The 48,743-nt window shown below is 63.9% G+C and carries 41 protein-coding genes (1 of these 41 only partly in view); 34 read left to right on the top strand and 7 right to left on the bottom strand.

The features are described from left to right. Nucleotides 1-536 precede the first annotated feature (536 nt). Nucleotides 537-680: a hypothetical protein gene (locus tag F2P44_RS23425; protein ID WP_167089868.1), complete on the top strand. Its 144-nt coding sequence runs from the start codon at nt 537-539 to the stop codon at nt 678-680. A gap of 122 nt (nt 681-802) precedes the next feature. Here the strand turns inward: F2P44_RS23425 and F2P44_RS23420 are convergent, their stop codons facing one another. After that, nucleotides 803-1,324, bottom strand: coding sequence for a hypothetical protein (locus F2P44_RS23420; RefSeq protein WP_167089866.1), 522 nt, complete (start codon nt 1,322-1,324; stop codon nt 803-805). Between the two features lie 251 nt (nt 1,325-1,575). After that, nucleotides 1,576-1,764 (bottom strand): hypothetical protein, encoded by a 189-nt coding sequence (locus F2P44_RS23415; RefSeq protein WP_167089864.1) that lies wholly within the window; start codon nt 1,762-1,764, stop codon nt 1,576-1,578. Between the two features lie 26 nt (nt 1,765-1,790). On the opposite strand from F2P44_RS23415, the gene F2P44_RS23410 reads away from it, so the two are divergent. From F2P44_RS23410 to F2P44_RS23385, 6 genes are all read left to right on the top strand, one after another. Beyond that, nucleotides 1,791-3,236 (top strand): pectate lyase family protein, encoded by a 1,446-nt coding sequence (locus F2P44_RS23410; protein ID WP_167089862.1) that lies wholly within the window; start codon nt 1,791-1,793, stop codon nt 3,234-3,236. 24 nt (nt 3,237-3,260) lie between these two features. After that, a complete protein-coding gene (locus F2P44_RS23405; RefSeq protein ID WP_167089860.1) occupies nt 3,261-3,491 on the top strand; it encodes a hypothetical protein in 231 nt (76 codons plus the stop codon). Between the two features lie 6 nt (nt 3,492-3,497). Then, nucleotides 3,498-3,881 (top strand): PEP-CTERM sorting domain-containing protein, encoded by a 384-nt coding sequence (locus F2P44_RS36425; protein ID WP_167089858.1) that lies wholly within the window; start codon nt 3,498-3,500, stop codon nt 3,879-3,881. A 231-nt stretch (nt 3,882-4,112) separates the two neighbouring features. Further along, a complete protein-coding gene (locus F2P44_RS23395) occupies nt 4,113-5,780 on the top strand; it encodes a ShlB/FhaC/HecB family hemolysin secretion/activation protein (RefSeq protein WP_167089856.1) in 1,668 nt (555 codons plus the stop codon). 59 nt (nt 5,781-5,839) lie between these two features. Then, a complete protein-coding gene (locus tag F2P44_RS23390) occupies nt 5,840-8,707 on the top strand; it encodes a two-partner secretion domain-containing protein (protein ID WP_223165091.1) in 2,868 nt (955 codons plus the stop codon). A 234-nt stretch (nt 8,708-8,941) separates the two neighbouring features. After that, on the top strand, nt 8,942-9,484 hold the full coding sequence (locus tag F2P44_RS23385; protein WP_167089854.1) for a hypothetical protein: 543 nt from the start codon (nt 8,942-8,944) through the stop codon (nt 9,482-9,484). Between the two features lie 158 nt (nt 9,485-9,642). Here the strand turns inward: F2P44_RS23385 and F2P44_RS23380 are convergent, their stop codons facing one another. After that, nucleotides 9,643-11,631, bottom strand: a complete 1,989-nt coding sequence (locus tag F2P44_RS23380) for a methyl-accepting chemotaxis protein (RefSeq protein WP_187363404.1) — start codon at nt 11,629-11,631, stop codon at nt 9,643-9,645. A 630-nt stretch (nt 11,632-12,261) separates the two neighbouring features. Here F2P44_RS23380 and F2P44_RS23375 point away from each other — a divergent pair. From F2P44_RS23375 to F2P44_RS23265, 23 genes are all read left to right on the top strand, one after another. After that, a complete protein-coding gene (locus F2P44_RS23375) occupies nt 12,262-12,612 on the top strand; it encodes a nuclear transport factor 2 family protein (RefSeq protein ID WP_370662741.1) in 351 nt (116 codons plus the stop codon). A gap of 622 nt (nt 12,613-13,234) precedes the next feature. Then, entirely contained in the window at nt 13,235-14,401 is a 1,167-nt protein-coding gene (locus F2P44_RS23370; protein ID WP_167089852.1) for a fumarylacetoacetate hydrolase family protein, read from the top strand. Then, a complete protein-coding gene (gene xylB / locus F2P44_RS23365; protein WP_167089850.1) occupies nt 14,398-15,183 on the top strand; it encodes a D-xylose 1-dehydrogenase in 786 nt (261 codons plus the stop codon). Before F2P44_RS23370 ends, xylB begins: the two co-directional genes overlap by 4 nt. Continuing rightward, nucleotides 15,168-16,190: an SMP-30/gluconolactonase/LRE family protein gene (locus tag F2P44_RS23360; protein WP_308610329.1), complete on the top strand. Its 1,023-nt coding sequence runs from the start codon at nt 15,168-15,170 to the stop codon at nt 16,188-16,190. The genes xylB and F2P44_RS23360 overlap by 16 nt, the downstream gene beginning before the upstream one ends. Further along, nucleotides 16,187-17,971, top strand: a complete 1,785-nt coding sequence (locus F2P44_RS23355; RefSeq protein WP_167089846.1) for an IlvD/Edd family dehydratase — start codon at nt 16,187-16,189, stop codon at nt 17,969-17,971. Before F2P44_RS23360 ends, F2P44_RS23355 begins: the two co-directional genes overlap by 4 nt. A gap of 124 nt (nt 17,972-18,095) precedes the next feature. Next, nucleotides 18,096-19,100, top strand: coding sequence for a D-xylose ABC transporter substrate-binding protein (xylF, locus tag F2P44_RS23350; protein ID WP_167089844.1), 1,005 nt, complete (start codon nt 18,096-18,098; stop codon nt 19,098-19,100). Nucleotides 19,101-19,240: 140 nt separating this feature from the next. Beyond that, the gene (gene xylG / locus F2P44_RS23345; protein ID WP_167089842.1) at nt 19,241-20,776 is read left to right on the top strand and encodes a D-xylose ABC transporter ATP-binding protein; all 1,536 of its coding nucleotides are present in this window, start codon (nt 19,241-19,243) and stop codon (nt 20,774-20,776) included. Nucleotides 20,777-20,802: 26 nt separating this feature from the next. Then, nucleotides 20,803-21,945, top strand: coding sequence for a sugar ABC transporter permease (locus F2P44_RS23340; protein WP_167089840.1), 1,143 nt, complete (start codon nt 20,803-20,805; stop codon nt 21,943-21,945). Nucleotides 21,946-21,964: 19 nt separating this feature from the next. Next, nucleotides 21,965-23,278 carry a GDSL-type esterase/lipase family protein gene (locus tag F2P44_RS23335; RefSeq protein ID WP_167089839.1) on the top strand — a complete coding sequence of 438 codons (1,314 nt, stop codon included), beginning with the start codon at nt 21,965-21,967 and terminating at the stop codon, nt 23,276-23,278. Between the two features lie 3 nt (nt 23,279-23,281). After that, nucleotides 23,282-25,621, top strand: coding sequence for a glycoside hydrolase family 95 protein (locus F2P44_RS23330; RefSeq protein ID WP_167089837.1), 2,340 nt, complete (start codon nt 23,282-23,284; stop codon nt 25,619-25,621). Nucleotides 25,622-25,801: 180 nt separating this feature from the next. Continuing rightward, nucleotides 25,802-28,837 carry a TonB-dependent receptor gene (locus F2P44_RS23325; protein ID WP_167089835.1) on the top strand — a complete coding sequence of 1,012 codons (3,036 nt, stop codon included), beginning with the start codon at nt 25,802-25,804 and terminating at the stop codon, nt 28,835-28,837. Next, entirely contained in the window at nt 28,837-30,477 is a 1,641-nt protein-coding gene (locus F2P44_RS23320; RefSeq protein WP_167089833.1) for a GH35 family beta-galactosidase, read from the top strand. Before F2P44_RS23325 ends, F2P44_RS23320 begins: the two co-directional genes overlap by 1 nt. A gap of 65 nt (nt 30,478-30,542) precedes the next feature. Next, complete coding sequence (locus tag F2P44_RS23315) at nt 30,543-33,374, top strand: TIM-barrel domain-containing protein (RefSeq protein WP_187363403.1); 2,832 nt, start codon at nt 30,543-30,545, stop codon at nt 33,372-33,374. A 257-nt stretch (nt 33,375-33,631) separates the two neighbouring features. After that, the gene (nosZ, locus tag F2P44_RS23310; RefSeq protein WP_167089831.1) at nt 33,632-35,554 is read left to right on the top strand and encodes a TAT-dependent nitrous-oxide reductase; all 1,923 of its coding nucleotides are present in this window, start codon (nt 33,632-33,634) and stop codon (nt 35,552-35,554) included. Nucleotides 35,555-35,566: 12 nt separating this feature from the next. Beyond that, nucleotides 35,567-37,768: a 4Fe-4S binding protein gene (locus F2P44_RS23305; protein WP_167089830.1), complete on the top strand. Its 2,202-nt coding sequence runs from the start codon at nt 35,567-35,569 to the stop codon at nt 37,766-37,768. Further along, nucleotides 37,765-39,027, top strand: a complete 1,263-nt coding sequence (locus F2P44_RS23300; RefSeq protein WP_167089828.1) for a nitrous oxide reductase family maturation protein NosD — start codon at nt 37,765-37,767, stop codon at nt 39,025-39,027. The genes F2P44_RS23305 and F2P44_RS23300 overlap by 4 nt, the downstream gene beginning before the upstream one ends. Further along, nucleotides 39,017-39,928: an ABC transporter ATP-binding protein gene (locus tag F2P44_RS23295; RefSeq protein WP_223165090.1), complete on the top strand. Its 912-nt coding sequence runs from the start codon at nt 39,017-39,019 to the stop codon at nt 39,926-39,928. Before F2P44_RS23300 ends, F2P44_RS23295 begins: the two co-directional genes overlap by 11 nt. Then, a complete protein-coding gene (locus F2P44_RS23290; RefSeq protein ID WP_187363402.1) occupies nt 39,912-40,748 on the top strand; it encodes an ABC transporter permease in 837 nt (278 codons plus the stop codon). Before F2P44_RS23295 ends, F2P44_RS23290 begins: the two co-directional genes overlap by 17 nt. Beyond that, entirely contained in the window at nt 40,733-41,242 is a 510-nt protein-coding gene (locus F2P44_RS23285; RefSeq protein ID WP_167089824.1) for a nitrous oxide reductase accessory protein NosL, read from the top strand. The genes F2P44_RS23290 and F2P44_RS23285 overlap by 16 nt, the downstream gene beginning before the upstream one ends. A gap of 31 nt (nt 41,243-41,273) precedes the next feature. Further along, on the top strand, nt 41,274-41,729 hold the full coding sequence (locus F2P44_RS23280; RefSeq protein ID WP_167089822.1) for a c-type cytochrome: 456 nt from the start codon (nt 41,274-41,276) through the stop codon (nt 41,727-41,729). A 42-nt stretch (nt 41,730-41,771) separates the two neighbouring features. Then, complete coding sequence (locus F2P44_RS23275; RefSeq protein WP_167089820.1) at nt 41,772-42,818, top strand: FAD:protein FMN transferase; 1,047 nt, start codon at nt 41,772-41,774, stop codon at nt 42,816-42,818. Between the two features lie 113 nt (nt 42,819-42,931). After that, complete coding sequence (locus F2P44_RS23270; protein WP_167089818.1) at nt 42,932-43,354, top strand: hypothetical protein; 423 nt, start codon at nt 42,932-42,934, stop codon at nt 43,352-43,354. 107 nt (nt 43,355-43,461) lie between these two features. Then, nucleotides 43,462-44,823, top strand: a complete 1,362-nt coding sequence (locus tag F2P44_RS23265; protein ID WP_167089816.1) for an MBL fold metallo-hydrolase RNA specificity domain-containing protein — start codon at nt 43,462-43,464, stop codon at nt 44,821-44,823. A gap of 102 nt (nt 44,824-44,925) precedes the next feature. Here F2P44_RS23265 and F2P44_RS23260 read toward each other — a convergent pair whose 3' ends face one another. The 3 genes from F2P44_RS23260 to F2P44_RS23250 all read right to left on the bottom strand — a co-directional run bounded on the left by F2P44_RS23260 (nt 44,926) and on the right by F2P44_RS23250 (nt 46,574). Next, the gene (locus tag F2P44_RS23260; RefSeq protein WP_167089814.1) at nt 44,926-45,393 is read right to left on the bottom strand and encodes a hypothetical protein; all 468 of its coding nucleotides are present in this window, start codon (nt 45,391-45,393) and stop codon (nt 44,926-44,928) included. 130 nt (nt 45,394-45,523) lie between these two features. Further along, complete coding sequence (locus F2P44_RS23255) at nt 45,524-45,730, bottom strand: hypothetical protein (protein ID WP_167089812.1); 207 nt, start codon at nt 45,728-45,730, stop codon at nt 45,524-45,526. 10 nt (nt 45,731-45,740) lie between these two features. Continuing rightward, complete coding sequence (locus F2P44_RS23250) at nt 45,741-46,574, bottom strand: universal stress protein (protein WP_167089810.1); 834 nt, start codon at nt 46,572-46,574, stop codon at nt 45,741-45,743. Nucleotides 46,575-46,674: 100 nt separating this feature from the next. Here F2P44_RS23250 and F2P44_RS23245 point away from each other — a divergent pair, with 100 nt between their 5' ends. Next, entirely contained in the window at nt 46,675-47,223 is a 549-nt protein-coding gene (locus tag F2P44_RS23245) for a hypothetical protein (RefSeq protein WP_167089808.1), read from the top strand. A 37-nt stretch (nt 47,224-47,260) separates the two neighbouring features. Further along, the gene (locus F2P44_RS23240) at nt 47,261-47,467 is read left to right on the top strand and encodes a hypothetical protein (RefSeq protein ID WP_167089806.1); all 207 of its coding nucleotides are present in this window, start codon (nt 47,261-47,263) and stop codon (nt 47,465-47,467) included. Nucleotides 47,468-47,621: 154 nt separating this feature from the next. Here the strand turns inward: F2P44_RS23240 and F2P44_RS23235 are convergent, their stop codons facing one another. Beyond that, nucleotides 47,622-47,828 carry a hypothetical protein gene (locus tag F2P44_RS23235; protein WP_167089804.1) on the bottom strand — a complete coding sequence of 69 codons (207 nt, stop codon included), beginning with the start codon at nt 47,826-47,828 and terminating at the stop codon, nt 47,622-47,624. A 356-nt stretch (nt 47,829-48,184) separates the two neighbouring features. Between F2P44_RS23235 and F2P44_RS23230 the strand changes: the two genes are divergently transcribed. Further along, a complete protein-coding gene (locus F2P44_RS23230; RefSeq protein ID WP_167089802.1) occupies nt 48,185-48,451 on the top strand; it encodes a hypothetical protein in 267 nt (88 codons plus the stop codon). Beyond that, nucleotides 48,444-48,743, top strand: the 5' portion of a protein-coding gene (locus F2P44_RS23225) for a hypothetical protein (protein ID WP_167089801.1). Its footprint extends 6 nt past the window's final position; only the first 300 of its 306 coding nucleotides appear in the window; the start codon lies at nt 48,444-48,446; its stop codon lies beyond the right edge, outside the window. The genes F2P44_RS23230 and F2P44_RS23225 overlap by 8 nt, the downstream gene beginning before the upstream one ends.

Here is a 48,743-nt window from a genome sequence, read left to right as displayed (position 1 = left end):
CCTGCATGCCGTCAAGGGTGCGCTACGCCGGCACGCGCGCAGCGCGCGCCGCCCTTGACCGCACTCCGGGACGGTAGAACCTCACAGCATAGCCGATGTCAAGTTTCACCGGAAACGTCATAGGGCCGTCGTGGCACTCGACGCGCACGCACTAAGCACCATTGCGGCGGTGACGGTAATCAGTGAGCCAATAAAGCGGGATGTTGATTGCAATGGTGGCCTCTTGGCTAATGCGCTATTTCACGGACAAACAAATAGGTTATTACATCGTTGAGCGCTCTGATACAGGCTGCAATCGCGCAGCCGGTAATGAACGGGAATGATTCTAATGTTCAAAAGTTACAGGGATATGACGCAAGCGATATCCAGGGAAAGTAAATAAACCGTATAAAAAGGCAATCATTATTACCTTTCTAAAGTTATATTTCCCCGGAAAAACTATTTTATGATTTGGACATGAAACAGCAAATGGCTCGACATCGGGCGAAAGGAAGAATGGATATGGTGAACAGTGCCGTTCGCGGCCCGGGGCGAAGGTGCCGCTCGGCTACAAGGCGACGCAGGCCGGCATCAAGACGCGGTTTGCCACGCAGGCCGGCCTGATGCTGGCGTCGAGCATGGCGCGTACGCGGAACAAGCCGAAGGCGCTTCTGCGCCGGGAGATCACGGCGCAGCGCTAGCCGATCATCGACGCGATCGGCTACCTACCGAGGAATCGGGAGCAAGAAGAATGCAGGGTAATTCATCAAGTCGACCTCGCGGAAGAGCGGATCCGTTGCGCGAGGCCGCACGCAGGCATGACTCAAATCGCGGATGACGTCGGAACGCGTTTGACGTTAGGCAGCGCCTCGTTCTGAAGCCAGACGATGAATTTTTTCATGTCCGCTTCTCCACCCCGTCGCATCAGCCGGATTTTGAGCAGCCGCAACAAGCCCTGCTCGCTATAGCCATGCAGCGCGGTGCCGGGAATGGTTGCGTAATCGGCGCCCAGAAGACGTTGTTCGCGTTCGGTGACGGCGGGTGACAGGATCGCCCGGATATCTTCCTCGACGATCCAGACCATGTCTTCCACCAGGCACAAGCGGATCTGCGTCCCGTAGTACGCGTAATAGCGGCCGTTCCATTTTTCGGATGCCGAACGGCGCGCGGCGCGCCTGAGCGCCGGGATGATCTCGATGATATCCCTCGCAAAATGAAAGCATCCGCCTGCGCACCACAAAATCAATACAACAGGCAAGGCCGCGCCGAAGACGCCGCTGAATGTTCTGGCGATCAGCCACCCCAGCGTGAAGTAGCAGACCAGTCGAAGCGGGAGATAAGGCATGGCGCGTACGTGCCGTGGTTGCGGCTTTTCAAAGAGTCGTGGCCGGCGTTTCGCCGGGCGAGGGCAGCGATCCGCTGCCCGAAAACCACACATCATACAACTTGCTGATTGTTTAATCATCTTATCCAGCGTAGTATGGACGCGTCGCTGCCGTGACGACCCCGCCAGGGGCTGCCGGCGCCGATTCCGACCTGCGCGAACCCGGCTCCCCGCCTTCCTCGCAACGGCGACAGGCACGCGAGGTACCTGTCTCAGTCATCGCTGTTGGATGCTGAAAGCTGTTCCCTACCCAAGCCGTTGGACCCCATCGCGCGTGATGCGCTGCGGCTTGCCGCGCCGTTGTTCACGCCGATCCGGCATTGCCACAGGCAAGGCACCGGCGCGCGGGTAGGGATCGTCATGCGCGGCACGTCGAAGTTCAATAAAAGAACGCGCGCCATTTTTATGTGCTTCATAGGAGACAACCATGAAAAAAACCATACTCGCCGCCAGCGTCATGCTGGCATCGGCCGCGCAAGCGGCCACCATCGACGCCAGCACCTTCGTCGGCGCCAGCACACCGCTGCAAACCGTTCCTTACGGTGTGCGCAATTACTCAGCCCCGGTGCTGGTGGGCGGCCTGCACGACCCCGCCAGCTACATGGCCGCGCCCAAGCTGCCGGCGTGGCAGTTCGCCCAGGTCGACCCGACCGGCGGCGTGCTCACCTTCGAGCGCCAGAGCGCGCCGGCGACCGGCTGGCATACCTGGTCGCGCAAGGGCAAGGTGGTGGTCAGCGGCGGCAGCGCGGCCAGGGCCGACCGCGTCTACACCGTCTTCAACGGCCAGCAACTGGTGAACGCCATCAACCAGGCCGGCAATGAACCCAAGATCATCCGCGTGGTCGGCCATATCGACTTGCGCTGGAGCCAGAACAACACGCTGTTCAAGGAATACACCAGTTATTCGGACCAGAAATACGGCGGCTCGATCAACCTGCCGTCGAACACGACCCTGGTGGGCATCAACGACGCCCAGGGCCGGCCGGCGCGCATCACCGGCACCGCGCTGCTGATCGGCGCCGAAATGCCGCTGGCGCCAGGCGGTGACCCGGAAGTGGACTTCAAGAAGTGGATCAAGGATGGCAAGGATGGCGAAGCGTATCCGACCTGGACCCGCAACATCATCGTGCGCAACCTGGTGATCGACACGCCATGGGACGTCAATCCCGAGGATGCGGGCAATGCCTATGCCGACGGCATCACCGTCTCGCGCGCTCAGAACATCTTCATCGACCACGTCGGCGTGAGCGATGGCGACACCCCCGAGTCCTTGGCGACCGGCACCTACAAGACCCGCCACGATGGCGCGCTCGACGTGGTGCGCGGCAGCGATTACGTCACCATTGCCAACAGCACGTTTGCCACCCATCACAAGACCACCCTGGTGGGCAATGGCGATGGCGGCCGTGCCTGGAGCGACGAGGGACGCCTGCACGTGACCTTCTCCGGCAACTGGTGGAATGGGGTGGCCGCACGCCTTCCCCTGAACCGCTATGGACAGGTGCACATGTTCAACAATCTCGTCAGCGGCAACGTGATGACCAAGGATGCCGACATCAAGTTCGAAAGCGGCACCGATGCACGCTATCGCTCCAACATGCTGCTCGAAAATAACTACTACAACATCACCGGGGTCAAGCTTTCCGAATTTTGCGGCAAGGTGATCAAGGGCAAGGGTTTCATCGGCTTCCGCTCGTCGGGCCACATGTTTACCAGCGACCGCGCCGGCACCAATGCGGTCGACGGCCAGTGCGGCATGGCCCGTCCCGATTCGGCCGACCTGTGGACCCCGCCTTACCTGTACGCGCTGCAGACGGCCACGTCGACCCTGAGTGCCGTACCGGCGCAGGCCGGCGCCGGCAAGCTCAAGTAACCAAGCCACTTTATGGAGATCAGCATGTCTGTGAAACGATTGCATGGTTACGCCGCCCTTTTACTGGGGCTGGGCACGGCGTGCGCCCCGGCACGGGCGGCACTGGTGGTCGACACCGGCACGCCATCGAACGCCGTGGGCGCCGGCTGGGCCTTTAACAGCGAACACAGCTACGCAGGGCGGTTTTCGGTGCTGTCCGACCTGGCGATCAACAGCATCGAGGGATACTTCAGCACCGATGCCGGCGAAGTCTAGGTCAGCGTGTTCGGCAGCAGTGCCGACGGCCAGGGCGGTTTCGTTCCCGGCAGCATGCTGCGTTCGACCAGTTTCGCCACCGGCGCGGGCGAACTGGCGTGGCGCGGTGTCGCGCGCCTGAACTGGACGGTGAGCAAGGGCAGCTACTGGGTCATGTTCAGCTCCACCTACGCCAATGCCAGCCAGGCCAGCATGCCCGGCGCGGTCGCCAGTCCCCTGGACGGCTACGCCCAGATGCAGGCGGGCCAGTGGTACGACGCCGCCGGCCTGGGCCTGGCCCAGGGCTTGCGCGTGGACGCCACGGCGGCCGCTGTGCCCGAGCCGGGCAGCATGGCGCTGTTCGGCCTGGGACTGGGCTTGATCGCGGTCTGGACCCGCCGGCGCGCCTGATCCAGGGCGCCGCAAGACCCGTGCGCGGCGGCAGGACTGCCGCCGCGCGCGGGCAATTGCCGCCGCCGGCCGTGCAGGATCAGGATGGCGTAGCCAGGTGTGGGCTCAAAAAGCAACAGGTCGCCTGTTTTCGCCCCGTCCGTACGGTTCCGTACGGATCGAATATTGCATTGGAGTAAAATTTTTTACCAGAAGAGGTGGCAGCCAATTGGCGTTTATAGGGGCACTTTCATGTTAAATAAGAAAATATTACCGTTTGCGCTGTCGGTCTTGGTACAAGCCGTCGCCTCCGCGCAGGCGCCCACCGCTGGCAGCCAGATGCAGCAAATTCCCGCGCCGCCGGTGATGCCCAAGAGCGCTCCCGTGGTACGCATCGAATCGGGCACGACACCAGGGACGAGCGCGGCCGACCAGGTCAGGATCGTCGTCAACAGCCTGCGCCTGACGGGCGCGCGCGCCTACCCGGAGGCCGAACTGCTCGCCCTCACGGGCTTCCAGCCGGCCAACGAATTGACCATGTCCGAGCTGATGGCCATGGCGGCGGCGATCAGCGCACGCTACCACCGCGACGGCTATCTGCTGGCCCAGGTCTTTTTGCCGCCGCAGGATATCAAGAACGGCGCCGTGACCATGACCGTCATGGAAGGCCAGTACGGCAAGATCGCGGTGCGCAACACGTCGCGGCTATCGGACCAACTGGTCCATAGCCAGTTGGCGGGCCTCGCTAGCGGCGACGTCGTCACCGGCGCGCCGCTCGAGAGCCGGCTGTTGCGGCTTTCCGACATTGCCGGCGTCAATATCAAATCGACCCTGGTGCCGGGCGCATCGCTCGGCACGTCCGACCTGATCGTCGATGTCACGCCCGGGCAGTTTCTGTCAGGAAGTGTCGATGCCGACAACGCGGGCAACCGCTACACCGGCCAATACCGGGTTGGCGCCAGCCTCAACGTCAACGAGCTGCTGGGCATGGGTGACGTGCTCGGCGTGCACGTGCTCACTTCCGGGAAGGGTCTGAACTATGCGCGCCTCGCTTACCAGATGCAATTTGGCAAAGCGCGGGCGGGTGTGGCGTACAGCACCTTGCGCTACGAACTGAGCAAGGAATTTGCCCCATTGCACGCCCACGGTCGGGCCGGCGTCGCCAGCGCGTTTGTCAGCTATCCGCTGATGCGCACCCGCAACAGTAACCATTCCGTGCTGCTGGCCTACGACGACAAGCGCTTCCACGACCAGGTCGACCTGTCCGGCTCGCTTAGCGACAAGAAGGCCAAGGTCCTCATGGCCAGTGTGTATGGCGATTCCCGGGACAGCGTCGGCGGTGCGGGCGCGACCAGGTATTCGCTCACCTTGTCGACCGGCGAGCTCGACATCGCCACCCCGGCGCTGCGGGCGGTCGATGCGGCGACAGCGCGCAGCGATGGCCATTACGGCAAGCTTGGCTACAGCGCCGAGCGGGTGCAGTACATCGGCAACGCGCTCTCGCTGTCGGCTGCCGTCAAGGGGCAAGTCGCGTCGAGCAATCTGGATGTCTCGGAAAAGATGGAACTGGGCGGCATGAACGCGGTGCGCGCCTATCCGGAAGGCGAAGCGTACGCGGACCAGGGTTATGTGCTGAGCGTGGAAGCGCGCTTGCGCTTGCCGACATTCCCAGTCTTGCCCGCCGGGGAAGTGCAACTGATCGCCTTTGCCGACACCGGTACGGTCACGCGCGACAAGGACCCGTGGACCACCGGCCCGAACAAGCGAACCCTGAGCGGTGCCGGGCTTGGGATCGTCTTGTCCGAGCGTGCCAACTACCTGGTCACGGCTTTCTACGCGGGCAAGCTCGGTAGTGAAAAAGCAAGTTCCTCTCCCGACAGATCGGGCCGCTTCTGGATCCAGGCAGTGAAATATTTTTAAGTGCAAGGGACGCGAGCGAACGCGCCCCAAGCCCTTTGCTTAAAGCAAAAGGAATCGCCATGAACATCATCTTCCAATCGATCTGGAACGCCCAAACGGGCACCTTTGTCGCCGTGTCCGAACACACCAAGAGCGCAGGAAAAAGGACTTCGTCCCGTGCCAGCGCAACGCCAACCGGGGCCGCTGGCGGCGCGCTGTGCGTCATGCACATGCTCGCACTGTCGCTGGCGATGGTGGGCACCGGCGCCCTGGCGCAGCAGCCGACGGGGGGCGTCGTCAGCGCCGGCAGCGCCAGCATCAGCAGCGCCGGCAGCGGCACCACGATCCAGCAGTCGACCCAGAACGTGGCGATCAACTGGCAGAGCTTCAATGTCGGCGCGGGCGAAACGGTGCGCTTCGTGCAGCCGAACGCCAGCGCGGTCGCGCTGAACCGGGTCATCGGGTCGAATCCGTCCAGCATCCTGGGCAATGTGAGCGCCAACGGCAAGGTGTTCCTGGTCAATCCGAACGGCGTCATGTTCGGCAAGGGCGCATCGGTCAACGTCGGCTCGCTGGTGGCATCGACCCGGAATATCACGGATGCGCACTTCATGGCCGGTGACTACACGTTTTCCGGCGGCGGCACCGGCGCAGTGCGCAACGAGGGCACGCTGAACGCGGCCGATGCCGGCTATGTGGCCCTGCTCGGGGCGAGCGTGAGCAACGATGGGCACATCTCGGCCACCAACGGAATGGTGGCCCTCGGCGCCGGCAATGGCATGACGCTCGACGTCCTGGGCGACCAGCTGCTCGGCGTGACGGTCGGCCAGGGCGCGCTCAACGCGCTGGTGCAAAACGGTGGCCTGATCCAGGCCGACGGCGGCGCCGTGCTGCTCACCGCGCAGGGGGCGGGAGACCTGCTCCATACCGCCGTCAACAATACCGGCGTGATCCGGGCTCAACGGGTGGAAAACCATGGCGGCGTCATCAGGCTGATGGGTGACATGCAGTCGGGCACGATGAGTGTTGGCGGCAGCCTCGACGCCAGCGCGCCGGCTGGCGGCAATGGCGGCTTCATCGAAACGTCCGCCGCCAGGGTGACGATCGCGCCGGACGCCAAGATCACGACGGCGGCACCCAACGGACACGCGGGAACCTGGCTGATCGACCCGGAAGACTTCACGATCGGCAGCGCCCCCACCGACAATATATCCGGGTCCACCTTGTCGGGCCTGCTGGTCACCAACAGCGTCGTCATTACCACGGCAAGCGGCCCTGATTCCGTGGTGGCTGGCACCCCTCCGGTAAGCAACTTGAATACCAACACGGCGGGCAACGGCGATATCCATGTCAACGAGGCCGTCAGCTGGACGGCCAGCACCAGCCCGACGACCTTGACCCTGAATGCGGTGCGCGACATTAATATCAATCAGGCCATCACTGCCACTAATGGCAATTTGGTCGCCTGTTGCGGACGCGATATCAATGTCAACGCCCCCATCACGACGGCCAATGGCAGCGTGTCGCTGGGGGCGGGCCGCGATCTGAATTTGAACAGCACGGCACCCATGACCACGACCGACGGCAACGTCATGATGTGTGCGGGCAATAACGTGAACATCGGTGCGACCATGACCCTGACCAGGGGCAGCAGCATCTCGGGTCAGAGCCTCGACCTGCCGCTGGGCTTGGTATTAAGCGCCGGTACGAACGGCAGCGGGGCGGGCACTGTCATTTTTGCACCCCAGGCGCTGCCGTCCGCGATCACCGGCCCGAATGCCCCGGTAACGATCAAGTACAACCCGGTCTCGTATGACGCGCCGACCAACTATCAGCCCATGTTCACGATGACCGAGGGCGCAGTCCTGACCCAGCAGATGCTGGTGTATGCCGCCGGCGGGGACAAGTCCTATGACGGCAGCACCGCCACGGCCATGTCGTCGTTGAGGGGGGCGCCCGACGGAGTGACCCTGATCGCCGCGCCTGGCAGCAGCGCCACGTTCGACACGGCGGAGGTGGGCCAGGACAAGCCGGTCACCCTGGTAGGCTATAGCCTCGGCGGTAGCAATGCCGGCAGCTTCGCGCTGCCGCAATCATGCTGCGGTACGGTCGTGGTAAGCACTACCGGCAATATCACTGCGGCGGTGGTGCCGCCACCGGTCGTGGTACCGCCACCAGTCGTGGTGCCACCGCCGGTTGTCGTGCCGCCACCGGTGGTGGTACCGCCACCGGTCGTGGTACCGCCACCGGTCGTGGTACCGCCACCGGTCGTGGTACCGCCGCCAGTGGTCGAGCCGCCACCGCCGGTCGTGGTGCCGCCGCCACCGGTCGTGGTGCCGCCACCGCCGGTCGTGGTGCCGCCACCGCCGGTCGTAGTCCCGCCACCGGTCGTGGTGCCGCCACCGCCGGTCGTAGTCCCGCCACCGGTCGTGGTGCCGCCACCGCCGGTCGTAGTCCCGCCACCGCCAGTGGTGCCGCCGCCCCCGGTAGTCGTACCGCCTCCGGTCGTGGTGGCGCCCCCGGTCGTCGTGCCGCCGCCAGTCGTTGTGGCGCCCCCGGTGGTTGTACCGCCGGTGCTCGTGCCGCCCGTTATCGCGCCGCCAGCGGTCGTGCCACCCGTCGTCATTGCCGTGCCAGTGGAGGCTGTCGCGTCGCCGATTGTCGTGCTCGCTCCGGTATCCGTCCGATATATGATTGGACCACCGCCGCGCCCGCTATCTTCCGGCGCAACCGTGCCACCCGTCACGGTACGTCCGCACCCGGTTGACGCGCCGCCATTGTTCGCGATGGCACCGCCGGCACAGCCGCCTGCGCTGTCGCTGGTCCGTCCCCCGGTACAGCCGCCGGTACAGGCGCCCCGGAACGTCGTCGTCGCGCCATCGGTCGAGCAGCCGGCGCCGGAACTGGACGTTCCGCTCAACCGGCCACCGAAACAAGACCGCAACTAGGAACGGGCGCCGATCATGAGGATCAACACACGGCGTTGCGCCGTTCTCAGGCAGAGCAGGGCGCGTGTCGTTACGCTGCCGGACAGGCGCAACGTAGCTGCCGCGGCTCTTGCCGGCGGCTTGTGCATGTGTGCGCTGGGTCTTGTTGTCGTGCCCGGATCCGCGCGCGCGGCGGATCTTGTCGAGCAACCGATACGCGCCAATTTCAAGCACGAGATCGCGTCGGCGGATGCCGTGCAAGTGGCAGACTGGGTTCTTAATTCGGGCAATAATCGTCACTTGTCCTTCGTGATCATCGACAAGAAGAATGCCAAGGCCTTCGTTTTTCATCCCGACGGCCAATTGCGTGGCGCCGCCGCCGTGCTGCTCGGCGAAGCGATCGGCGACGATTCGGTGCCCGGCATCGGCGAGCGCGCGTTGTCGACCATTCTCCCGGAGGAACGCACCACGCCGGCTGGACGTTTCGTGGCGCGGCTCGACCGCAACCTGCAGGGCAAGGATATTCTGTGGGTGGACTATGGCGCCGCCATTTCGCTGCACCGGGTCGTGACCGGCAATCCGAAAGAGCGGCGCGGCAAACGCCTGGCCACGCCCAGTTCGCTCGACAACCGTATTTCGTATGGATGCATCAATGTGCCGGTCGTGTTCTTCAACAACGTTGTGACACCGGCCTTCAAGAATACCAAGGGCATCGTCTATATCCTGCCCGAAACGCGCCCGTTGCTGCACGTGTTTGCGGACATGCGTGCCGCCGAGCAGGCGCGCCTTCAACCTTAGCCGGGGCGCCGGGCTTGGCAATCGAAGCGCAGCGAGCCTTTCCTGCCGGGCAAACCCGACCCGTCGCCGTCCATCCATCGAGACCTGCCATCCCCGCCAGCGGACGTAGCGCCAGCGTGCAGGGCGACGGCCAGGACATCATGGCGTCCGCCCCCGGGCTACCTCGCTATCTCGCGCGTCACGTGCCGCTCGCCTGATGGCGCAGCGGCAATCCCGCCCGTTTGCCGCCCTTCGTAGAGCTTGAAGCCGCCGACGATCTGTTCCAGGTTGGTGGCCTGCTGCTGCAAGGACTGGGCCGCGGCAGCCGCCTGTTCGACCAGGGCGGCGTTCTGCTGGGTGGTGTCGTCCAGCTCGGTGATGGCCCGGTTGACCTGGCCGATGCCCAGGTTCTGTTCGGCGCTGGCGCCCATGATGGCGCCGATGATGCCGGCCACCTTATCGGTGCTCACCACGATCCGCTGCATCGTGCTGCCGGCTTCGGCCACCAGGGTGGCGCCCTTGTCGACGCTGACCACCGACTCGTTGATCAGCGCATTGATTTCCTTGGCCGCCGCCGCCGAGCGGTGCGCCAGGTTGCGTACCTCCGAGGCCACCACGGCAAACCCGCGTCCCTGCTCGCCGGCGCGCGCCGCCTCCACGGCCGCGTTCAGCGCCAGGATATTGGTCTGGAAGGCGATGCCATCGATGACGCTGATGATGTCGACGATCTTGCGCGACGATTGCTCGATCGAGCCCATGGTCGCCACCACGCTGGAAACGATATTGCCGCCCTGCGCCGCCACGGTGGACGCTTCCAGCGCCAGCCGGTTGGCCTGGCTGGCGTTGTCCTCGTTGTTCTTGACGGTACTGGTCAGCTCCTCCATCGAGGCCGCCGTTTCTTCCAGCGAACTGGCCTGCGCCTCGGTGCGCGCCGACAGGTCCTGGTTGCCGGCCGCGATCTCGCGCGAGGCCAGGGCGATCGACTGGGTGCTCATGCCAATTTGCTGGAGCATGCTCTGGAGGCGCTCGATGAAGGCATTGAAGCTGCTGGAGACGGCGTCGAACTCCATGCCGCCGCCAGGCGGCAGGCGCCGGGTGAGGTCGGCGTCGCCGGCCGACAGCACCTCGATGTTGCCCTTCAAAACGTCCAGGCGGCGCATGATCATGCGGATGCCCATGATGATCAGCACCAGCATGACGACGGCGATCGGAATCTGCACCACGCCCAGGGTGTGCAGGATGCGGTTGCTCTGCTGGCTCAGCAGATGGTTCGGCAGGCCGGTGGCCAGCAGCCACGGACTGCCCGGAATGGTGGCGAGGAACAGGGTATGGCCGGTGCCGTCGCTGCTGTAGGACGATTCCAGCGAGGCCTTGTCGCCCAGTTGCGGCAGCACCTTGGCCAGTTGCGCCGCCAGCGGCGAGGTGGCGGCCAGGTCGCTGATGTTCTTCAGCACGATTTCGCTCTTGATATAGCTGCTGTTGCTGACGACCTTGCCGTCGTGTTCGAGGATCAGGATCTGGCCGTGCACGGTCGCCTCCATGTCAGCCACCAGACGGTTGAAAAAGCCCAGGGTGACGTCGACCGTCGAAACGCCAAACAGTTCATCGTTCTTGTAGATGGCCATGGCGCAGTTGGTGCGCGGCTGCGCGCTGGCGTCATCCTTGTAGGCCTTGGCCCAGGCGCACTGGCCCTTGGGCGCCTTGGCGCCGCCCTGCCACCACGGCTGCTCGAAATACTTGAGCGACTCGGGCGAATTCCAGTGGGTGTTCACCTGCAGCTTGCCGGCCGCATCGCGCGCATAGAAGGTGCTGAACTTTTCCTTTTCCGGATCGCGTTTCCTGGGCACGGGCCAGATGCCGCCGCCGAACACGTTCAAGTCACCGTACTGGTCCACCAGGCCGGGCAGCAGGGTATCGATGGCGGCGCTGTCCATCAAGGCCACGGTCTGGGTGATGGCGCGCTGTTGCGCCTCCACCTGCTTGAGCTGCTGAGTGATCTTGATGGCGATGTTGTTGACATCATTGCCGATCAGCTGGCCTTCGGCGCGTTTCAGCTCAGGGGTGATGAAGAGCGTGATGGCACCCACGGTAATGACCAGCAGGGCAATAAAGATGGCGGAAAACAGCAGGATGAAGCGCGACTGGCTGGAGCGGAAATAGTCTTTCAAGGGGGCCTCTTGAGTGTATTGACTGCTGATGTCGCGTGCCGCGACAGGCGTAGCCGGACCGCATCCCGTAGCACCGGCATGTTTGAAGGTTATGCTCGTGGGCAACCACTGTCAAACTGCGCACGTCATTCTGCTCAATATGCAACACTAGGGACATCCGGAGGGGCGAAGCACGGTTGGCATGGCAGTGCCGCAGTCAAATCGAATTTTTCCAGGGCGCCAGATTCAAAGCCGCTTCGAAGAAGATAGATTGTTCGTCAGGGCCGCAGCGTGGCCTGAAGATCGTCGATCCGAGGCAGGCCGAATCTTTCGTCGCCCCGGGCCGGGCCGATCTAGTCGCGCTTGGGCATGCGGCGCTGCGCGATCCGCACCTTCCCTTGCACGCACAGCAGGCGCTTGGCGCGGCCAGCCCGGACGCAGTCTATGCCAACTGGAATGTACAGGCCGGCTGGTGGCTTGACCACTGCACAGGCAAGCTTGCCGAACTGGGACCATGGACCCCGGCGGTGCATACCGCCGCACATGGCCGCAAGGATTGCACCGATGCCAGTCAAGGACGACATACATCATCACATGAACAACCAGGAGTGACAACATTAGCAACCCCAGCTACGTGCAAGACTATCAGCCATCGTCGAAGTACGGAACAAGTACATCGAAGGCTGCAAGCAGGCCAGGAGCGCCATCATGAAGCCGGCCTTCAGTGAAAAAGCGACCATGTTCAGCGTCGATGTCAAGGGCAAGCTGACTGGCGGCGCGATCCAGGAACTGTTCGACGCCATCGACAACCCGCCATTTCTCCCATCACCCGAAGCTCAGAGCGTGATCGTCAACATCGATATCGTGGGCACCGCCGCCAGTGCGCGTATCGACTCCAACGACGTCTCGGGCTTCGTCTTCAGCGACTTCTTCCACCTGCTCAAGGTCGAAGGGAAGTGGACGATCGTCAGCAAGATCTACTACACTCACGTCGCACCCTGATCTCGACACTGAAGCGGCTGGATGCTCGCGCCCGGATGACAGCGCCGACGTTCAAACGCTTCCTCCCCTAGTACGCGCGCTTGGCCATGACGCGCTTCGCTATATTTACCAGGTCACGTGCGAGCCGGTACCGGCAAGTGCGCCTTCGATCGTTTATCTATGTTATAGCGATACGGAGCGGTTGCCGCAACGTTGCTCACTTACCGGAGGGGGCCAGATAAGAGAGTTCGTATCTTCGACTGATGTCCGGCGTCATTGACGAAGCCGATATTGTCAGCGAAAGCGAGGCGATGCGCTTGTCTCAGGAAAATGGAATTTTTTTTCATACCCGTGGCCCCGCAGACGGTCCACTTCCTTGCCGAACCCGCCAAGCTCGACTTTTTCGGTTTTCCAATTCACCTCACCATGTGCTTCATCCCGGAGGCGACAAGGACAGGATCACCACGGGGGAGCGATCGCACCGACCTACGGGACATTCGGCGCCAGCGCCGCTGCGGATAATCATGATCCCCCTTGGTGGATTTCATAATTGAAAACACCCAACACAAAGTGCACCATCTATCCCGTGATTCCGGACCCGGGCATGGCCCCGGCCGGCATCAACTTCAACGGGAAAAGACACATGACAGATTCAGTAACATCGATATTGCCGGTTGACGCGGAACGGGCCTTGCTGGTCGGCCGCGCCTGGCGCGCCGGCGCCGGTCCGTCGGTGGTGGTGCTGCGCCAGGGCCAGGTCATCGACATCAGCGCGCACGTGGCCACCATGGCCGAGCTGCTGGAACGCGCAGACGCGCTCGACATCGCCCGCAACGCGCCCGGCGACGCGCTCGGCACGCTCGCCGAACTGCTGGCCAACGCCAAGACCGACGGCACCCGCCTGCTGGCGCCCAACGACCTGCAAGCGATCAAGGCCTGCGGCGTGACCTTCGCCGTCAGCCTGCTCGAACGCGTGATCGAGGAACAGGCCAAGGGCGACCCGGCGCGTGCCGGCGAACTGCGCGCGGCGATGCAGGAATGCATCGGCGACGATCTCTCGGCCATCAAGCCCGGCTCGCCCGCGGCGGATAAACTCAAGCAGGACCTGATCGCGCGCGGCCTGTGGTCGCCCTACATGGAAGTAGGCATCGGCCCGGACGCCGAAGTGTTTTCCAAGTCGCAGCCGATGTCGGCCGTGGGCTTCGGCGCCGATGTCGGCCTGCATCCCGATTCCAAATGGAACAATCCCGAGCCGGAAATCGTGCTCGCGGTCAACAGCCGCGGCGAGGTGCGCGGCGCCAGCCTGGGCAACGACGTCAACCTGCGCGATATCGAAGGCCGCAGCGCCTTGCTGCTCGGTAAAGCCAAGGACAACAACGCTTCCTGCGCGATCGGGCCGTTCATCCGCCTGTTTGACGAGCACTTTACGATCGATACCATCCGCAACGCCGAGGTCAGCATGCTGATCGAAGGCGCCGATGATGATTTCCACCTGGCAGGCGCGAGCCGCATGTGCGAAATCAGCCGCGATCCGCTCGACCTGGTGGGCCAGGTGTGCGGCAAGCACCATCAATATCCGGATGGCTTCATGCTGTTTCTGGGAACCATGTTTTCGCCGATCAAGGACCGCGATGCGGCCGGGGCCGGCTTTACCCATCACCTGGGCGACCGTGTCAGCATTTCCACACCCTCGCTGGGCAGGCTCGTCAATGAAGTCCAGCGCAGCGACGAGGTGGCGCCGTGGACCTTCGGCGTGCGCGCCCTGTTCGACAACCTGGCCCGCCGCGGCCTGCTGAGAATTGCCCAATGAGCGAACAGAGCAAGCTGACTTACGCGATCTACCCAGATCTGGGCGGTAAAACCGTGCTGGTAACCGGCGGCGGCAGCGGCATCGGTGCCGAAATGGTGACCGCCTTTGCACGCCAGGGCGCGCGCGTGTTTTTCGTGGACATTGCCGAGCAGGCGTCGCAGGAGTTGGCGCGCTCGCTGGCCGATGCCGTCCACCCGCCGGTGTTCCTGCCGTGCGACCTGACCGACCTGGATGGGCTGGCTGCCGTGTTTGCCCGGATCGGGCAGGGCGGTGCGGCGGTCGATATCCTGATCAACAATGCCGCCAACGACGACCGCCACGGCATTGGCGACGTCACCCCGGCCTACTGGGACCAGCGGATGGCGGTCAACCTGCGCCACCAGTTTTTTTGCGCCCAGGCTGCGGCCGTGGGCATGCGCGGCAAGGGGGAAGGCGTGATTTTGAACATGGGATCGATTTCCTGGCACCTGGCCTTGCCTAACCTGAGCTTGTACATGACGGCCAAGGCCGCCATCGAAGGATTGACGCGGGGGCTGGCGCGCGATCTGGGTGTCGACGGGATTCGCGTCAACTGCATTATTCCGGGGGCGGTGCGCACGCCGCGCCAGGAACAGTTGTGGCACACGCCGGATGAAGAGGTCAAGATTTTGGCCGGGCAATGCCTGCGCGAGCGGGTGGAAGTGCAGGACGTGGCCGCACTGGCCTTGTTTTTATCGTCGGACAACGCGGCGCGCTGCACCGGACGCGATTATTTCGTCGATGCGGGATGGTACGGAGCATGAGTATGGAGCAGCCTGTTTGTTTGTGGCCGGTAGGCACCGAGCTGGGCGAAGGCCCGATCTGGCATGGCGCCAGTCATTCTGTGTATTTTGTCGATATTCGCGGGCGCCAGGTGCATCGCTGCGCGCCGGATGGCTCGCAGCGGCAGTCGGGGAATGCGCCGGGGAGGGCGGGGTTTATCGTGCCTGCGGCCGCTACCTTAAACTCCGTCGTTCCCGCGCCAAGGCGGCACTCGGCCGGAACCCAAGTTCGCTCCGTTGCCACCGGCGGCTCTGAAAACTTGGGCCCCCGCCTGCGCGGGGGCGACGGGGGCGACGGCGGGGCCGGCTTCATCGTCGGCCTCGACGACGGCCTGTACCACTTCAACGAGCAAACCGGCGCCTTCTCCCCGCTGCGCCACATCGAAGCCGACCTGCCCAACAACCGCTTCAACGACGGCTTCGCCGCCGCCGACGGCTCCCTCTGGTTCGGCTCCATGGATGTCGGCGAAACCGAGCCCACCGGCTCCCTCTACAGCCTGCACCCCGGCGGGCGCCTCACCAGCGTCGACAGCGGCTACATCATCACCAACGGCCCGGCGATGAGCCCGAACGGCAAAACCCTGTACCACACCGACACCCTGGCCAGGAACATCTACGCCTTCGACGTCCTGCCCGATGGCACGGCCACGCGCAAGCGCCTGTTCGTCGCCACCGCCGGTCCCGGCCACCCGGACGGCATGGCGGTCGACGCCGACGGCAGCATCTGGGTCGCCATGTTTCGCGGCGCCCGCATCGACCGCTACAACCCGGCCGGCGAACTGACCGGCACGATCGCCTTCCCGGTCTCCAATATCACCAAGCTGGCCTTCGGCGACGCCGACCTGCGCACCGCCTTCGTGACCACCGCCTGGAAAGGCTTGAGCGAGGACGAGCGCGCACGCGAGCCGCTGGCCGGCGCGCTGTTCGCCTTCCGCACCGACACGCCGGGCCTGGCCCAGCACACCATTTCGCTACAGGATATCGCTTGAGCACCAATCCAACTCCGCCACGCCGCTACCGCTCGCAGGACTGGTTCGACAATCCCGACCACATCGACATGACGGCGCTCTATCTGGAGCGCTTCATGAACTACGGCATCACCGCCGAGGAATTGCGCAGCGGCCGGCCCATCATCGGCATCGTCCAGAGCGGCAGCGACATCAGCCCGTGCAACCGCATCCACCTGGAACTGGCCAAGCGCGTGCGCGACGGCATCCGCGACGCCGGCGGCATCGCCATGGAATTCCCGCTGCACCCGATTTTTGAAAACTGCCGCCGCCCGACCGCTTCCATCGACCGCAACCTGGCCTACCTGGGCCTGGTCGAAATCCTGCACGGCTACCCGATCGATGCGGTGGTGCTCACCACCGGCTGCGACAAGACCACGCCGGCCCAGATCATGGCCGCGTCGACGGTCGACATTCCCGCCATCGTGCTGTCCGGCGGGCCGATGCTCGACGGCTGGTTCGAGGGCGAACTGGCCGGTTCCGGCAGCGCCATCTGGCACGGCCGCCGGCGGCTGGCTGCCGGCGAAATCGACAATGAAAAATTCCTGCAAATCGCGGCCGCCTCGGCGCCATCGGCCGGCCACTGCAACACCATGGGCACCGCCTCGACCATGAACGCGCTGGCCGAAGCGCTGGGCATGTCGCTCACCGGCTGCTCGGCCATTCCGGCGCCGTACCGCGAACGCGGCCAGATGGCCTACGAAACGGGGCGCCGCATCGTCGAGCTGGCGCGCCAGGACGTGCGGCCCTCGCACATCCTCACGCGCGACGCGTTTCTCGATGCGATTGTGGTCAACGCCGCCATCGGCGGTTCCACCAATGCCCAGCCGCACATCATGGCCATGGCGCGCCACGCCGGCATCGAGATCGGATCGAGCGCGTGGATGGAATTCGGCCACGACGTGCCGCTGCTGCTCAACATGCAGCCGGCCGGCAAATTCCTCGGCGAGCGTTTCCACCGCGCCGGCGGCGTACCGGCCATCATGTGGGAGCTCCAGCAGGCCGGCAAGCTGCGCGCCGAGCGCCTGACCGTCACCGGCACCACCATGGCCGTCAATCTGCGCGACCGCGCCAGCGTCGATCGCGAGGTGATCTACCCGTACGACGCGCCGCTCAAAACCAAGGCCGGCTTCTTCGTCCTGAAAGGCAACCTGTTCGACTTCGCGATCATGAAGACCAGCGTCATTTCCGCCGACTTCCGTGCGCGCTACCTGTGCCGCCCCGGCCATGAGAACGTGTTCGAGTGCCGCGCCGTGGTGTTCGACGGCTCGGGCGACTACCACGCGCGCATCAACGATCCGGTGCTCGACATCGACGAAAGCTGCATGCTGGTTATTCGCGGCGCCGGCCCCATCGGCTGGCCGGGTTCCGCCGAAGTGGTCAACATGCAGCCGCCGGACGCGCTGATCCGGCGCGGCATCCTCAACCTGCCGACCCTGGGCGACGGGCGCCAGTCGGGCACTTCGGACAGTCCGTCGATTTTGAATGCTTCGCCCGAGAGCGCGGCCGGCGGCGGGCTGGCGTACGTGCGCAGTGGCGACATCATCCGTGTCGACCTGAACACCGGCCGCTGCGACATGCTGGTGGACGATGCAGTCCTTGCCGAACGCAGGAAGGAACCGATCCCGCCCACGCCGCCGAGCCAGACCCCGTGGCAGGAGCTGTACCGCGCCACCGTGGGCCAGCTGGAGCAGGGCGGCTGCATGGAAATGGCGCTGCCGTACCGCGGCGTCGGCCACGATTTGCCAAGGCATAACCATTGATGACATCGGTTTTGAAATAAATGTAAATATGGCAATGAATGACGGAAATCGCTATTCGCTTGCCAAAAACACGGCGCCGTGCCGGGGAGCATCCAAGTCGTACAACAATAATGGAGACAAAGACATGAAAAAAGTTTTGAGCGTAGCGGTCGTATCGGCCATGATGATCCTGACCAGCGGCCATGCCAGCGCCGATGCCAAAAACCCCAAGATCGGCTTTTCGATCGACGACCTGCGCCTTGAGCGCTGGGCGCGCGACCGCGATTACTTCGTGGCCGCCGCCGACAAGCTGGGTGCCAAGGTATTCGTGCAGTCGGCCGACGCCAGCGAGCAAAAGCAGATCGCGCAGATCGAGAACCTGATTTCGCGCGGGGTCGATGCGCTGGTGATCGTGCCGTACAACGCCACCGTGCTCAATAACGCGATCAAGGAAGCCAAGAAGGCCAACATCAAGGTCATTTCGTACGACCGGCTGGTGCTCAATGCCGACGTGGATGCCTACATTTCCTTCGACAACAAGGCCGTGGGCGAGATGCAGGCAGCCGGCGTGGTGAAGGTTCGTCCGAAAGGCAATTACTACCTGCTGGGTGGTGCGCCGACCGACAACAACGCCAAGGTGCTGCGCGAAGGCCAGATGGCGGTACTGCAACCGCTGGTGGACAAGGGCGATATCAAGATCGTCGGCAAGCAGTGGGTCAAGGACTGGAGCCCGTCGGAAGCGCTGGCGATTGTCGAGAATGCGCTGACCGCCAATAACAACAAGATCGATGGGATTGTGGCGTCGAACGACGCTACCGCCGGCGGCGCGATCCAGGCGCTGGCGTCGCAAAAACTCGACGGCAAGGTGCCGGTGTCGGGGCAGGATTCCGATATCGCCGCCGTGCGCCGCGTGCTTGCCGGGTCGCAGGCGATGACCGTGTACAAGCCACTCAAGCTGCTGGCGGGCGAGGCAGCCAAGCTGGCCGTGCAACTGGTGCGCAATGAGAAGCCCGCTTTTAACGGCGAATATGACAACGGTTTCAAGAAGGTGAAAACGATCCTGCTCAAGCCGACGGCGCTGACCAAGGAAAATATCAATCTGCTGGTGACGGACGGGTTTTACACCCAGGCCCAGATCGCGGGTAAGTAAAGCAGCATGTGACCTGATATCTACTATCCGTCGTCCCCGCGCCGAGTGCCGCCTTGGCGCGGGAAGTCGTTTCTGCCAATGGCAGGAACGACGGGGGGGCCGCCTTTGATGGAAAAACGTTTTCAATCAGGAGACTGAGTATGTCCGACTATCTGCTTGAAATGAAGGGCATCGTCAAACAGTTCGACGGCGTCCGCGCGCTCGACGGCATCGACCTGCAAATCCGCGCCGGCGAATGCGTCGGCCTGTGCGGCGAGAATGGGGCCGGCAAGTCGACCTTGATGAAGGTCCTTTCAGCCGTCTACCCGCACGGCACCTGGGATGGCGACATCCTGTTCGAGGGCAAACCCCTGCGCGCCGCTTCCATCCGCGAGACCGAGGCGGCCGGCATCATCATCATCCACCAGGAGCTGATGCTGGTGCCCGAACTGTCGGTCACGGAAAACCTCTTCCTGGGGAACGAAATCACCACCTTCGGCGGGCGCATGAACTACCCCGCCATGAACCGGCGCGCCGAGCAGCTGCTGGCGGAGCTGAACCTGCTTGATGTCAACGTGGTGCTGCCGGTGATGAACTACGGCGGCGGGCACCAGCAATTGATCGAGATCGCCAAGGCTCTCAACAAGGACGCCAAGCTGCTGATCCTGGACGAACCGTCAGCGTCGCTCACCGCCGCCGAAATCAAGATCCTGCTGGAGATCATCCGCAAGCTCAAGGCCAAGGGCGTCGCCTGCGTCTACATCTCCCACAAGCTCGATGAAGTCGCTGCCATCTGCGACACCATCGCCGTGATCCGCGACGGCAAGCATATCGCGACCACGCCGATGGCCGAACTCGATGTCAACCGCATCATCTCCCAGATGGTCGGGCGCGAGATGAACCAGCTCTATCCCAAGCAGGAACGGACGCTGGGCGAGGTGATTTTCGAGGCGCGCAACGTCACCTGCTACGACATCGACAAGCCCGAACGCAAGCGCGTCGATAACGTCTCCTTCACGCTGCGCAAAGGCGAAATCCTGGGCATCGCGGGCCTGGTGGGTGCAGGGCGCACGGAGCTGGTGTCGGCCTTGTTCGGCGCCTATCCGGGTGCCAGCCACGCCGAGGTACGCCTGCATGGCGCCGTGGTCGATACCGGCACGCCGCTCAAGGCCATCCGCGCCGGCTTCGCGCTGGTGCCGGAAGACCGCAAGCAGCATGGCATCGTGCGCGACCTCGACGTCGGCCAGAACATCACGCTCTCTGTGCTCGATTCCTTTTCGCGCCTGACCCGCATCGACCGCGAAGCCGAACTGAAAACCGTGCAGGAGCAGATCAAGCGCCTGGGCCTGAAAACCGCCAGCCCGTTCCTGCCGATTACCAGCCTGTCCGGCGGTAACCAGCAAAAGGCGGTGCTGTCGAAAATGCTGCTCACGAAGCCGCAGGTACTCATTCTCGACGAGCCGACCCGCGGCGTCGACGTCGGCGCCAAGTATGAAATCTTCAAGCTGATGTTCGAGCTGGCCGGCCAGGGCATGTCGATCATCATGGTGTCCTCCGAACTGGCCGAGGTGCTGGGCATTTCCGACCGCGTGCTGGTGATGGGCGAGGGCCAGCTTCGCGGCGACTTCGTCAACGCGGGCCTGAGCCAGGAAACCCTGCTCGCCACCGCCCTCGACCACGCCATTGCCGCGCACTGAACGCCCCTACCTTCGCGATAGAACACATGAACCCGATCAAATTTAAACAACTCTTCACGCAGTACAAAATCCTGGCCCTGCTGGCCGCGATTGCCCTCATCTGGCTGTTCTTCAGCTGGAAAACCGATGGCGGCTTCACCTCGGCGCGCAACCTGTCGAACCTGATGCGCCAGATGGCCATTACCGGCATCCTGGCCTGCGGCATGGTGTTCGTCATCATCGCCGGCGAGATCGACCTGTCGGTCGGATCGCTGCTCGGGCTATTGGGCGGCGTGGCGGCGGTGCTCGACGTGAGCCATCACCTGCCGCTGCCCGTGATCGTGCCGCTGGTGCTCGCGTGCGGGCTGGTACTGGGTATATTTAACGGCTATCTGGTGGCGTATGCGGGTATTCCCTCATTTATTGTGGGCCTGGGCGGCATGCTGGCCTATCGTGGCATCGTGCTCGGCGTGACCGGCGGTACGACAGTGGCGCCAGTGTCGGCCGAGATGGTGTACCTGGGGCAGGGCTACCTGTCGCCCAGCCTGAGCATCGGCCTTGGCGTGCTGCTGTTCGTGTTGGCAGCGGTGCTGACCTGGCGCCAGCGCGTCAGCCTGGCGCACCACGGCTTGCCGGTGCCGACCGCCGTGCGCGATGGCGTGCGTTTGCTGGCAATTGGCGCGGTGCTCTATTCGGTGGTGCGGACCCTGCACAGCTACGAAGGCATTCCGCTGCCGGTGCTGCTGCTCCTGGTGCTGCTCGCGGTCTTCAGCTACGTGGCCACGCAGACCGTGTTCGGACGCCGCATTTACGCCGTCGGCAGCAATATGGAAGCGACTCGCCTGTCCGGCGTGAACGTACGGGCGGTCAAACTGTGGATCTTCGGCCTGATGGGATTGATGTGCGCACTGGCGGGGCTGATCAACACGGCGCGCCTGGCGGCCGGTTCGCCATCGGCCGGTACCTCGGGCGAACTCGATGTGATCGCGGCCAGCTTCATCGGCGGCACCTCGATGCGCGGCGGTTCCGGCACCGTGTACGGCGCCCTGATCGGCGCGCTGGTCATGGCCAGCCTCGATAACGGCATGTCGATGCTCGACGTCGACAGCTACTGGCAGATGATCGTCAAGGGCGCCATCCTCACGCTGGCGGTGTGGGTCGACGTCGTTACGCGCTCCGCCCGCCGCTAACCGATCACCGGGATACACTATGAACCGTCACACCAAGCCTCTGCGCCTGCCGCTCGTGTTCTCGGCGCTGCTGGCCGTCGGCGCCTGCGCCACGCCCGCGAATCAGCATGATGAACTGACGATCTACGCGGCCGGGCCGCGCTTTGGCTCGCACGTGATCGTCGCCGATTTTGAATTGTCGCAGCGGGTCGATGGCGCCTCTGTCCTGGTACCTAAACCGGCCGTCCCCAAGGTCGCCGAAAGCCGGGTCGGCGTCGATGTCGGCACGGACGCGATGACGCTGCATTTCAAGGATGCCTGGTATGCCAGCCTGCGCGTGGAAAGCGATGTGCCGCTCGACCTGCGCGCGTATGTGCCCGGCGGCGTGCTGGCCTTCGACCTGAACGTCGAGGACCTGGCGCAGGGCGGGGTGTCGTTCAAGGTCGGTTGCGGAAAAGGGTGCGAGCGCCAGGTGCCATATCTGGTGCCGGCGCGGGCCATGGCGGGCAAGGGACGCCAGCCGCTGGTGTTTTCGATGCGCTGCTTCGCCCATGATGGCGACGATTTTTCAGCCGTCACCGCGCCGTTCGCGCTGGAAGGCAGCGGCAGCGGCAGGGTGGAAATCGCGCATGTCCGCTTCCTCAAGACCGGCACGCCGAATGCCGCCTGCCCGGATTACAAAACCCAGTCGGTCACGCCGGAGATGCTCAATCAATCCTGGTCGATCAACGGCTGGCGCCCGCGTCACGAGGCAAAAAGAGCGGAAGCGGAACGACGCAAAGCCGCTGGCGAGAAGACCGGCATCGTCTTCATCGGCGATTCGATCACGGAAGGCTGGGAGAAAGCCGGCGCGCCGGTCTGGCAGCGCTACTACAGCAAGCACAATGCGCTGGGACTGGGCTTTGGCGGCGACCACACTGAAAACATCTTGTGGCGCCTGCAACACGGCGCGCTCGATGGCCTCGACCCGAAGGTCGTAGTGCTGATGGCCGGTACCAACAATACCGGCGACCGGCGCGAGAATCCCGTAACCACGGCGGCCGGCATCCTGCGCAATATCGAGGATGTACGCCAGCGCCTGCCGAATGCCCGCATCCTGCTGCTGGCGATTTTCCCGCGCGACGCGAAGCCGGACAGCGAACTGCGGCGCATCAACGATGAAGTGAACAAGATCCTGGCGGGCTTCGACGACGGCAAGCTAGTCCATTTCCTGAACATCAACCAGACTTTTCTGGCGGCGGACGGCACCCTGTCGCGTGAGGCGATGCCCGATCTGCTGCACCTGAACGAACAAAGCTACGAAGCGTGGGCCAAGACGATGGAGCCGACCTTGCTGCGCCTGATGGGGCAGTGATCGATGAAAACCCTGCTGCGCTGCGCGCTGCTGCTCGCCGCCGTCGTGCACAGCGCCAGTGCCAGCGACCGCATCTTGCGCTACGGCCGGCCCGCGCCCGACACCCCCGAGGGATGGGAACGCGAGGCGCTCCCGATCGGCAACGGCCGCCTCGGCGCGATGATTTTCGGGCAGGTGGAGCGCGAGCGCATCCAGTTCAACGACATCACCCTGTGGAGCGGTGACGACAAGACGCTGGGCGCGTACCAGCCCTTTGGCGACGTGTATATCAACCTGCCGGGCCACGCCGCCGGCGCCAGCGGCTACGTGCGCAAGCTCGATCTGGACAACAGCCTGCACAGCGTCACCTACACCCACGCCGGCGTGGCGTTCAAGCGCGAGATGTTCGCCAGCCATCCGGCGCAAGCCATCGTGGCGCGCCTGAGCGCCGACCAGCCGGGCAAGTACAGCGGCTCGATCGAGCTGGCCGACATGCACGAGGCGCGCATCAGCGTGGCCGGTAACCGCATTTACGCCACCGGGTCGCTGGCCGGCTTCGTGCTGCCGGCCACGCCGCCTGCCACGCCCACGTCGAACGTGATGAGTTACGCCAGCCAGATCCAGGTGATCAACGAGGGCGGTACCTTGTCGGTGGAAGGCAAGCGGATTGTCTTCACCAATTGCGACGCGCTGGTGCTGGTGCTTGGCGCCGGCACCAGCTATGTCAACGACGCGGCCGGGCGTTTCCAGGGTGCGCACCCGCTGCCGCGCGTCTTAAGCCAGGTCAGCGCCGCGGCGGCGCTGCCGTGGGCGCAACTGCTGGCGGCGCACCAGCAGGATTACAAGCGCCTGTACGACCGCGTGAGCATCGAATTCGGCCTCGCATCGGCCGCGCGGCGCGCACTGCCGACCGACCAGCGCATCGAGGTCTACACCGCCGACGGCAAGGACCCGGGGCTGGAAGCGCAGTTCTTCCAGTTCGGCCGCTACCTGCTCATTTCCAGCTCGCGCGATTCGCTGCCGGCCAACCTGCAAGGATTGTGGAACAACAGCCTCACGCCACCGTGGAATGCGGACTACCACACCAACATCAATATCCAGATGAATTACTGGCCCGCCGAGCCGGCCAACCTGGCTGAAGCGGCGCTGCCGTTTTTCGGTTTCGTCACCGGCGTGGCACCGGTCTACCGCCAGCTGATTCTCGATACCGCCACCAAGGCGCTGGCGCAGCCGCCCAAGGCCGGCGAGGAGAGCTTCCTCACCGCGCAGAACAAGCCGGTACGCGGCTGGACGGTGCGCACGGAATCGAATCCCTTTGGCGCCACCACCTACATCTGGAACAAGACCGGCAACGCCTGGTATGCGCAGCACTTCTGGGAACACTACGCGTTCACCCAGGACCGCGAGTTCCTGCGCACCGTGGCCTATCCGATGATGAAGGAAGTGTGCGCGTTCTGGGAGGACCATCTGAAACGCCTGCCCGACGGCCGCCTGGTGGCGCCGCGCGGCTGGTCGCCGGAGCACGGCCCGATCGAAGATGGGGTGAGCTACGACCAGCAGATCATCTGGGACCTGTTCAACAACACTGTGGAAGCGGCGGACGTGCTGGGCACCGACAAGGTCTTCCGCGACCGGATCGCGGCCATGCGCGACCGGCTGGCGGGTCCGCGTATCGGCAGCTGGGGCCAGCTGCTCGAATGGATGGACGAGAAAAAGGACCCGGTGCTGGACACCACCGGTGACACGCACCGCCATGTGTCGCACCTGTTTGGCCTGTTCCCGGGCCGGCAGATATCGCCCACCAAAACCCCTGCGCTGGCGGCGGCCGCGCGCAAGTCGCTGGAAGGGCGCGGCGACGCCGGTACCGGCTGGTCGATGGCGTGGAAAACCGCCTTCTGGGCGCGCCTGCACGATGGCGACCATGCCTACAAAATGCTGCGCGGGCAGCTGGCCAAACCCGGCGCGCGCGCCGCCCAGCAGGCCGGTCCCGGCACCGAAACCAATAACGCGGGCGGCACCTACGCCAATATGTTCGACGCCCATCCGCCGTTCCAGATCGACGGCAACCTGGGGGCCACGGCGGCCGTCTGCGAGATGCTGCTGCAGTCGCATACCGGCGAATTGCATCTGCTGCCCGCGCTGCCGTCGTCGTGGCCTGACGGTTCGGTGAAGGGCTTGCGCGCGCGCGGCGGCTTCGAGGTCGATATCGCCTGGGCCAACGGCAAGCTGGCCAGCGCCACCATCCGCTCGGTGGCGGGGCAGGGCGGTGGCACCGTGCGCTATGGCGACAAGGTCGTCGCGCTCGGCTTGAAACCCGGCGCTTCCGTGCGTCTCGGCGGCGCGCTCGCGATCCCGAAAAAGTAAGCCGGTATGCCGCCGTTGACGCATTTGCGCCGGGACGGCGGCAGGTGCGCATACCCCCGCGCCCTGCGGGTCTTGTTTGTCTGATTTCGTTCCATGCATTCGTCATTTTCGTAATTGTGGCGGGGTGACGTAGCTCGGAAAATAAATGCATAAAAATACATACGAAACCGAGGAGACAAGTTGAACAAGCATAAAAAAACAGCGATTGCCGTGGCCGTGGCCCAGATCGCGCTGATGTCGAGTAACGTGGTGATGGCCCAAGCCGCACCAGGCACGGAACTCGCTGCCAGCGATACCGCCGTGGTGGTGGTCAGCGGCCAGCGCGCCGCGCTGAATTCGGCGCAGAAAGTCAAACAGAATTCCGACGAAATCGTCGATTCGATTGTCGCCGACGATATCGGCAAACTGCCTGACCGCTCGGTCACGGAAGTGCTGCAGCGGGTGGTGGGCGTGACGATCGACCGCACCATGAGCAAGGCCGATCCGGAGCACTTTTCGGTGGAAGGCTCGGGCGTGTCGATCCGCGGCCTCAATTACGTGCGCGCGGAACTGAACGGCCGCGACTCGTTCTCGGCCAATGGCGGACGCTCGCTCAATTTCGAGGACGTGCCGCCGGAATTGATGGCGCGTGTCGACATTTACAAAAACCCGTCCGCCGAACAGATCGAAGGCGCCATCAGCGGCCTGGTGAACCTGCGCACGGCCATGCCCTTCGATTTCAAGGGCATGAAGGTGGCGCTGTCGGGACAAACCACGTATTCGGCCCTGAAGAAGGGACGCAGCTCGCCGTCGGCCTCGGGGCTGTTCTCGAACCGCTGGAAAACCGGCATCGGCGAAATCGGCGCGCTGGTCGACCTGGCGTATTCCGAAAGCGCGACCCGCACCGACGCCCTGCAGGTCGATCCGTATTTTGCCCGCACCGATGTCGTCGATGGCAAGACCGTCTGGGTTCCGAAGGGCGCGTCATGGCGCACCCTTAATTTCGACCGCAAGCGCGAAGGCGCGTACGGCGCGCTGCAATGGCGCCCCGAGCGCGACCTGACCACATCGCTGACGTTCTTCAAATCGCGCTACAAGATGGAGTGGGACGAGCAGGCTATTTTCGCCGCCTCCAATCCGTATAACATCAAGGTCAGTCCCGACGCGACCTATGATGCGAGGGGCGCCCTGCTGACCGGCACCCTGACCGATCCGACCGACGGCGGCATCAACTACGGCGGCGATACGCGCATGGCGAACCGCCAGTCCGATACCACGGACGTGTCGTGGAACGTGGTGTGGCGCCCGACCAGCAGCTGGACCTTCAAGTCGGACTTGCAGAGCATCCGTGCCAAGACCGCGAACCTCGATTCGACCGTGGCCACGGGCGTGCAAATGCCCAAGCAGCAGCTGGACTTGAGCGGCGGCAGGCCGAACCTGATTTTCGACAGCGCCGACCTGGCCTACCTGGCCAATCCGAGTAACTACTACTGGGCCTTCACCCAGGAGCACAAGGACCGCAGCACGGCCAAGTCAAGCGCCTGGAAGGGCGATGCCCAGTACGATTTCGATCACAAGGTAGTGCGCGATATCCGTTTCGGCGCGCGCCTGACCAAACGCGACGCGGTTAACGAAAAAACCAACCCGGACTACAACTGGGTCGCCATTTCGCAGCCGTGGCAACTGGGCTGGAATATCGGCCAGCTTGCCTCGCTGGGCGACCCGCGCTTCAGCGGCAATACGCGCGTGCACGCCTTCAACAACTTCTTCGGCGGCGATGTGTCGGTGCCCTCGCTGGTGGTGCCGAATACGGCGCTGGCCACGGGTTATCCCGCCAGCTACGAAGGTCTGCACAAGTATCACGACATCCTGTGTAACGAACACGCCGCATCCAAAGGCGCCACGCCCGATTGCGCGCCATGGAAGGCGGCAGCCTACGGCAATGACCCGAAGGGCATGAACGAACAGACCGAAAAGACCGGCGCCTTGTACACCCAGGTGCGTTTCGGTTTCGACGACCTGCCCATGCCGATCGATGGCAATATCGGCTTGCGCTATGTGAAGACCGACATGAAGGCGAGCGGCTACACGGTCTTCAGCTACACCCGCCCGGTAATCCCCGCCGGATATCAGACGATCGGCCCTGAGATTCCGAACATACCGGCGTTTTCGCGTTCGCAGGACTACAGCAACTCCTACAGCAATGTCCTGCCCACGCTGAACCTGCGCATGAAGGCGAGCGACAAGCTGCAGTTCCGGCTGGCCATGGGTTCGGCCGTGTCGCGTCCCGATTTTTCGCAATTGCAGGGCTATACGACGCTGTCGCAGAATGTCGACACCTCCACCAACAACGGGGCCAACATCGTGCGCGTGAACAGCGTGGCGCTCAAGGGAGAAGGGGCCGGCAATCCGGGACTCAAGCCGGTCACGTCGCGCCAGGTCGACCTGACGGCCGAATGGTATTTCGCCCCGGCCGGTTCGCTCACCTTCGCGGTGTTTAACAAGCAGCTCAAGGACATCATCGTCGACCAGAGCTACAACTTCCAGCTGCCGGATGTGAACGGCGTCATGAAGGACTTCACCGTCACGGCGCCGATCAATGGCGCCAAAGGCCGGGCACGCGGTTTCGAAGTGGCGTACCAGCAGTATTTCGACAAGCTGCCGCCATGGCTGTCCGGCCTGGGCATGCAGGCGAACTTCACGTTCGTCGACAGCAAAAAGACCATGTACACGCCGGTGTACGACGCCTATTGCCTGGGCGGGGCCGGCAACGGCGCATCCAATATGAACCTGAACATGAATGGCTGCGACACCAACGGCCGCACCTTCTGCAATCTGCCTCTGTATAACCTGTCGCGCCGTTCGTACAATCTGGCGCTCATGTACGACAAGGGGCCGCTCTCGTCGCGCCTGGCCTACAACTGGCGTTCCAGGAGCCTGCAGGGCGTGAACGTGAACGGCACCCGTGGCGACGATGGCACCGACACCAATCCGGCCAGTCCGACGTTCGGCCAGCATAAGGTGAGCTATGGCTTGCCTACCTGGGCGGGCGCGTACGGCCAGCTCGATGCCTCGATTTTCTACAAGATCACCGAGAACCTGTCGTTCGGCCTGGAAGCGCAGAACATCAACGATGCGAAGTTCAAGCAGGAGATGGACCAGGAAATCGGCGCCAAGGGGCGTGCCTGGTTCGTCACGGGGCCACGCTACACGGCGCAGATGCGCTACAGCTTCTGATGGCGCGCCGCGCTATTGCGATACTGGCCGTGGCAGCGGCCAGCGTCACGGCAGCGGCGGCGCCGCTGCCGCAACTGGTGCAGAAGGATGGCCGCCACGCGCTCATGGTCGATGGCGCGCCGTTCGTGATGCTCGGCGCCCAGGCGCACAATTCGAGCAACTACCCGGCCGCATTGAAAAAGGTCTGGCCGGCGATCCGCGACATGCACGCCAATACGCTTGAAATTCCGGTGGCGTGGGAGCAGATCGAACCGGTCGAAGGCAAGTTCGATTTCAGCTACGTCGATACGCTGGTGGCCGAGGCGCGCAAGAACAAGGTGCGCCTGGTGCTGCTGTGGTTCGCCACCTGGAAGAACACCAATCCGCAATACAGCCCGGAATGGGTCAAGTTCGACAACCAGCGCTTTCCGCGCATGCTCGACAAGGACGGCAAGGTCAATTACTGCATGTCGCCGTTCGGCGAAGAGACGCTCAAGGCCGATAAAAAGGCGTTTGTGGCGCTGATGGCCCACATCAAAAAGATCGACGAGGCGCATCGCACGGTCATCATGATGCAGGTGCAGAACGAAGTGGGCACGTATGGGCTGGTGCGCGACTACGGCGCAAAAGCGCAGGCGGCGTTTGCGCAGGCGGTGCCGCAGGCGGTGCTGGAGCGCCAGAAGTCGCCGGTGAAGCTGGCGGCCAAGGGCACGTGGTCCGAGGTGTATGGCGACTACGCCGAGCAGTATTTTCATACCTATGCCATCGCCAGCTATATCGGCGAAGTCGCCAGGGCCGGGCGCGCGGTCTACAACCTGCCGATGTATGTGAATAACGCGCTGCGCGATCCGCTCGAACCGATGGCGCCGTGGAAGGGCAACTTCGCCAGCGGCGGGCCGACCTGGGATGTGATCGACATCTACAAGGTGGCGGCACCGGCGATCGACCTGGCCGCACCCGATATCTACATGCCGCAGTCGGCCAAATTTACCGGAACGCTGGACCGCTTCCAGCGCCCGGACAATGCGCTGATGGTGCCGGAACTCGGTAACGCGGCCACGTACGCGCGCTACACCTACCAGGTGCTCGGGCGCGGCGCGCTCGGGTTCGCGCCGTTCGGCATCGATTACGCCGACTATAGCAACTTCCCGCTCGGTTCCAAGCTGACCGACAAGACGATGGTCGAACCGTTCGGGTCGATCTTTGCCGTGTTCCGGCCGATGGAACGGCAGTGGGCCAAATGGGCGTTCGAGGGCCGCACTTACGGCGTGGCCGAAAGCGACGAGCGCAGCGAGCAAACCATCGCGATGAAAAACTGGACGGCCACGGTGTCGTTCCGCCAGTGGCAGTTTGGTGAAAAGGCATGGAACCCCGAGATCAAGGACGAACCGGCCAATACCGACAAGCCGGGCGGCGGCGTGGCGATTGCCCAGATCGGGGACAACGAATTCATCGTGGTCGGCCAGCAGGTTCGCCTGCGTCTGGGTGGAGCGGGCAGCAACGATGGCAAACCGACCATGCTGGCACGGGTGGAGGAGGGCAGTTTCGATCCGTCCGGTACATGGATCATGGAGCGCAACTGGAATGGCGACCAGGTCGATTACGGCATCAACCTGCCGGCTAAACCGGTCGTCCTGAAAATCAGAATCGGTACTTACTAAATACTATTGGAGATCATAGAATACGTCTTAAATCACTGGTGGGAACGGCTTCCTGCCTGGCTTTGATGGCTTCAGGCCACGCCCTGGCGGGCACCTTCGAGAAAACCGGCAGCGGAATCGTCGTCAAGCCCGACCAGGGCGCCGCGAAGGAAGTGCGTCTTGACGTGATGAGCGAGAATATCATCCATGTCGTCAAATCCGACCAGCCCGGCAAGGAACTGACGCCATCGATGATGATCGTTGCCAAACCGTGCGCCTGCCAGTTCACGGTCAGCGATGCGGACAAGGACGTGGTGACCCTCAACGCCGGCAAGATATCGGCCAAAGTCTCTTTGAAAACCGGTCTGGTGAAGTTCTATAACGCCAAAGGCGAAGTGTTTCTCACCCAGTCGTCCGAAAGCCTGACGCCGGTCAAGGTCGACGGCAAGCCGTTTTTGGCGATCAGGCAGGGTTTCAACCCGGGCCTGAAGGATGCGTACTACGGCCTTGGGCAGCACCAGAACGCCCAGATGAACATGAACGGCGAAGACGTCCTGCTGGCGCAGCACAATATGGACGTGGCGGTGCCGTTCGTTATCTCCGACAAAAACTACGGCGTCCTGTGGGATAACAATGCGATCTCGCGCTTCGGCGACCCGAAGCCCTACGGCCCGATGAAGCGCGACCTGAAACTGGTCGACGCCAGCGGCAAGGCCGGCGGCCTGACCGCGCGCTATTACGTGGGCGAGAAGCTGGTGTTGACCCGCCACGAAACCGACGTCGACTACAAATACCTCAAGGACGTGGCCGAAAACTGGCCGAAGGAACTCGGTCCCCTGAAAGAGCTGAAGGACGTCAAGGTGGTGTGGGACGCCACCATCCGCTCGGCCAAGGCCGGCGTGCACAAGATGCAGCTGTATTCGTCCGATTACGCGACCTTGACGCTCGATGGCAAGCAGGTGCTCGACGTCTGGCGCCAGGGCTGGAACCCGTGGTACCACAACTTCGAAGTGAAATTTTACGCCAACAAGCCGGTCAAGCTGCACCTGGAATGGAAGCCGACCGGCGGCATGATCGCCATCACCCACAACGATCCGCTGCCGAAGGCCGAGCGCCATGCGCTGACGTTTTCGTCCGAGATCGCCCAGGCGATCAATTACTACGTCATCAACGCCGGCAATATGGACAGCGTGATCGCCGGCTACCGTCACCTGACCGGGCAGGCGCCGATGATGCCGAAATGGGCCTACGGCTTCTGGCAGTCGCGCCAGCGCTACGAAACCCAGGAGCAGATCGTCGGCGCGGTACGCGAATACCGCAAGCGCGGCTGGCCGTTAGACAACATCGTGCAGGACTGGCTCTACTGGCCCGAAAATGGCTGGGGCTCGCACGATTTCGACAAGACCCGCTTTCCGGACCCGAAAGGCATGGTCGATGAAATCCACAAGAACCATGTGCGCGTGATGCTGTCGATCTGGGGCAAATTCTACGCCGATACCGACAACTACAAGGAATTTGCGTCCAAGGGCCACATGTGGACCAGGAACGTCGACAACGGCGACCTTGACTGGGTTGGCCCGGGCTACAAAAACGCCCATTACGACCCGTACACGCAGGAAGCGCGCGATATCTATTATCGCCAGGTCAAATCCAGGCTCGGTAGCCTCGGCTTCGATTCGTGGTGGATGGATAACAGCGAGCCGGATGTGCTGTCGAACACCCGTCCCGAGGATTTCAAGAAGCTGATCGGGCCGACCGTGTACGGCGCCGGCGAGATCACCTACAACACCTACAGCCTGCCGCACACGCAGGCGCTGATCGAGGGCCTCAACCGCGATCAGCCCGACACGCGCCAGCTGATCCTGTCGCGCTCCGGCTACGCGGGTATCCAGCGCAATGCGGTGGCGGTGTGGAGCGGCGACACGGTGGGGCGCTGGAATAATCTGCATGACCAGATTTCGGCGGGCGTGAATTTTTCGATGTCCGGCATTCCCAACTGGACCCACGATATCGGCGGCTATGCCCAGGAAGTGCGCTTCCAGGGCGGCGATGCCGGCTCGGCCCAGGAAAACCGCAGCACCGGCAGCTCCACCGTCAAGCCGGAAGACCTGAAGGAGTGGCAGGAACTGAACCTGCGCTGGTTCCAGTTCGGCGCCTTTACGCCGCTGTTCCGTTCCCACGGCGAAGTGGTCAAGCGCGAGATCTACAACATCGCGCCCGAAGGTTCGGAAATGCAGGACTCGATGGTGTGGTACCTGAAACTGCGCTACCGCCTGATGCCCTACATTTACACGTCGGCCTCGGATATCTACTACCACTCGGGCACCGTGATGCGCGGGCTGGTGATGGATTTCCCGAAGGATGAACAGGTCAAGGACATCAAGGACCAGTACCTGTTCGGGCGCGACATCATGGTCGCGCCGGTGCACGTGTACGGCGCGCGCGAGCGCACGGTGTATATGCCGAAAGGCGCCGCGTGGTACGACTTCTACACGGGCGCGCTGCACCAGGTCGGCAAGACGGTGACCATGAAAGCCCCGGCCGCGCGCATGCCGCTGCTGGTCAAGGCCGGCGCGATTTTGCCGATGGGCCCCGTGACCCAGTACGTGGATGAAAAACCGGACGCGCCGCTCACGCTCACGATCTATACCGGCGCCGACGGCAAATTCAGCCTGTATGAAGACGATGGCGTCACCAACGCCTACACCCGGGGCGAATTTACGCGCATTCCGCTCAGTTACGACGACAAAACCAAAACGGTGACCATCGGCGAGCGCACCGGCCAGTACAAGGGCATGGTGGCCAAGCGCCAGTTCAAGGTCCGTTTCATCAAGGCCGGCGTATCGAGTTCCGATAACTTCGATCTGGCCGATAAGGAAGTCAATTATGAGGGCAAGGCGCTGACAGTCAGGATGTAAGCTCCCGCCACTCCCAGAAGCCCGCCGGCGCCACCGGCGGGCTTTTTTTACCCCTACGCTTTCCTATCCTCACACGCCATAAGCATAAAGGCGTAGTCCGCCTACGCCTTCTACCAGCCCCGCACAACCGTCATGCGCATAGGCACTGTCTAGCCCGATCTTTACACTTATCCAGTCGGCATACGTTTCCCGAAGGTCGACGCGAATCAGCGATATGGGGGAGCGTTCCCCCTTGCCCAGAACCGGAGAGTGACATCATGAAGAAGAACATTCCAGCAACGTCCAGTAGCGCCACCCCAGGCAGCCGCCGCGATTTCCTTGGCAAGAGCGCCCTGGCGGGCCTGGTGACCGCGGGCGCTACCATCGGACTGGCCGGATGCAAGGAGGAGGCCGCGCCAGGCAAGGCCGCCGCGCCCGCCAAAGCCGCCGATACCGGCGAGCACATCAAACCCGGCCAGCTCGATACCTATTACGCCTTCATCAGCGCCGGCCACGGCGGCGAAGTGCGCGTGCTCGGCCTGCCGTCCGGCCGCACCCTGAAACGCATTCCCGTATTCAATACCGATTGCATGGTCGGCTGGGGCATCACCAACGAATCGAAGGCGATCATCGGCACCAAGGCCGATGGCAGCCTGCAATACACCACCGGCGACACCCACCACGTGCACGGCAGCTACAAGGACGGCACCTACGATAGCCGCTGGCTGTTCGTCAACGACAAGATCAACGCGCGCCTGGCCCGCATCCGCATGGATACGATGGAGTGCGACAAGATCACCAGCCTGCCCAATGTGATGGGCTTCCACGGCATTTTCCCGGACAAGCGCGACCCGGTCGACGCCGCCATCAACTACACCACCCGCGTGTTCTGCGGCACCGAATTCCACTTGCCGCTGCCGAACGACGGACGCGACCTGGACGATCCGACCAAATGGGGCTGTCTGTTCACCTGCGTCGACGCCGCCAGCATGGAAGTACGCTGGCAGTGCCGCGTGGATGGCAACATGGAGCTGGTCGCGTCGTCCTACGACGGCAAGCTGGCCGCCGCCACCCAGTACAACACCGAGGGCGGCGCCGATCTGGCCGGCATGATGTCGGCCGAGCGCGACGCTTGCGTATTCTTCAACGTGGCCCGCATCGAGCAAGCCATCAAGGCTGGCAAGGCCACCACCATCGGCAGTTCCAAGGTGCCGGTGGTGGACGGACGCAAGGCCGCCAACGCCGACCCGGCTACCGCGCTGACCTGCTACGTGCCGGTCGGTAAGAACCCGCACGGCGTCAACGCCAGCCCGGACGGAAAATATTTCGTCTGCGCCGGCAAGCTGTCGCCGACCGCGACTGTGATCGAACTGAGCAAGGTGCTCGGCTGGTTCGGTGGCGAAGTCAAGCAGCCGCGCGACTGCGTGGTAGCCGAACCGGAACTCGGCCTGGGCCCATTGCACACCGCGTTCGACGGCAAGGGCAATGCCTTCACCTCGCTGTTCCTCGACAGCCAGGTCGTGAAATGGAACGTGGATGCGTCGATTGCCCAGTTCAAGGGCGACAAGGCGGCCAAGGTGGTGCTCGACCGTATCGACGTGCATTACCAGCCGGGCCACGGCTACGCGTCAATGGGCGAAACCAAGGAAGCCGACGGCAAATACTTCAACTCGGGTAACAAGTTCTCGAAAGACCGCTTCCTGCCGGTCGGCCCGCTGCACTGCGAAACCGAACAACTGATCGACATCAGCGGCGCCAAGATGACCTTGATGGCCGACCATACCGCCTATCCGGAACCGCACGACGGCATCATCGTGCGCCGCGACGTGGTCAAGACGCGCCAGATCCACACCATGACCGACTTCCCGAACGCGGTCACGCCGGAAACCGCCGGTATCGAGCGCAAAGGCAACAAGGTGCACGTGCGCCTGATGTCGCAGGCGCCCGCGTTCAGCATGCCGATCATTAAGATCAAGGTGGGCGACGAGGTGACCTTGACGCTGACCAACTACGACAAGGTGGAAGACCTGACCCACGGTTGCGCCATTCCGACGTACAACATCAACTTCATCGTCAACCCGCAGGAAACCAAGTCGGTGACCTTCAAGGCGGACCGGCCCGGTGCCTACTGGATCTACTGCACCCACTTCTGCCACGCGCTGCACCTGGAAATGCGCAGCCGCCTGCTGATCGAAGCGTAAGCCGGACTGTCGATGCGCGCCCTGGCTTTCCTCCTGCGCCTGTTTGCCCCGTTGTTCCTGGCATCGTTGCTGGCGGCAGGGCCGGCGTGCGCCTCGGTCTACTCGGCCGAGCTGTCGCAGCAACTGCTGCATGGCCCCGACCTGTGCGCCGAGGCGCCTTGCCGCGATGTCATGCCGCAGGCGCAGAAGTTTTCCGTGCGCAAGGGGCGGCCGAGCTATGTCGAGGCCCTCGCCGTGGGAGCGGACAAGTCCGAGCGCGTCATCGGCTATGTTTTCCTGTCGACCGACGTGGTCGACATTCCCGCTTACTCAGGCAAACCCATCGTCACCCTGATCGGCATGGATACGCAGGGCATCATCACCGGTGTGCGCGTGCTCAAGCATTCCGAGCCGATTTTATTGGCAGGGATAGCTGAATCGACTTTGCTCAAATTCATCGGCCAGTACACCGGCAAGTCCGGCGACGCCAAGCTTGAAATCGGCCACGGCGACGAGGCCGGCGGCACCGTCGGGCTGGACGCGATCAGCGGCGCCACCGTCACCGTCATCGCCGAAAACCAGGTCATTTCGCGCAGCGCCTACGAAATCGGGCGCCAGGTCGGCATTTTCAAGGGCGAAGTGCGGCCGGCGCCGCGCTACACCCCGCTTAACGATCGCCTCAGCTGGCAGCAATTGCTGGACGAGGGCAGCGTGGTGCATTTCCCCCTGCAGCGCAAGGACGTCGGCCTGACCGGCGACGCTGCCTACATCGACATGTATTTCGGCCACCTGAACGTGCCCACGGTCGGCATCAGCCTGCTGGGCGAACCGGTTTACCGGCGCCTGATGGCCGACCTCAAGCCGGACGAGCAGGCCATCTTCATCATCGCCAATGGCGAAGCCTCGTTCAAGGGCTCGGGCTTTGTGCGCGGCGGCATCTACGACCGCATCCAGGTGCGCCAGGACCCGCAAAGTTTCACCTTCCGCGATACCGATTACCTGAACCTGTACGGCTTGCACGCGCCCGGCGCACCGGCGTTTACCGAGTCGGCCGTGTTCATCGTGCGCTCGGCCAATTTCAATCCCGCCTGGCCGTGGCAGCTTACGTTCCTGGCCAACAAGGCCGACGCCCAGAGCGGCGCCAAGACCTTCGTCCACTTCAATGCGCCGTACTGGCTACCGGCGCGTTACCTGGAAGGCGGGCGTGCGCACATCGTCCAGCCCGAGGCGAGCTGGCGCGCCATCTGGAAGGGCAAGCCGGTCCAGATCGTGCTGTTCCTGCTGGTACAGGCCTTCACGGCAGTCATGTATTCGCAGCGCGACAAGCTGGTGCGCGCCTCCAAGCGCAAGCACAAGCCATGGATTTCGCGTCCGCGCCATGTGCTGTGGCTGGTCAGCGTGGTGTTCCTCGGCTTTTACCTCAAGGCCCAGCCCAGCATCACCCAGGTGCTGACCTGGTTCCATTCTCTGCTGCACCAGTGGAAATGGGAATTGTTCCTCTCCGATCCCTTCATTTTCCTGTTCTGGTGGTTCATCATCGTCAGCGTGCTGGTGTGGGGCAGGGGCGTGTTTTGCGGCTGGCTGTGCCCGTTCGGCTCGCTGCAACAACTGGCGCTCAGCATCGGCAAGGCGGTCGGGCTGGCACGCTTCCAGAAGCTGTTGCCGAAACCGCTGCACGATAAGCTCAAGTGGATCAAATACGTCATTTTCGCCGTACTGCTGGCAGTGTCGTTCTATTCCATGGAAATGGCCGAGCGGCTGGCCGAGGTCGAACCGTTCAAAACCACCTTCATTGTCGGCGTATGGAACCGTACGTGGCCGTTCTGGGCCTTCATCGGCGCCATCCTGGGCTGGTCGTTCCTGAGCGAGCGGCCGTATTGCAAATACCTGTGCCCGCTGGGCGCCGGACTGGCGATTCCCGGCAAGTTCCGCCTGTTCGGGCTCAAGCGCAAGTCCGAATGCCAGACTTGCCACGCCTGCGCGGCCGGCTGCGGCTCGCACGCGATCGACAGCGCCGGCCGCATCGACCAGATGGAATGCATGCTGTGCCTCGACTGCATGATCCTGTACTACGATGACCACGCCTGTCCGCCGCTGGTCAAGGAACGCAAGCTGCGCGAGAAAAATGGCGATGCGCTCACGCCGATCAATGCGGCCGGCTATTTCATTTCCCTCGACGCGGTGCGCGCTGCGCTCAAGGCCAAGGCGGCGCCATCGGCAGGAGATCCGCCATGAGCGTGCGCGCCATCGCCCTGGGCGCGCTGCTGGCCCTGCACGCGGGCCTGGCCGGCGCCGCCGTGCTGCAAGTGCGCGCGGGCGAGTCGATCGGCGCCGCCGTGCGCGCCGCCAGCGCCGGCGACACCATCCTGGTCGCGCGCGGGCTCTACAAGGAACGGCTGCTGATCGACAAGCCGCTCACCCTGCGCGGCCAGGAGCGGCCCACCATCAGCGGCGGCAACAGCGGCGACGTGATCCGGGTCAGCGCCAGCGATGTCACCATCGATGGCCTCATCATCCGCGACAGCGGTGCCGACCTCGACCGCCAGAATGCGGGCGTGTACGTGGTGCCCGGCTCCGACCGTTTTGTGCTGCGCAACTGCGTGCTGAGCTACACCCTGTTCGGCGTATGGCTCGAAAAAGTGGACCATGCCACCCTCGCGGGCAACACCATCAGCGGCAAGCGCGACCTGCAATCGGCGGCGCGCGGCAATGGAATCCAGGTCTTCAACAGCGCCCACGTGGATGTCATCGACAACAACATCAGCTATGCGCGCGACGGTATCTACGTGGACCTCTCGCGCCACGCCCTGTTTCGCGGCAACAAGATCCACCACCTGCGCTACGGCACCCACTACATGAACACCAACCACAGCACGTGGGAAAACAACGAGTCCTACCAGAACCGGGGCGGGCTGGCGCTGATGGAAGTGCGCAACCTGGTGGTGCGCAACAACGTGGCCTGGGGTAACGAGGATCACGGCATCATGCTGCGCACCATCCAGGATTCGGTGATCGAAAACAATGTGGTGGCGGCCAACGGGCGCGGCTTCTTCATCTACGACGCCGAGTTCAATGTGCTGCGCAATAACATCGTCATCAACAACCGCACCGGCGTGCACCTGTCGGCCGGTTCCTCCAACAACGCGGTCGATGGCAACGACTTCATCGGCAACGAGGAAGCGGTCAAGTTCGTGGCTGCGCGCGACGTCCAGTGGGGCCGCACGCGCGGCAACTACTGGAGCGGCTACAACGGCTGGGACCAGGGCGGCGATGGCGCCGGCGACGTGGCTTACGAGGCCAGCGACCTGGTCGACCGCCTCAACTGGCAATACCCGCTGGTCAAGCTGCTGCTGACCAGCCCGTCGGTGAGCACCTTGCGCTTCGTGGCGCGCCAGTTCCCCGTGCTGCGCGCGCCCAGCGTGGTCGACCGCTATCCGCGCATGCGGCCCAACAATCCTGACTGGCAGCGCTGGAATGACAAACATGTCCATTGAACTTGACGCGGTGAGCAAATCCTTCGGCCCGGTCGAGGCGATCCGCAATGTGTCGCTGAACATCGCGCAGGGCGAGATGTTCGGCCTGATCGGGCATAACGGCGCCGGCAAGAGCACCTTGTTCAAGCTGATGCTCGGCTTGCTGCCAGCCAGCGCCGGCGCGGTGCGCGTGGGCGGGGTGGCCACCGCCAGCGCCCAGTTTCGCCAGGTGCGGCGCCGCATCGGCTATCTGCCGGAGAGTTTTGTTAGCTACGACAACCTCTCCGGCCTGGAAGTGCTGCAACTGTTCGCCGACCTCAAGCAGGTGGCGCGCGCCGAATGTGGCCGCATGCTGCGCCGGGTCGGGCTGGCCGATGCCGCCACGCGGCGCCTGCACACCTACTCGAAAGGCATGCGCCAGCGCCTGGGATTCGCGCAAGTGCTGCTGGGCGACCCGGCACTGATTTTTCTCGACGAACCGACCAACGGACTCGACCCGGAAGGCATCGCCGATTTTTATACCATCCTGCGCGAGGCGCAGGGGCGCGGCGCCACCATCGTGATCACCTCGCACATCCTGGCCGAAATCCAGGACCGGGTAGACCGCCTCGTCATCCTCGATGCGGGCCGGGTCGCCGCGCTGGGCACCCTGGCCGAGCTGCGCGCGCGCCAGGTGCTGCCCTCGCATATCGACGCGCAGCTGTTGCCCGGCGGCGGCGCCAAGGCCGGGCCGGCGCTGGCCCATCTGGCGGGGGTGACCACGATCGTCGATGGCGAGCGCGTCGTGATCGCCTGCGCGGCCACGCTCAAGGCGCCGGTGCTGGCCGCGCTGGCGCCGATGCTGGTCGATGTGACCATCCGCGAACCCTCGCTGGAAGACTTGTTCCTTGGCTATGGAGGCACGCATGGGCGCGCGCATTGAGTGGGGCCAGGTGCTCGTCATCGCCGCCAAGGAATTTCGCGACCGCATCCGCAACCGCTGGGTGCTGGCGGTGGCGCTCATTTTCGCCCTGTTCGCGCTGGCGATCGCTTACTTTGGCGCCTCGCAGCAGGGCGAGGTCGGCTTTCGCAGCATCGACGTGACGGTGGCCAGCCTGGTCGGCCTGGTGATCTACCTGGTGCCGCTGATCGCGCTCATTCTCGGCTACGACGCCATCGTCGGCGAGCGCGAACGCGGCTCGCTGGAATTGATGCTCTCGATGCCGATCAGCCGCTTCGAGATATTGCTGGGCAAGTATTGCGGGCTGGCCGCCGCGCTGGCCAGTTCCACCGTGCTCGGCTTCGGGGCCGGCCTGCTGCCGCTGGCGTCCGAATTGACCGTGCGTGACGGCTACCACTACGCCGGCTTCGTCGGCAGCGCCATCCTGATGGGCATGGCGTTCCTGAGCATCTCGATGCTGGTGTCGGTGCGCGCGCTCGACCGCGTGCGCGCCAGTGGGGTGGCGATCAGCCTGTGGTTCTTTTTCGTGCTGATTTTCGACTTGCTGCTGATGGGGGCGCTGGTGCTGAGCCAGGGCCGCCTGGACAGCAACACCTTCGCGGCACTGCTGATGCTCAACCCCGCCGATGTGTTCCGGCTGCTCAATATCTTCAGCTCCGAGCAGGCGCAAACCATGTACGGCCTGGCCACGGTGATGCCGGGCGGCCTGACCGATCCGGCGGTCCTGCTGGCCATCATGGCCGGGTGGGTAGTCATTCCCTTCTTGCTTGCCAACTGGAGTTTCAAATGTCCTTCAAGATAAACCGCCTGCTGGCCGCACTCGCCACCGCCGGCTTGCTGGGCGCATGCAGCCAGCACGCCATGACCGCCAGCGCCCAGGAACCGATGCCCGATACCGCCTGCGCGCTCGATGGCATGGTGCTGCTCGATTTCCCCGGCCCCAAGGCGCAGATCCAGTATGTCGAAGGCAAGGCCGATTATTACTGCGACTTGATGGAACTGTTCACGGTGATGCTCGCGCCCGAGCACAAGCGGCGCATCGCCGGCGTGTTCGTGCAGGACATGGGCAAGACGTCCTGGGACAAGCCGAGCGGGCACTGGATCGCCGCCAAGGATGCGCTGTATGTGGTCGGCAGCAAGAAGCAGGGCTCGATGGGGCCGACCTTCGGCGCCTTCTCGGATCCGGCGCAGGCGGCCGCCTTTGCCAAAGCCGAGGGCGGCAAGGTGCTGCCCTACAGCCAGATCACGGTAGCGATGCTCGACACCGGACACGCCGCCGGCGATATGCGCCATTGATCGTCCCTTTTATAACGACTGGAAATACATCATGAAAAGCACGACCTTGCTGTCCCTGTTGATCGTTGCGGCCCTGGCGGCCTGCGGCGACAAGGCACCAGCCCCTGCTGCCCCCGCAGCCGGCCCAAGCGCGAACGCGCCGGTACCGGCTGCGGCGCCCGCTCCGGCGCCCGTTCCCGCACCTGTCGCGGCCGCCGCGCCGGCTGCTTCCGCCGCCGCCCCTGCCGCCGCCAGCCCGGCCGAACTGGCCGCAGGCGAAAAAATCTATGCAGCCTCCTGTGTTTCCTGCCACGGCGCCGCCGTGCTGGGCGCGCCGAAACTGGGCGACAAGCCATCCTGGACGCCGCGCATCGCCAAGGGTATGTACGTGCTGTACGACCACGCCACGAAAGGCTTCAACATGATGCCGCCGCGTGGCGGCAATGCCGCCCTCAAGGATGAGGAAATGAAGGCGGTGGTCGACTTCATGGTCAGCAAGGCGCGCTGATAAGGGAAGGGCGGCGCTGCCGCCCTGTCAAGGGAGAACGCCATGCGCGCCTTACATGCAACACTGATCGCGGCGGTGCTGTGCCTGCTGGCGCTGGCCGGCTGCGAGCGCGCCGACACGGTCCATCACATGCGCGGGCACGTGTTCGGCACCGCGGTCGAGATCAGCATCTACGGCGGCTCGCCGCAACGCGCCGACGAGCTCAGCGGCTCCGTCCTGAACGAATTCGACCGCCTGCACCACAAATACCATGCCTGGCAGCCGAGCATGCTCACCTCGCTCAACGAGGCCATCGCGCGCGGCGAGCCGTTCACCGCCGACGCCGAGATGGTCGCGCTGCTGCAATCGGCAACCCTGGTGGCGGAGCGCTCCGGCAACCTGTTCAACCCGGCCATCGGGCGCCTGATCCGGCTGTGGGGTTTCCAGAGCAGCGACATCGTGCCCCAGGCTCCGGCGGCGCAGGACATCCAGCGCTGGCTCGACGCGCGCCCGCGCCTGGCGCACCTGCGCTACCACGGCAACACGATTTCAAGCACCAACAAGGCGGTCATGATCGACCTGGGCGGCTACGCCAAAGGCTACGCGCTCGACCGCGCGGCCCTGATCCTGCGCCAGGGCGGGGTCAAGGCGGCGCTGGTCAACGTAGGAGGCAATGTGCTCGCCATCGGCCAGCCGGGGCCGCGCCCGTGGCGGGTCGGCATCCAGGACCCGCGCGCCCCCGGCGCCGTGGCGCATGTGAACCTGGGCGACAACGAAGCGATGGGCACCAGCGGCGACTATCAGCGCTATTTCCTCAAGGATGGCAAGCGCCGCCCGCACATCATCGACCCGCGCAGCGGTTATCCGATCGACCTGGTGGCGTCGGTCACGATCGTGACCGCGGGTGGCGCGGATGCCGGTTTGCGCTCGGACGGCAACTCGAAACCCCTGTTCATCACCGGCCCGGCTGGCTGGGAAGCGATGGCCGCCCGCATGGGCCTGGACCAGGTGATGCTGATCGACGCGCACGGCACGGTGCATACCACGCCGGCCATGCGCGCGCGGCTGGCGGCGGCGCAGCAGGCGAAGGGCCGCGCGCCGTCGAATTAGTTTCCGTGCGGGAATCAAAATGAAAGAATGGTTACTTCCCCGTACAATGGCGATTCGACAACATGCGGCTGCTTCCAGCCCTGTTGGTTCCAGGATGACCACCGGAGAATAACTTGCGTAAACACTTAATCAAAATTTCAATGCTGTGCGCTGCGGTGCTGATGGCTGGTTGCGAAACCACGGGGACCAAGCCGGCCGACCCGAATGCGGTCGAAGCGCCGTCGCCGAAGAATCCGGACTTTTCCGCCGAAATGGCCAAGTTCGATGCCCAGTTCCCGAACGCCAAAGCCACCAAATACGAGAACGAATCGATCGCCTTCAATAACGAGCGCAAGCTCGACCAGAAAGGCAATTGCCACGGCAAGTCGAAGTACCCGGTCACGATCGTGCTGGTGCTCGATGCGGAAGGCAAGGTCACCAAGACCATGACTGATGTCGAGAATGCCAAGGCCAGCTGTTTCCGCAGCGCCTACGCCGGCGTGCAATTCCCGCGTCCGCCGATGGCGCCGTACCGCAAGGCGATCCTGCTGAATTAAGCGCGGTCCCACGCCCGCCAGCGTGAATCCGGTCGGTTTTGATTTGCGTCAAGGTATTTGCTCGGTAACTCATCGATATTCCAGTATCCACTCTGGAAAGGTTTGTGATGAAACTGAAATTCCTTGGCGCGACCGGCAGCGTGACCGGTTCAAAATACCTGCTCAGCTCCGGCGGCCATGACATCCTGGTCGACTGCGGCCTGTTCCAGGGGCACAAAGAACTGCGCTTGCGCAACCGGCACCCGTTTCCGGTCGATCCGGCCGGCATCGACGCCGTGGTGCTCACCCATGCGCACCTGGACCACAGCGGCTACCTGCCGCTGCTGGTGAAAAATGGATTCACCGGCAAGATTTTTTGCAGTCCGGCTACCTTCGACCTGTGCAAGATCCTGTTGCCGGACAGTGGGCACCTGCAGGAAGAGGAAGCCAACTACGCCAACCGCCACGGTTTTTCCAGACATGCGCCAGCCTTGCCCCTGTATTCAGAGGCTGACGCGGTGCGCGCCCTGCGCCAGTTCGTGCCGGTGCCGTTCGACATGCCGTTCGCCATCGCCGGCGAGCTGCAAGGGCAATTGGCGCTGGCCGGCCATATCCTGGGCGCGGCCATCGTCACGGTGCGCTGCGCCGGGAAAACCATCGTGTTTTCTGGCGACCTCGGCCGTCCCAACGACCCGCTCATGGTCGCGCCGGCGGCCATCGCCGAGGCGGATTATCTGGTGGTGGAGGCGACCTACGGCGACAAGCGGCACGACCCGGCCGACCCGCTGCTGCTGCTCGGCCAGACTATCCGCGACAGCGCCGCCCGCGGCGGCGTCACCATCATCCCCGCATTCGCGGTCGGGCGCGCGCAGTCGCTGCTGTACGACCTGCACCGCCTGAAGGAGCAGGGCGCAATCCCGGCCCATCTGCCGGTCTATCTGAACAGCCCGATGGCCGCCGATGCGACCGCGCTGTACCAGAAGCACTTGCACAGCCACCGCCTCAGCCACGAGCAATGCTTCGCGATGCGCCACGCGGCCACCATCGTCAACAGCGTGGAGGAATCGATCGCCCTCAACGAGCGCCAGGTGCCGATGGTCATCGTGGCCGCCAGCGGCATGGCCACCGGCGGGCGCGTCCTGCACCATCTGAAGGCATTCGCCCCCGATCCGCGCAACACGATCCTGTTTGCCGGCTTCCAGGCCGGCGGCACGCGCGGCGCGCTGATGCTGGCCGGTTGCGCGTCGATCAAGATCCACGGGCAGCAAGTTCCCCTGCGCGCGCGGGTCGCGCAGATCGCCAATCTGTCGGCGCATGCCGACGGCGATGAACTGATCGGCTGGATGTCGCATATCCGGCATGCGCCGCAGCGCACCTTCATCACCCACGGCGAAAGCGCCGCCGCCGAGGCCCTGCGCCGCCGCATCGGGGAGGAGCTCGGCTGGCCGTGCGAAGTGCCGGGCTATCTGGACGACGTCACGCTGGCCTGATCTCGCGCCTCGACGTTGCCACGCTGGAAGCGCGTGGCGCCTGGGATACTTCGCGCACTTGCACCCGGTCGCCGGCGCGCAGCTGGGCCGGGGGGTAGACGATCACTTGCGCACCTTCGGACAGGCCGTCGCGCACTCATGCCCGGCATCGTTGGCCCGCCCAAACGCAGCGGCGTCAGGTGCGCGCGCCTGGGCGAACGCTTGCAAGACCAGTGCTTCGATCGCGGCGTCGGCGCGCACCGGGCCGGCTGCACGCTTGGCGCGCCCGGCCGCCACCGAGACCAGGTTCATGCGCGGCGGACGGCGCCGGTCAACCCTGATCAGCGGGCCGATCAGGGGTTCGGTGACGCCGGCGAGCTCGATCTGCACCACCTGTCCGATGGTGGTTTGCACATCGGCTAGGCCCGTGGCTTCGGGCAGGCGCGCCGCCAGCGACAGGGGCGCGTTCCTGACGCCGGTGAACAGGTCGGCGAAGCGGGTGGACGCATAGAAGCGCACCGCGCCGGCATGCTCGCGGCTCAAGCCGGGCCTGCGCCATGCGCGCTGCCTGGCATGAAGCGCGATTGACATGTTGTCCCTGATGGCGTGGATGGATCGGCATTCACCGTCGGCGCCGCGTAGCCTTCCGGTAAATGATGTGCATCAAGATGTGCATCTGGAACCGTCTGCGCTGCCGCTGTCAGCGCGGTGCGGGGCGATCCTACATGTAGAAATGCATGATCGTTTGCCATAAGCCGATGTCGGCGTCGGCCATCGGGCGCATGTGCGGCGTGATCCTGGCGAGGATCGCTTTTACCGGAACCGGGTCGAGCGCGATCCAGGCCGTGGCGCTGCGCTTGACCTCGTCGTCGTCGACGCAGCTGTCGATGAAGTACCGCAGGGCGCTCTTCAATTCGGCCTGATGCATGATGCCGTCGTCAATGCGCCATCCACAACGGTATCGGCGACGAGCGCAGCGCCGTGCGGGTCGCGCCGCCGAGCACGAATTCGCGGAAGCGGGAGTGGCCGAAGGCGCCCATGACGATCAGGTCGGCACCTTTGTCGGCAGCGAACGACAACAGCGACTCGCCATCGTCGTCGCCGCCACGAACCACGTTCAGCGCGACCTCGACCCCGTGCCGCGCCAGGTAGAGCGCGATGTCGGCGCCTGGCTGTTCGCCGTACCGTTCCGGGCTGTCCTTGCCGGCGACGACGACCAGGTCCACTTGCACGGCCTTCCGCAGCAGGGGCAGCGCGCTGGTGATGGCACGCACCGCCTCGGCGCTGCCGTTCCATGCCACGGTCACGCGTTGTCCGATCGCGCCGATGGCGCCGGCGGCCGGCAGCACCAGCACCGGCCGGGCGCAGTGGAGCAGCACGTATTGAGTGACATCGTGGCGCGCGAACGGACGCGGATCGCCCGCCGCCGGGCTGACGACCAGCAGGTCGGCGTATCTGGCTTGCAGGCACAGGCCGGCCCCGATTTCCTCGTCGACCAGCAGCCGCTCCGGCGCGTTCAGCCCGGCCCGGCGCGCGACGCTGTCGAACAGGTCCAGCGAACGCTCGGCCTCGGCACGGATTTCCGCGACCGGGAAGGCGATCGGGGGCATGCCCGCATCCATCGCGCTGAGCGGAAACATGAACGCCGACAGTCCGGTCGGCGCAACACCCGTCAGATGGGCGTCGTTCGCGATGGCCAGGCGCGCGGCGGCTTCCACGCGCGCGCCCAGGCGTGGACTCGCATCGACATGGACCAGGATGGTTTTGTACATTGTCAGCTCCTTGGAAAGTGGACAGGTCAGCGCATCGAATTTACGCCCTGCTACTCGAATTGCCACTTGATGTGCATCAAGCCGTGTAACATTTGTGGCCATGACGCTCATAAAACGAAACAAGGTGCCGCTATCGGCCTGGCTGATGCGCGTGTCCGGCCTGCTCATGGCCGCCCCGGCCATAGCCATGGTCCCCCTGCGCCCCTTCATCAATGAGGTGACATCGTTTTCGATATTTCCTAACGGGGATGTGCAGATGACGACCTTAACCCCGCACGCTTACCGCAGCCGCGATGGGGACTGCATTGGGAGGACGAAGGCTTCCGGTTTGGTTCATGGCGTATTGTCGGGGCGAAAGAGGAGCTGCATACGACGCTGCGCGGGGATGGGCCGTTCAATCCGCGGCGCGACCGTATCGCCGTGCCGGGCGGCGCTTACGCCGCTATCGGCAACAAGGTCTATTCCTGTTTTGCTGAGAGGATCTATGTCAGCGCAAACGGACTGCGAAAGTTACCTTGACGAAATTCGTGGCGTGGTGGACGGTGGCGACGGTGTTCAGTATGCCTATACACAGCGCTCAGTGTTCAAACGAACGATGCCGGACGGACAGTGGGAGCGCTTATTGCTGAAATCGCTTGATCTGCCCTGACGGCAGCGGCGATCCGCCGCGGAAATATCTTGTTAAAATGATCACCGGGAAGGACATCGGCTACGATGCGTACGCCACCCGCATTGCGGTCTACGTCGACAACACCTTGGTCGCGCGCTTCGACAACACCAGGGGCAGCGCCCTGAACTGGCAGCATGCAGTCGCCCGGTTCACCGGCAACGCTGGCAGGCGGACGATACGCATCGTTACCGACGCCGCCGATCGCTGCCAGTCGGCACGCTGATCAGCGCTGGCATCCGCAGTTTCAGTGTGACCCAGGCACGGGTGTTCCAGCCGATTTCACCGGCTGGAACACCCGTGCGCTGGCGATCAAACCGCCTGCCACGTTCAACGGCAAGCACCGTGGAAAGGTCGAACGGCAGCAACGCGGTGATCCATCAAGATATCGCCGTGCAAGTTGAAGCCACGGCGCAGGCACCGATGCTGACATTGGCGCCAGGCCTGGCCCCGCTCAGCCGTTCCCTGGTCGACACCAGTTGGGTCAAGGTAAACAGTACTGAACTGAGCAATGGTTCGACGGCCAGCGACACCAGCTCGATCAGCACGGTAATGGCTGCGGCGGTCAGGCGGGATAAGCTGCCCACACGTTCTTCCTGAGGGGTATCGAGCACGCACGGCGCGCGTACCCCCGGATGTCGCCGGAATAGGAATTCGATGTCCATGTGCCACCCGGTCGGTGAAGCACATCGTCAGCATTTTGCAACAGTGCGAAGGAGCGCCCGATGCACGGCCTGCCAGATCAGCAACTGCGGGGACGCAAAGGCGGCGCTTGGCCTCGCTCTCAGCCTGGCATGGGAATTGATATCTATAACAAAATTCCCGCACGGAACTCAATTTCGCCTAAAAGATATATTTTACTCAACCATCGTATTGAGAATCATTTACATTTGAGGTAAGATGCGGCCGTCTCCCCAGTCCCACGGGCGAGTTGAAAGCCAGTATGCCGTTTGCCTTTGCCCTGATCCTGACCCTGCTGTCCGCCGTCTGCTGCAATTTCAGCACGCCCCGGGCCGAACCACGCTTGCCTTGCATGCTGGGCTGGGCGCTGGGAGCGGCGCCGCTGCCGCTGGCGGTCGCCATCCTCGCCGCGCAGGCGAGCACCTTCACGGCCATCCTCACGGTGCTGACCGTCTGGATGATCGCCTTGCCCGCCGTCGGCGTGCTGCGCGCGCTGCGCAAGTCCCGCGCGGGGAGGGCGCATGGCTAAGGACAGCACGCAACGCGACCAGGTGCTGCTGCATAACGGCGTGGTGGCGCTGGTCCTGGGCTACCCACTGGCGATCGCCCTGAGCGGCGTGCTGCACCGGCTGATGCAATGGCTGGACGCCGGCCCGGTGGTCGGGCAACTGGCCATGTGGGTGGTGTATCCGCTGTGGGTGAGCGTGATCGCCCTGGTCTTCCTGGTGTCCAGCAAGCGCGCCTGCTGGACCTGGCTGGCGCTGGGCAACGCGCTGGCCGCCGGCGCCTTTTACCTCATGGCGCTGGCCGGTGGGAGTGCC

The sequence above is a fragment of the Massilia frigida genome (assembly GCF_011682175.1).
Classification (GTDB): Bacteria; Pseudomonadota; Gammaproteobacteria; order Burkholderiales; family Burkholderiaceae_D; genus Telluria_A; species Telluria_A frigida.
This window is presented reverse-complemented; position numbering and strand designations above follow the sequence as displayed.

What these genes read in the sequence shown, in the direction of transcription:
- nosZ (WP_167089831.1), top strand. Translation starts at nt 33,632, where the DNA reads ATGAAGAAGAACATTCCAGCAACGTCCAGTAGCGCCACCCCAGGCAGC.
- F2P44_RS23260 (WP_167089814.1), bottom strand. Translation starts at nt 45,393, where the DNA reads ATGTCAATCGCGCTTCATGCCAGGCAGCGCGCATGGCGCAGGCCCGGC.
- F2P44_RS23285 (WP_167089824.1), top strand. Translation starts at nt 40,733, where the DNA reads ATGTCCTTCAAGATAAACCGCCTGCTGGCCGCACTCGCCACCGCCGGC.
- F2P44_RS23370 (WP_167089852.1), top strand. Translation starts at nt 13,235, where the DNA reads ATGACAGATTCAGTAACATCGATATTGCCGGTTGACGCGGAACGGGCC.
- xylB (WP_167089850.1), top strand. Translation starts at nt 14,398, where the DNA reads ATGAGCGAACAGAGCAAGCTGACTTACGCGATCTACCCAGATCTGGGC.
- F2P44_RS23395 (WP_167089856.1), top strand. Translation starts at nt 4,113, where the DNA reads ATGTTAAATAAGAAAATATTACCGTTTGCGCTGTCGGTCTTGGTACAA.
- F2P44_RS23330 (WP_167089837.1), top strand. Translation starts at nt 23,282, where the DNA reads ATGAAAACCCTGCTGCGCTGCGCGCTGCTGCTCGCCGCCGTCGTGCAC.
- F2P44_RS23280 (WP_167089822.1), top strand. Translation starts at nt 41,274, where the DNA reads ATGAAAAGCACGACCTTGCTGTCCCTGTTGATCGTTGCGGCCCTGGCG.
- xylG (WP_167089842.1), top strand. Translation starts at nt 19,241, where the DNA reads ATGTCCGACTATCTGCTTGAAATGAAGGGCATCGTCAAACAGTTCGAC.
- F2P44_RS23265 (WP_167089816.1), top strand. Translation starts at nt 43,462, where the DNA reads ATGAAACTGAAATTCCTTGGCGCGACCGGCAGCGTGACCGGTTCAAAA.
- F2P44_RS23300 (WP_167089828.1), top strand. Translation starts at nt 37,765, where the DNA reads ATGAGCGTGCGCGCCATCGCCCTGGGCGCGCTGCTGGCCCTGCACGCG.
- F2P44_RS23340 (WP_167089840.1), top strand. Translation starts at nt 20,803, where the DNA reads ATGAACCCGATCAAATTTAAACAACTCTTCACGCAGTACAAAATCCTG.
- F2P44_RS23315 (WP_187363403.1), top strand. Translation starts at nt 30,543, where the DNA reads ATGGCTTCAGGCCACGCCCTGGCGGGCACCTTCGAGAAAACCGGCAGC.
- F2P44_RS23245 (WP_167089808.1), top strand. Translation starts at nt 46,675, where the DNA reads ATGACGCTCATAAAACGAAACAAGGTGCCGCTATCGGCCTGGCTGATG.
- F2P44_RS23390 (WP_223165091.1), top strand. Translation starts at nt 5,840, where the DNA reads ATGAACATCATCTTCCAATCGATCTGGAACGCCCAAACGGGCACCTTT.
- F2P44_RS23250 (WP_167089810.1), bottom strand. Translation starts at nt 46,574, where the DNA reads ATGTACAAAACCATCCTGGTCCATGTCGATGCGAGTCCACGCCTGGGC.
- F2P44_RS23420 (WP_167089866.1), bottom strand. Translation starts at nt 1,324, where the DNA reads ATGCCTTATCTCCCGCTTCGACTGGTCTGCTACTTCACGCTGGGGTGG.
- F2P44_RS23415 (WP_167089864.1), bottom strand. Translation starts at nt 1,764, where the DNA reads ATGGCGCGCGTTCTTTTATTGAACTTCGACGTGCCGCGCATGACGATC.
- F2P44_RS23290 (WP_187363402.1), top strand. Translation starts at nt 39,912, where the DNA reads ATGGGCGCGCGCATTGAGTGGGGCCAGGTGCTCGTCATCGCCGCCAAG.
- F2P44_RS23240 (WP_167089806.1), top strand. Translation starts at nt 47,261, where the DNA reads ATGATCACCGGGAAGGACATCGGCTACGATGCGTACGCCACCCGCATT.
- F2P44_RS23405 (WP_167089860.1), top strand. Translation starts at nt 3,261, where the DNA reads ATGTCTGTGAAACGATTGCATGGTTACGCCGCCCTTTTACTGGGGCTG.
- F2P44_RS23275 (WP_167089820.1), top strand. Translation starts at nt 41,772, where the DNA reads ATGCGCGCCTTACATGCAACACTGATCGCGGCGGTGCTGTGCCTGCTG.
- F2P44_RS23295 (WP_223165090.1), top strand. Translation starts at nt 39,017, where the DNA reads ATGTCCATTGAACTTGACGCGGTGAGCAAATCCTTCGGCCCGGTCGAG.
- F2P44_RS23255 (WP_167089812.1), bottom strand. Translation starts at nt 45,730, where the DNA reads ATGCATCAGGCCGAATTGAAGAGCGCCCTGCGGTACTTCATCGACAGC.
- xylF (WP_167089844.1), top strand. Translation starts at nt 18,096, where the DNA reads ATGAAAAAAGTTTTGAGCGTAGCGGTCGTATCGGCCATGATGATCCTG.
- F2P44_RS23410 (WP_167089862.1), top strand. Translation starts at nt 1,791, where the DNA reads ATGAAAAAAACCATACTCGCCGCCAGCGTCATGCTGGCATCGGCCGCG.
- F2P44_RS23230 (WP_167089802.1), top strand. Translation starts at nt 48,185, where the DNA reads ATGCCGTTTGCCTTTGCCCTGATCCTGACCCTGCTGTCCGCCGTCTGC.
- F2P44_RS23360 (WP_308610329.1), top strand. Translation starts at nt 15,168, where the DNA reads ATGGTACGGAGCATGAGTATGGAGCAGCCTGTTTGTTTGTGGCCGGTA.
- F2P44_RS23305 (WP_167089830.1), top strand. Translation starts at nt 35,567, where the DNA reads ATGCGCGCCCTGGCTTTCCTCCTGCGCCTGTTTGCCCCGTTGTTCCTG.
- F2P44_RS23320 (WP_167089833.1), top strand. Translation starts at nt 28,837, where the DNA reads ATGGCGCGCCGCGCTATTGCGATACTGGCCGTGGCAGCGGCCAGCGTC.
- F2P44_RS23335 (WP_167089839.1), top strand. Translation starts at nt 21,965, where the DNA reads ATGAACCGTCACACCAAGCCTCTGCGCCTGCCGCTCGTGTTCTCGGCG.